48 protein-coding genes, 1 other RNA gene and 1 CRISPR repeat array (1 of these 50 running past the window's edge) are annotated in these 56,642 nt (G+C 62.3%); of the genes, 23 read left to right on the plus strand and 26 right to left on the minus strand.

Annotation, left to right across the window (positions count from 1 at the left end):
- Window positions 1–30: 30 nt before the first annotated feature.
- The 12 genes from ACMLHZ_RS00375 to ACMLHZ_RS00430 all read right to left on the minus strand — a co-directional run bounded on the left by ACMLHZ_RS00375 (window position 31) and on the right by ACMLHZ_RS00430 (window position 14,583).
- Window positions 31–816 carry a suppressor of fused domain protein gene (locus tag ACMLHZ_RS00375; protein ID WP_418665838.1) on the minus strand — a complete coding sequence of 262 codons (786 nt, stop codon included), beginning with the start codon at window positions 814–816 and terminating at the stop codon, window positions 31–33.
- Between the two features lie 4 nt (window positions 817–820).
- Window positions 821–1,798, minus strand: a complete 978-nt coding sequence (locus ACMLHZ_RS00380; protein WP_418665839.1) for a Gfo/Idh/MocA family protein — start codon at window positions 1,796–1,798, stop codon at window positions 821–823.
- A gap of 111 nt (window positions 1,799–1,909) precedes the next feature.
- Window positions 1,910–3,082, minus strand: a complete 1,173-nt coding sequence (gene neuC / locus ACMLHZ_RS00385; protein WP_418665840.1) for a UDP-N-acetylglucosamine 2-epimerase — start codon at window positions 3,080–3,082, stop codon at window positions 1,910–1,912.
- 14 nt (window positions 3,083–3,096) lie between these two features.
- Entirely contained in the window at window positions 3,097–4,092 is a 996-nt protein-coding gene (gene neuB, locus ACMLHZ_RS00390; RefSeq protein WP_418665841.1) for an N-acetylneuraminate synthase, read from the minus strand.
- On the minus strand, window positions 4,089–5,138 hold the full coding sequence (locus ACMLHZ_RS00395; RefSeq protein WP_418665842.1) for a sugar phosphate nucleotidyltransferase: 1,050 nt from the start codon (window positions 5,136–5,138) through the stop codon (window positions 4,089–4,091). The genes neuB and ACMLHZ_RS00395 overlap by 4 nt, the downstream gene beginning before the upstream one ends.
- Before the next feature lie 47 nt (window positions 5,139–5,185).
- Window positions 5,186–6,346 (minus strand): LegC family aminotransferase, encoded by a 1,161-nt coding sequence (locus ACMLHZ_RS00400; RefSeq protein ID WP_418665843.1) that lies wholly within the window; start codon window positions 6,344–6,346, stop codon window positions 5,186–5,188.
- Window positions 6,347–6,430: 84 nt separating this feature from the next.
- Window positions 6,431–7,090 carry a hypothetical protein gene (locus ACMLHZ_RS00405; RefSeq protein ID WP_418665844.1) on the minus strand — a complete coding sequence of 220 codons (660 nt, stop codon included), beginning with the start codon at window positions 7,088–7,090 and terminating at the stop codon, window positions 6,431–6,433.
- Window positions 7,087–9,105, minus strand: a complete 2,019-nt coding sequence (locus ACMLHZ_RS00410) for a hypothetical protein (protein ID WP_418665845.1) — start codon at window positions 9,103–9,105, stop codon at window positions 7,087–7,089. Before ACMLHZ_RS00410 ends, ACMLHZ_RS00405 begins: the two co-directional genes overlap by 4 nt.
- A 12-nt stretch (window positions 9,106–9,117) precedes the next feature.
- Window positions 9,118–9,729 carry a hypothetical protein gene (locus ACMLHZ_RS00415; protein WP_418665846.1) on the minus strand — a complete coding sequence of 204 codons (612 nt, stop codon included), beginning with the start codon at window positions 9,727–9,729 and terminating at the stop codon, window positions 9,118–9,120.
- Window positions 9,726–11,744 carry a hypothetical protein gene (locus ACMLHZ_RS00420; RefSeq protein WP_418665847.1) on the minus strand — a complete coding sequence of 673 codons (2,019 nt, stop codon included), beginning with the start codon at window positions 11,742–11,744 and terminating at the stop codon, window positions 9,726–9,728. Before ACMLHZ_RS00420 ends, ACMLHZ_RS00415 begins: the two co-directional genes overlap by 4 nt.
- A gap of 45 nt (window positions 11,745–11,789) precedes the next feature.
- Window positions 11,790–13,457 (minus strand): DUF2142 domain-containing protein, encoded by a 1,668-nt coding sequence (locus tag ACMLHZ_RS00425; protein ID WP_418665848.1) that lies wholly within the window; start codon window positions 13,455–13,457, stop codon window positions 11,790–11,792.
- Between the two features lie 142 nt (window positions 13,458–13,599).
- Window positions 13,600–14,583 carry an NAD-dependent 4,6-dehydratase LegB gene (locus ACMLHZ_RS00430; protein ID WP_418665849.1) on the minus strand — a complete coding sequence of 328 codons (984 nt, stop codon included), beginning with the start codon at window positions 14,581–14,583 and terminating at the stop codon, window positions 13,600–13,602.
- 169 nt (window positions 14,584–14,752) lie between these two features.
- Between ACMLHZ_RS00430 and ACMLHZ_RS00435 the strand changes: the two genes are divergently transcribed.
- The 5 genes from ACMLHZ_RS00435 to ACMLHZ_RS00455 are packed head-to-tail and all read left to right on the plus strand — an operon-like array spanning window position 14,753 to window position 20,021.
- Window positions 14,753–16,318, plus strand: a complete 1,566-nt coding sequence (locus ACMLHZ_RS00435) for an MBOAT family O-acyltransferase (RefSeq protein WP_418665850.1) — start codon at window positions 14,753–14,755, stop codon at window positions 16,316–16,318.
- A 19-nt stretch (window positions 16,319–16,337) separates the two neighbouring features.
- The gene (locus ACMLHZ_RS00440) at window positions 16,338–17,288 is read left to right on the plus strand and encodes a hypothetical protein (RefSeq protein WP_418665851.1); all 951 of its coding nucleotides are present in this window, start codon (window positions 16,338–16,340) and stop codon (window positions 17,286–17,288) included.
- 15 nt (window positions 17,289–17,303) lie between these two features.
- Entirely contained in the window at window positions 17,304–18,617 is a 1,314-nt protein-coding gene (locus ACMLHZ_RS00445; RefSeq protein ID WP_418665852.1) for a surface carbohydrate biosynthesis protein, read from the plus strand.
- Between the two features lie 9 nt (window positions 18,618–18,626).
- Entirely contained in the window at window positions 18,627–19,859 is a 1,233-nt protein-coding gene (locus ACMLHZ_RS00450; RefSeq protein ID WP_418665853.1) for a lipopolysaccharide biosynthesis protein, read from the plus strand.
- A gap of 36 nt (window positions 19,860–19,895) precedes the next feature.
- Window positions 19,896–20,021 (plus strand): hypothetical protein, encoded by a 126-nt coding sequence (locus ACMLHZ_RS00455; protein ID WP_418665854.1) that lies wholly within the window; start codon window positions 19,896–19,898, stop codon window positions 20,019–20,021.
- A gap of 215 nt (window positions 20,022–20,236) precedes the next feature.
- On the opposite strand, the gene ACMLHZ_RS00460 is transcribed toward ACMLHZ_RS00455, so the two are convergent.
- Together ACMLHZ_RS00460 and ACMLHZ_RS00465 are read right to left on the minus strand one after the other, a co-directional pair.
- Window positions 20,237–21,421, minus strand: a complete 1,185-nt coding sequence (locus ACMLHZ_RS00460) for a DUF4097 family beta strand repeat-containing protein (protein ID WP_418665855.1) — start codon at window positions 21,419–21,421, stop codon at window positions 20,237–20,239.
- 1 nt (window position 21,422) lies between these two features.
- A complete protein-coding gene (locus ACMLHZ_RS00465) occupies window positions 21,423–21,830 on the minus strand; it encodes a DUF2089 domain-containing protein (RefSeq protein ID WP_418665856.1) in 408 nt (135 codons plus the stop codon).
- A gap of 322 nt (window positions 21,831–22,152) precedes the next feature.
- Here ACMLHZ_RS00465 and ACMLHZ_RS00470 point away from each other — a divergent pair, with 322 nt between their 5' ends.
- The 8 genes from ACMLHZ_RS00470 (at window position 22,153) to ACMLHZ_RS00505 (ending at window position 29,897) form a co-directional block, all read left to right on the plus strand.
- Entirely contained in the window at window positions 22,153–23,274 is a 1,122-nt protein-coding gene (locus ACMLHZ_RS00470) for an N-acetyl sugar amidotransferase (RefSeq protein WP_418665857.1), read from the plus strand.
- A 48-nt stretch (window positions 23,275–23,322) separates the two neighbouring features.
- Complete coding sequence (locus ACMLHZ_RS00475) at window positions 23,323–24,357, plus strand: acyltransferase family protein (RefSeq protein ID WP_418665858.1); 1,035 nt, start codon at window positions 23,323–23,325, stop codon at window positions 24,355–24,357.
- Between the two features lie 461 nt (window positions 24,358–24,818).
- Window positions 24,819–25,556: a methionine ABC transporter ATP-binding protein gene (locus tag ACMLHZ_RS00480; protein WP_418665859.1), complete on the plus strand. Its 738-nt coding sequence runs from the start codon at window positions 24,819–24,821 to the stop codon at window positions 25,554–25,556.
- 12 nt (window positions 25,557–25,568) lie between these two features.
- Window positions 25,569–26,237 carry a methionine ABC transporter permease gene (locus tag ACMLHZ_RS00485; protein ID WP_418665915.1) on the plus strand — a complete coding sequence of 223 codons (669 nt, stop codon included), beginning with the start codon at window positions 25,569–25,571 and terminating at the stop codon, window positions 26,235–26,237.
- Window positions 26,238–26,343: 106 nt separating this feature from the next.
- The gene (locus ACMLHZ_RS00490) at window positions 26,344–27,174 is read left to right on the plus strand and encodes a MetQ/NlpA family ABC transporter substrate-binding protein (protein WP_418665860.1); all 831 of its coding nucleotides are present in this window, start codon (window positions 26,344–26,346) and stop codon (window positions 27,172–27,174) included.
- Between the two features lie 172 nt (window positions 27,175–27,346).
- On the plus strand, window positions 27,347–28,504 hold the full coding sequence (locus ACMLHZ_RS00495) for an aromatic amino acid transport family protein (protein WP_418665861.1): 1,158 nt from the start codon (window positions 27,347–27,349) through the stop codon (window positions 28,502–28,504).
- Between the two features lie 16 nt (window positions 28,505–28,520).
- Window positions 28,521–29,258: a gamma-glutamyl-gamma-aminobutyrate hydrolase family protein gene (locus ACMLHZ_RS00500; RefSeq protein ID WP_418665862.1), complete on the plus strand. Its 738-nt coding sequence runs from the start codon at window positions 28,521–28,523 to the stop codon at window positions 29,256–29,258.
- Window positions 29,259–29,276: 18 nt separating this feature from the next.
- Window positions 29,277–29,897: an NUDIX hydrolase N-terminal domain-containing protein gene (locus ACMLHZ_RS00505; RefSeq protein ID WP_418665863.1), complete on the plus strand. Its 621-nt coding sequence runs from the start codon at window positions 29,277–29,279 to the stop codon at window positions 29,895–29,897.
- A gap of 413 nt (window positions 29,898–30,310) precedes the next feature.
- On the opposite strand, the gene ACMLHZ_RS00510 is transcribed toward ACMLHZ_RS00505, so the two are convergent.
- Window positions 30,311–30,865 (minus strand): hypothetical protein, encoded by a 555-nt coding sequence (locus ACMLHZ_RS00510; protein ID WP_418665864.1) that lies wholly within the window; start codon window positions 30,863–30,865, stop codon window positions 30,311–30,313.
- Window positions 30,866–31,049: 184 nt separating this feature from the next.
- On the opposite strand from ACMLHZ_RS00510, the gene ACMLHZ_RS00515 reads away from it, so the two are divergent.
- The 5 genes from ACMLHZ_RS00515 to ACMLHZ_RS00535 all read left to right on the plus strand — a co-directional run bounded on the left by ACMLHZ_RS00515 (window position 31,050) and on the right by ACMLHZ_RS00535 (window position 35,509).
- A complete protein-coding gene (locus tag ACMLHZ_RS00515; protein ID WP_418665865.1) occupies window positions 31,050–31,646 on the plus strand; it encodes a GNAT family N-acetyltransferase in 597 nt (198 codons plus the stop codon).
- Between the two features lie 49 nt (window positions 31,647–31,695).
- Complete coding sequence (gene hflX, locus ACMLHZ_RS00520; protein WP_418665866.1) at window positions 31,696–32,955, plus strand: GTPase HflX; 1,260 nt, start codon at window positions 31,696–31,698, stop codon at window positions 32,953–32,955.
- A 368-nt stretch (window positions 32,956–33,323) separates the two neighbouring features.
- Window positions 33,324–33,755, plus strand: coding sequence for an Lrp/AsnC family transcriptional regulator (locus tag ACMLHZ_RS00525; protein ID WP_418665867.1), 432 nt, complete (start codon window positions 33,324–33,326; stop codon window positions 33,753–33,755).
- Between the two features lie 71 nt (window positions 33,756–33,826).
- Window positions 33,827–34,369: a DUF4358 domain-containing protein gene (locus tag ACMLHZ_RS00530; RefSeq protein ID WP_418665868.1), complete on the plus strand. Its 543-nt coding sequence runs from the start codon at window positions 33,827–33,829 to the stop codon at window positions 34,367–34,369.
- Between the two features lie 150 nt (window positions 34,370–34,519).
- Window positions 34,520–35,509 (plus strand): glycosyltransferase family 2 protein, encoded by a 990-nt coding sequence (locus tag ACMLHZ_RS00535; protein WP_418665869.1) that lies wholly within the window; start codon window positions 34,520–34,522, stop codon window positions 35,507–35,509.
- 72 nt (window positions 35,510–35,581) lie between these two features.
- On the opposite strand, the gene ACMLHZ_RS00540 is transcribed toward ACMLHZ_RS00535, so the two are convergent.
- On the minus strand, window positions 35,582–37,723 hold the full coding sequence (locus ACMLHZ_RS00540) for a hypothetical protein (RefSeq protein WP_418665870.1): 2,142 nt from the start codon (window positions 37,721–37,723) through the stop codon (window positions 35,582–35,584).
- Between the two features lies 1 nt (window position 37,724).
- Entirely contained in the window at window positions 37,725–39,836 is a 2,112-nt protein-coding gene (locus ACMLHZ_RS00545; protein WP_418665871.1) for an efflux RND transporter permease subunit, read from the minus strand.
- 249 nt (window positions 39,837–40,085) lie between these two features.
- On the opposite strand from ACMLHZ_RS00545, the gene ACMLHZ_RS00550 reads away from it, so the two are divergent.
- Window positions 40,086–40,676, plus strand: a complete 591-nt coding sequence (locus ACMLHZ_RS00550; RefSeq protein ID WP_418665872.1) for a TetR/AcrR family transcriptional regulator — start codon at window positions 40,086–40,088, stop codon at window positions 40,674–40,676.
- A 66-nt stretch (window positions 40,677–40,742) separates the two neighbouring features.
- Here ACMLHZ_RS00550 and ACMLHZ_RS00555 read toward each other — a convergent pair whose 3' ends face one another.
- The 7 genes from ACMLHZ_RS00555 to ACMLHZ_RS00585 form a co-directional block, all read right to left on the minus strand.
- Entirely contained in the window at window positions 40,743–43,553 is a 2,811-nt protein-coding gene (locus tag ACMLHZ_RS00555) for an ATP-binding protein (protein WP_418665873.1), read from the minus strand.
- Between the two features lie 104 nt (window positions 43,554–43,657).
- Entirely contained in the window at window positions 43,658–44,569 is a 912-nt protein-coding gene (locus ACMLHZ_RS00560) for a DMT family transporter (protein WP_418665874.1), read from the minus strand.
- A 384-nt stretch (window positions 44,570–44,953) separates the two neighbouring features.
- Window positions 44,954–46,463: a CRISPR direct-repeat array (repeat unit 33 nt; unit sequence GTCGCTCCCCTCACGGGGAGCGTGGATAGAAAT).
- 98 nt (window positions 46,464–46,561) lie between these two features.
- Window positions 46,562–48,232: an FtsX-like permease family protein gene (locus tag ACMLHZ_RS00565; RefSeq protein WP_418665875.1), complete on the minus strand. Its 1,671-nt coding sequence runs from the start codon at window positions 48,230–48,232 to the stop codon at window positions 46,562–46,564.
- Window positions 48,225–48,992, minus strand: a complete 768-nt coding sequence (locus ACMLHZ_RS00570; RefSeq protein WP_418665876.1) for an ABC transporter ATP-binding protein — start codon at window positions 48,990–48,992, stop codon at window positions 48,225–48,227. Before ACMLHZ_RS00570 ends, ACMLHZ_RS00565 begins: the two co-directional genes overlap by 8 nt.
- A 155-nt stretch (window positions 48,993–49,147) precedes the next feature.
- A complete protein-coding gene (locus tag ACMLHZ_RS00575; RefSeq protein WP_418665877.1) occupies window positions 49,148–50,167 on the minus strand; it encodes a sensor histidine kinase in 1,020 nt (339 codons plus the stop codon).
- A gap of 1 nt (window position 50,168) precedes the next feature.
- A complete protein-coding gene (locus tag ACMLHZ_RS00580; RefSeq protein WP_418665878.1) occupies window positions 50,169–50,840 on the minus strand; it encodes a response regulator transcription factor in 672 nt (223 codons plus the stop codon).
- Between the two features lie 267 nt (window positions 50,841–51,107).
- Entirely contained in the window at window positions 51,108–52,094 is a 987-nt protein-coding gene (locus tag ACMLHZ_RS00585) for a hypothetical protein (protein WP_418665879.1), read from the minus strand.
- A gap of 118 nt (window positions 52,095–52,212) precedes the next feature.
- Between ACMLHZ_RS00585 and ACMLHZ_RS00590 the strand changes: the two genes are divergently transcribed.
- A complete protein-coding gene (locus ACMLHZ_RS00590; protein WP_418665880.1) occupies window positions 52,213–52,848 on the plus strand; it encodes a lactate utilization protein in 636 nt (211 codons plus the stop codon).
- Window positions 52,849–52,915: 67 nt separating this feature from the next.
- Here the strand turns inward: ACMLHZ_RS00590 and ssrS are convergent.
- A non-coding RNA gene (gene ssrS, locus ACMLHZ_RS00595) (6S RNA) lies at window positions 52,916–53,123 on the minus strand.
- A gap of 11 nt (window positions 53,124–53,134) precedes the next feature.
- Complete coding sequence (locus ACMLHZ_RS00600) at window positions 53,135–53,458, minus strand: DUF1292 domain-containing protein (RefSeq protein ID WP_418665881.1); 324 nt, start codon at window positions 53,456–53,458, stop codon at window positions 53,135–53,137.
- A 282-nt stretch (window positions 53,459–53,740) separates the two neighbouring features.
- Between ACMLHZ_RS00600 and ACMLHZ_RS00605 the strand changes: the two genes are divergently transcribed.
- The 3 genes from ACMLHZ_RS00605 to ACMLHZ_RS00615 form a co-directional block, all read left to right on the plus strand.
- Window positions 53,741–54,475 carry a peptidylprolyl isomerase gene (locus ACMLHZ_RS00605; protein WP_418665882.1) on the plus strand — a complete coding sequence of 245 codons (735 nt, stop codon included), beginning with the start codon at window positions 53,741–53,743 and terminating at the stop codon, window positions 54,473–54,475.
- 218 nt (window positions 54,476–54,693) lie between these two features.
- Window positions 54,694–56,259, plus strand: coding sequence for a cardiolipin synthase (gene cls / locus ACMLHZ_RS00610; protein ID WP_418665883.1), 1,566 nt, complete (start codon window positions 54,694–54,696; stop codon window positions 56,257–56,259).
- A 55-nt stretch (window positions 56,260–56,314) separates the two neighbouring features.
- A protein-coding gene (locus ACMLHZ_RS00615) for a DUF3842 family protein (protein ID WP_177563373.1) crosses the window boundary here: on the plus strand, window positions 56,315–56,642 show its 5' portion. The gene runs 77 nt beyond the window's last position; 328 of the gene's 405 nt are visible here — the first part of the coding sequence; the start codon lies at window positions 56,315–56,317; its stop codon lies off the right edge, out of view.

Here is a 56,642-nt window from a genome sequence, read left to right on the forward strand (position 1 = left end):
CAATCGATCCCAGCCCCACAAACAAAACGTTCATTCCGTTTCCTCCTGGGCCGCCTGCCGCACCTCCTGCCCGGGCTCGGCCTCCACTGCGCAGGGGCGGCTGTTATCCACAAAAAAGCCCGAGCCCGCGGGCAGCTCCCGCAGCTTGTGCTCCAGGGCCTCGGCGCCGAATTCCAGCTTGTAGTCCATTTCGGCGGGGTAAACGGGAACCACTGTGTACAGCACCACCCGCCGGCCCCCGCCAATGTTTACCGGCTGCACCTCCTTGGGGCCGTTTTTCTGGGCGGGCAAAAACAGCACCGCCCCGGCAAAGGGCGTGTTTTCGGCATAGGGGTGCGCTGGCTCGCCGTTCGGGATCGAGTGTCCCGCCCCCAGCCAGGTCTTTTGCCTGCGGGGCATGCAGGCGAGCATGCGCAAAAGGCGCAGGGGCCAGGCCGCGGCCTTGCGCTCGGGCTCGTTCAGGTGGTCGGGGCCGCCCGCCGCCTCCACAGGCCAGTCGCCCGGCAAAAACATCAGCAGCTCGGCGGTGCGCAGCCACTCGAATTTTTTGCCGTGGGGCATGTTGTCCAGGGTCATGGGTTCCGCGCTCATTCCCATGGTGTACGCCACATAGTAGGGCTCGGCCTCGGTGGGCGCCATCACCGCCAGCTCCATGTGGGTGTCGGCGTCGTCCCACACCTGGGTCTCGCGCCCGGGGAACGATGCCTCAAAGTGCGCCATGATCTGTGCCTTGTAGGGGGTCTTCACATTGTGCACGATCACGCCGCGGGGCATTTCATCCTGTTTTGCGCCGAACAGCTCCTCAAAAAATCCCATGGTCTCACGCCTCCTCAATGGTTTCGATCAGCCGGATGGTCTCCCGGTCCTGTTCAAAGCTGTACCGGGGCTTGCCCCTTCCGGCCAGCACGTCAAAAAAGTTTTGCAGCTCGTCCACATAGGCGTTTTCCACAACGTTGTCGCTGTAGCGCGCGTCGTGCTCAACGCTGGCATAGGTGTTTACCGGCTCCTTTTCTTTTGTGGCGGGGTTAAACCGGTACAGCGCCTTGGGGTTGCCCTCCCAGAACAGGTGCAGCCCCTCCCCAAAGCACTCAAAATTCCGCACGGCCTTGGGGCTCACCACATCCACCGCAAGCATGCCCTTGGTGCCGTTTTTGTGGCGCAGGGTCACAAAATAGCTGTCGGGGTAAGGGATCTCCAGCTCGCTGAGCCGGTCCTTTTCCACATGCACCCGCTCCACCGGTCCAAAGGTGTCCAGCAGCCAGGGCAGGTCGATGCCAAAGATCTCCCGCACGCCGCCGGTGCGCGCGTCGCCCACAAAGAAATTCTTGTAGCTCTCCCAGGGGTGCCAGTCCGGCAGATACTGGCCGATGTGATATATATAGTTCACCGGCTTTTGAAAGGCCTGCACCTGCCGCTTGATGTACTGGGTCTCGCCCCGGTACAGCATGGTGGACGACAAAAACAGCGCCAGTCCCTTTTCCCTCGCCTTGCGCAGATTTTCCGCATAGCCGTCGCTCACCAGGTTCAGTTCGGTAAACACCGGCAGCCCCGCGTCCAGCAGCTGGCCGATGAGCGCCGCATGGGTCAGGGGCGCGGTGCACACCAGCGCCGCGTCGTACCGGCCCGCGGCCAGCGCCGCGGGAACGCTCTCATACGCCCGGATGCCCAGGGCCTTTACTTCCTCCCGCCGGTCGGGCGCGCTGTCCACCCCGCTGATGGAAACGGCGGGGTCGATGCCCTTCGCCAGCCGCGCCCGCCGCTTGCCCATGCTGCCAAGCCCCACGATCAGTAATTCCATATTCCCACACCTCGCTGTATTTTTCCGCCCGCCGCGGCCTGCATTTTATCCACGCCCCCCGTGAGGGGAGCGACAAGGGATCGGGACATGCGGGCGTAATAGGATATATTTCTATCCCCGCTCCCCGTCGTAAAAGACCTTGGGCGCGCCGAAGCCCGGCTCCAAAAGCTTTTCCTCCAAAACCCGCACGATCCGCCCGCTGGTGTCGCCCCCGTTGTAAGGGCTCACCGCCGTGCGGGCCTTCTCCCGGAAGGCGGGGGTCAGGGCGGTGCGCAGCGCGGCCCCAATGGCCTCTTTTTCGGCCGGGCAGCACAGCACGTTTTCGCACAAAATGCGCCCCGCCTGCCTGGTTCCAATGTTCACCGCGGGCACGCCGAAGGTGGGTGTTTCCACCACGCCGGACGAGGAATTTCCCGCCACCACCGCCGCGTATCCCATGGCCGAAAGGTAGCGCTTCACACCAAGGCTGGCAAAAACGGCCGCCTTTTCGGGGCGGTCCGCCGCCCAATGGTCCAGCATGGCGTTGATGGCCGCGCCCCCCGCGTCGGCGTTCGCCTTGGTCACCAGCCACTTCAGCCCCCTTGTTTCATCCAGGGCGGCCAGCAGCTCGGCCATTTGGGCTTCGGGGGCCGCGGCCCCCGCGGTCTCAGGGTGAAAGGTCACAAGCCCGAACGGGCCGACAAGCTCAAAGCCCAGGCTCTCGCCAAGCTCGGCCCGGGTCATTTTTTTCATGGTGCGTATGTTCTCGTCCCCCAGGCCCCCCACGTTGAACACCGTGGCCGGCGCCTCGCCCATGCGCACCACCCGCGCGGCGTACTCCGCGCAGCTGGGAAAGTGCAGGTGGGCGATCTTGGTGATGCAGTGGCGATACCAGTCGTCCGCCGCGCCCAGGGTCACGTCGCCCCCGCTGATGTGGGCCACGGGCACCCCGGCGTACGCCGCGGCCTGGGCCGCGGCAAAAATCTCGTACCGGTCGCCCAGCACAAGGCAGCAGGCGGGCCGCTGCTCCCAGAACCACCGGCTGAACTGCCCGATGGCACAGGCCACCGTGTCGGCGGTGGCCAGCGGTCCCCTGAATTTCAAAATTGGGATGCGCGCCGCAATGGGCACGCCGTCCGCCTCGATCTCGGTCACGGTGCTGCCATATTCCGGCGCCAGGTGCGCACCGGTCACCAGTACCTGCACACGCAATGTCTGCGAGCACAGCAGCTTTTGGATCACCGGCCGCAGCAGGCCGTACTCGGCCCGGGTGCCGGTCACAACGGCCAGGGTCTTTTTTTGCATGGCGTTTCCCCCCGTCACAGCTCGATGGGCTCGTCCTCTTCAAAATCCCGCTTTGCGGCAAGGCCCAGCACCTCGTGCCAGCGCATGGGGCTCACCCCGCCGCCCGGGCGCTTGGTGGTCAGGTTTTCGGCGGTAAAGGCCTCGCCCTTTTGAATGGCTCTTGCCGCCACAATGCTTTTGCGGGCCACCGGTTTATTTTTGGCCTCGCTGGCGCTCACCGCCTTTTTGCCGGTTCCCAGGGCCGCCTCGGTGCGCCGCACCGAGGCCACCATCGCCCGCAGCTCTTCCACATCCAGGCTGGCCTTGTGATCCGGCCCCTCCATGGCCTTGTCCAGGGTGAAATGCTTTTCAATCACCGCCGCGCCCAGGGCAACCGCGGCCACATCGCACTCCCACCCCGCCGTGTGGTCCGAAAGCCCCACCTCCACGCCAAACTGTTCGGCCAGGTCCAGCATGGCCAGCAGGTTTGCATCCTCATAGGGTGTGGGGTACTCGGTGTTGCAGTGCAGCAGGGTCACCTTGGGGCAGCCGCCCTCCTCCAGCGCGGCCAGTGCGTCCTCGATCTCGGGCAGGGTGCTCATCCCGGTGGACAGGATCACCGGCTTTTGGACCGCCGCCACCGCTTCCAGGTAGGGCAGGTTTGTGATCTCGCCGCTGGGCACCTTGAAAAAAGGCAGGTCCAGCCCTGTCAAAAAGGCCACGCTGGGCAGATCGAACGCGGCCGACAGGTACTGGATGCCGATGGAATCGCAGTACGCCTTCAATTCCCGGTGTTCCTCAAAGCCAAAGTGCAGCCGCCGGATCATGTCCAGCTGGCTCTCCCCGTCGCCGGTCTGCTGCTTTTGATATTCCGCCTTGGGCGCAAATCTCGACACCACCAGCTCCGGCACGGCAGTCTGGTACTTCACCACGTCCGCCCCGGCCTCCTTTGCGGCCAGGGCCATCCGCTTTGCCAGCTTCAGGCTGCCGTTGTGGTTCACGCCCGCCTCGGCAATGATCAGCACGCTCATTCGTTCTCCTCCAGCTTCCGGCGCATGTTGTCCAGTTCTTCCACCTGCCCCATATCCATCCAGCTCTGCTCGCTGATGGGGTACACCCCCACCCGTTCGCCGCGGGCGCGGTAGCGCTCAATGATGTCGGTAAAGCCCTGCTTTTTGCCGTCCTCCAGCTCCTCCACCACCTGGGGTTCCACCACGTACACGCCGGTGTTGGTCCAAAAGTTCATCTCGGGCTTTTCCTTCATGCTCTGGATCGCTCCGTTCTCGCCCAGCTCGATCACCCCGTAGGGCACGGTAAAATGCTTTGCCGCGCACACCATGGTGATCAAATTGCCCTGCTGCCTGTGGTAGGCGGCAAGATCGGCAAAATCCGCGTCCAGCAAAATGTCGCAGTTGGACAAAAAGAAAGTGGAATCCACCTGCCCCTTCAAAAGGCACAGGCCGCCGCCGGTCCCCAGCGGCTCGTCCTCGTCCACATAGCTTACCCGGTAGGGCGGTTCCAGCTCGCTGAAATAGCTCTTGATCATGCCCTTTTTATAGTTCACCACCAGCCGGAAGTCGGCGCAGCCGAAATCCCGGAACCGGTCGATGATGTGCTCCAAAATCGGCCGCTCCCCCACCGGGATCAGCGGCTTTGGCAGGATCTTGGTGTAGGGGTAAAGCCGCGTGCCCAGCCCCCCTGCCATGATCACCACCGGAATTCCCGCGCAGGCGCGGTTTGCAACCCCCGCCCCGCTGGCAAAAATAATGTCCGCAATACGGCCCTTTTTGTCCACCAGGGGCAGGGCGTCGATGTCATACTGTTCAATGTAGCGCTTGGCCCGCCCCCGTTCGGTGAGCGGCAGGCTCCTGGGCGCGGGGTTTGCAGCCCTCCGCACCGGGTCCTCCAGCGCGCCGCCCCGCAAAATGTGCTTGCGCACGTCCCCGTCGGTCAGGGCCGCCTCCAGCACCCCGCCGGGCGCAAGGAACAAAATGCGCTCGCCGGTCTCATCCAGCTTTTTCATGGCGTCCAGCACCGTGGCGCCGCCGTCAATGATGAACTGTTCCACATGCAGCATGGCCTTGCCGCCTCGCTTTCTGTTTTTGCCGTTCGCCCGCGCCCCGCTCACAGCGCCAGCAGCACGTCGATGACCCTTTGGCAGTCCGCCTCGGTCAGGTTGGTCGAGCAGGGCAGGTTCACGATCTTTGCCCGGTAGTCCCGGGCCTTTTCCAGGCCATAGGCCTGGTTTTTGCCGTAGTCGGCCTGCTCGTGGATCAGCGCCCACACCGGCCGGGCCTGAATGGCCTGCGCTTTCAGGGCTGCAATCACCGCGTCCCGTTCGTGCCGCCCGTCTTCCAGGTAGAGCGAATAGAACCACTTGTTGGGGCGGGTGCACTCCTCCCGGAAGCCCAGAATGCGGTAGCCGTTTTTGCCGTCCAGCGCGTCGCGGTACTGCCGCCACCGGGCCCACTTGTTTTCAATAAAGCCTTCCAGCTGTTCCAGTTGAGCCAGCCCCAGCGCGGCCTGCAGGTTGGTGAGCCGGTAGTTGTAGCCCACCTCGTCGTGGTAAAACTGCAGCTCGTCCGCCTTCGCCTGGGTGGACAGGTGCTTTGCGTGCCCGGCCCAGTCCGGGTGGTTCGAGACCAGCATCCCGCCCGCGCCGGTGGTAATGATCTTGTTGCCGTTGAAGCTGTAGACCCCCACATCCCCAATGGTGCCGGCCATCCTGCCCGCGTAGGGGCCGCAGGTATAGTAGGTGCCCAGCGCCTCGGTGGCATCCTCGATCAGGGCCAGGTGATACTTCTGTGCAACGCGCATAAGGGCGGGCAGGTCCGCCATATTGCCGAACACATGCACCACCAAAAGCGCCTTCACGTGGGCGCCGGTGGCGCTGTCGATCAGCCTGTCGCCCTCCATGTGGCACCGCGCTGCGCAGAACGCCTCGGCCTCGGCCGGGTCCATGCACAGGCTGTCGTCGCAGCCGATGAACACCGGTTCGGCCCCCGCATAGCGGATGGGGTTCACCGCCGCGATAAAGGTCAGCGTGGGGGCAAGCACCTCGTCGCCCCGGCCCACGCCGGCCGCCAGGCAGGCCAGGTGCAGCCCGGAGGTGCCGCTGTTGCAGGCCACGGCCCGGGGCATGCCCACGTATGCGGCCAGGGCCTCTTCAAACCCGGCCACCTTGCTGCCCCCGGTGGAAACCCATTCGCTCACCACCGCGTCGTTCACATATTCCTTTTCACGGCCCGCAAAATTCGGGACCGAAAGGGGGATAAAATCCGCCATTGCACAAGACCTCTTTTCTTTGTAACAGGAAAAACGGGAAGAGCGGCTGCCGCCCTTCTTGCCCGGCGGGGCGGCAGGGGCCGTTCAGCCCCCTGCGCCGCGCGCGCCTCTCTTGTTTTTATACCACATCCAGGCGGCGCACACAAGGCTTATCGCCGCCGCGGCGAGGCCCGGATACAGCACCATCGAAAACACGCCCGCCCAGCCCGGGGCAAAATAGCTCCACCAGGGGGCCGGCTCATTCATATACAGCCCGGCAATGGTCATCTCCACCGGTTTGTTCTCCTCCGGGCTGCAGGGGTCCAGCCGCAGGGCCGCGATCCGCCCCTGGGGCAGGGTATACAGATAACTGCCGTCGTCTGCCTGGGCGGCGAACACCCGTTTGTTCACGCTGAAGGGCTCGCCCTCCTTTGTGGTGTAGTAAAGGCACATCTCCCGGGGGCTGCGGTCAAACGCCGCTTCCATGCGCACCGTGCGCAGAACCGCCCCTTCCCCGTTTTCCCAGATCATCTGCGGGTCGCCGTCCAGGGTCAGCAGCGCGCCGCTCTCCAGCCGCTGCAAGCCCACCTGCTCAAAATCCTCCGCGGCAAGCTCAAACTGGTACAGCCGGCCCGTCGCTTTGGCGATCCCGTCGCTGCAAAGGCCCGCGGCGCCCGCCACAAGCCACACCGCGACGCACACGGCATAGCACAGGGTGGGAATGGGCGCTTTCAGCTTTTTAAAAAATGCTCTCCTGCGCTTCATCGGGGCACCTCCATCTCCACGGGGGTGAACAGCCCCGGCTCCACCCTGTATAGCAGGGTGGAGCCTGCCTCGGCGGCGGCCAGCCCGTCGCTGAACAGGCTGCCGTAGCTGGCCGTATAGCCGGCGTCCAGCTTGTCCACGAAAATGTAGGCGCAGCCGCTGCCCCGAATGATCTCTTCCATCTCGGCCAGGGTGTACGGGTGGTAATATACCGCGCCCCCCTCCTGCTGCGGGGGCTGGTTTTCCGGCAGCCCAAAGGTGCCGCCCCCGCCTCCCCAGCGGCCCGTGTCCCTGTCGGCCTCCCAGCCGCTGTAATCCAGGATGTTGGGCAAAAAGTAGCAGCTGTAGGTGAACCACAGGGTGCCGTCGTCCCCCTGGGTCACAATAAAGATGCGGTCCTGCGGTTCCACGGCCGCTTTCACCGCCTCTGCCCGTGCCTCGGCCGCATGCTGGTCGGCAAAGGTGGCGTCGGCAAAGCCCAGCACGCTGAACTGGGGCAGCACCATCATGTTCACCCGTACCAGCATCAGGCAGGCAAAGGCCAGCACCCCCGCGTTCGCCGTCAGGCGCCAGCGCCCCTTCTGCACCGCCCAGGCCAGCAGGGCGATGGCCATCAAAAACCAGCCGATATAGTAGGTGTAAAGGTAACGGTTGTACGAGGCCAGGGCGGCGGCCTCCGCCTCCTTGAAAATAAACCCGTAGCTTAAGGCCAGCACGTAGTTGTACGCCGCAAATCCCAGAGTGCTACACAGCATCCACATGCCCGCCCGCAGCTTGCCGCGCGCGCCGGGTGCAAAGACCACGGCCGCGGCAAATACCGCCAAAATCAGCAGCGCCACCACCGCGCCCGGGCCGATCATCGAGAGCACTGTCTCATAAAAGGCCTTTTTCATGTCCGCGCCGGCCTGGGCAAAGCGCTGGGCGCGCTGGGTGTAATACTCCGGAACATCAAGCCCCAACAGCAGCCTTGTGCCGTTCAGCGCAACGCGCAGGGTGCTCTCGCTGGTCTCCCCCATGCCCCCCGCCGCGGCGTTCTGCACCACCAGCCGGGCAATGTATTTCGCCCACACCTGATACAACACCAGCGGCATGCCCATGCACAGGGCCGAAAAGCCCAGCCGTTTGCCCCAGCCCTTCTTCCACTTTGCCTCAAACCCAAACAAAAAGTGATCCGCCGCGATCAGCGCCGCGGTGATCAGCGCCAAGGGGAAGGTGTTGTCCTTGATGTTTGCCAAAAATGCCAGCACCGGCAGGATGGGCCACACCGGCCCCTTGCCCGCCCGCAGTGCAAACCACAGCGCCGCCGCCCCGCCGATCAGCATCCCGGCCGGGATGTCGCCGTAGGCGCTCATATACACCTTGCTCACAAAAATGGTGCGGGCGTAGGTGGTGAAAAACCAGGGCGTGCACCAGCCGATCACGGCCAGGGGCACCGCCAGCTTATAGTTTTTAAAATCCACCCGGCCCAGCACCGCCGCGATGCAGGCAAACAGCAGCAGGTCGTAGGCAAGATACACCTTAAAGGGAGCAAACGCGCCGAAGAACTGCACAAAATATCCCAGCACGATCAATCCCGGGTTCTGGGTGGCGGTCCAGGGCACGCCCAGCTCGCACGCGGGGAACAGCCGGTCGTTCGCCTTGGTCAGTTTGGCGGCGGTGCCCCACAGGCTGAACTCGTCAAACTCGCTGAACATGGGCTGCCGCAGGGCAAAATACACCGCAAAGGTCAGCGCCAGCGCCCAGAACAGCACCGCGCCCGGGGTGAACAGCTTTTTCAGCTCCTCCTTTTTTGCATGGCGGGCCAGCGCAAACGCGCCCAGCCCCCAGCAGGCCAGGTATCCCAGCCAGCCGGCCGGCCGCAGAACGCCCAGCACCCCGGCCAGGGTGAACCAGGTCGAAACGCAGGCCAGCGCCGTCAGCGGGGCCAGGGCGCTGTGCAGCCTTGCGCACAGGGTAAAAAACGCGCAAAGCCCAAACAGGGCCGTAAGGCTCAGCGCCAAATCAAAATACAGCAAGCTCATTTCTCCTTAACGGGTCCGTTTTTTGCCGGGCAGCAGCGCCCGCGCCTCGGCGGCAAGGGCCAGTGCCAGGGGCGGCAGCGCCAAAAACAGCAGCAGCCCGCCCCAGCCCGGCACAAACGCCCAGTACCAGCCTTCCGGGGGGTTCAGCTCCACCCCGTCAAACCGGGTTACCACGCCGCCCACACTGTCCGGGTCCAGGCGCATCTCGCTCACCCGCCTGCCCCCCAGCCGGAAAGTAAATTCCCCGGGCGCCGTCTCCACGGCGTACACGCTCCTGCCCTCCGAAAAATCGGCCTGGCCCGGCGCCTTCCAATAAAGCACCGGCGCGTGCCCCGGTGTTGTGCGCAGCACGCGCAGCACCACCGTCTCCAGATAGGCCTCCTGCCGCCAGATCAATTGGGGATCCGTGTCGGTGGAAACATACCACACGCCCGCCTCTTCGCTCTCCCACAGCCGCACGCTGCTACTCTCCAGCTCTTGCCAGGCAAGCTGGGTGTGGGGCCGCAGCCCCTTCGCCTCGTACCAGGCGCCGCGGGCAAGGTACGCACAGCCCAGCAAAAGCCAAACTGCCAGCGCGGCGGCATACGCGGCCGCCAGCCACCTGCATTTTGCTTTCATCCGGCCGCCCCCCCTTCCACCGGCGCCCAGCGCACCTCGCCGCCCTCGTACCGGATCTCGAACAGATACACCCGGTCGGTGCGCTTTGCAGGCAGGTCGGTCACGCCGAACTGCCCGGCAATGCTGATGGCAAAATACGCGTCGCTAGTGTCCACCAGCAGGTGGGTGTAGCGCCGGTCCAGCAAAAAGCGCTTCAGGTCTTCGGCGGTGCAGATGGTCTGGTAGTCATATACCTCGGGCCGGTCCTCCCCGGCATCCACCGGGTTCACCAGGTTCATGTGGGTGGTGTCCCACCAGCCGGTGCCGCCCTTTTCCAGGTGCGGGCCGTAGCCAAAGCCGCCAAACCCCCGGCCCAGATGGGCGTTCAGTTCGTAGGCGTAGTAGTTCCAGCGGTAGGCCCTGTCGCCCTGGCTGATCAGCAGCACTGTGTCGTCCCAGTCCAAAAGGCCGTTCACCGCGGCGGCCCGGGCGGCCACGTCCCGCCGCTCGTCGTACAGGGTATGGGGCATGTTCCAAAAGCCAGCCGCGGGCCTGCCTCGCACCAGCACCAGCAAACACACCGCCCCCAGAAGGCCCAGCCCCGCCAGCCTCGTGGCCCGGGGCAGCGTGCCCTTTTCCGCCGCCAGCGCCAAAAGGCCCACGGCCGCCAGCGCCCAGCCCAGGTAGTAGGGCCCGATGTACCGGATATAGTCCTTCAGCTGATAGGCTTCCTGCTCGCTCAGCACAAAGGTGTACAAAAACAGGTGGAACAGCAAAAACACGCCAAAGCAGGCGCCGCCCAGCACCGCGAACTGCGCCACCCGGCGCCGGCTGCCCCCCAGCGCCGCCCAGGCCACCGCAAGCAGCGCAAAGATCACCGCCAGCGCCGCGATCCCACCGCCCAGAAGGCACACCGGCACCGTTGCCACCGACCTTGCCATCAGCCCGGTCAGCTTTTCAAATTTTTCGGTCCGCTCGGTCAGGCCCAGCAGCTGCCCAAAACCCTGGGCCAGCATGCCGAAATACCCCACCTGCTCCTCGCTGCCCACCGTCACCTTGCTGGCCCCGGTGGCCGCGGCGTAATACCTGCTCCAGCCCAAAAACAGCGCCAGCGCCGGCCCGGCCAGCACCGCGCCAAGGCCCAGCGTTTTTGCCAGCCGCTTTAGCCCTGGCCACCCTTTGGCAAACAGCCAGTCGGCGCAGGCAAGCCCCGCCGCGATCAGGGCATACGCCAGGCCCATGTCCTTGATCAGGGTCAAAAAGCCCAGGGTGACCGCCAGCAGGGCGATGCCCGCCCGCCGCCGATGCAGCGAAAAATACAGGCACATGCCGCCGCCGAACACAAAAGCCAGCGGCAGGTCCCCCATCACATTGCAGTAAATGTTCGCCACGCCCCCCAGCCCCGGGGCCGAAAAAAACCAGGGCAGCAAAAAGCAGGCCGCCAGCAGCACCGCCGCCGTGGGCCAGCGCTTTTTCGTCAGGGGCGCAGCCACGGCGCTCATGCAGGCGGCAAACAGGGTGTCGTAGGCAAAAAAGGCGCTCCACTCGGAAAAGCCCTTGCCGAAAAACTGAAAGAAATATACCACCAGCATCATGCCGGGGTTGTAGCTGCCCGCCTGCACATTGCCGGGGGCCGCCGCGTGCAGGGCGTTCTGCAGCTTTGTGACCTTGCAGGCGGTGCCCCAAAAGGTAAACTCGTCCCAGGCGATGAACATGGGCTTCGTGGCCGCGAACAGCACAAAAAACACTGTGCCGGCCGCCGCAAAAAACACAAAGCCGGGCACGGCCAGCCGGCGCGCCGCGCCCGCCAGCCGCCCCGCCGCCGCAAGGGATACGGCGCATCCCGCCGCCGCAAGGTAGACCAGCCACCCGCCCAGCCGCAAAAAGCCCGCAAATCCCCACAGGCAAAGCCACACCGCCACCCCCGCCAGCACCGGCAGGGGCAGCAGCGCGGCGTTCAGCCGAAACCGGTCGGCCAAAAAAGCGCAGAACACCCACACCGCCGCAAGCGCCAGAATACCGCTCAGATATGCCATGCGCGTGGCCTCCTTTCGTGATCCGTCGGGCCGGGACCCGGCCCGTCACCGTATGGTGAACACCGGCCCGATAAAATAATGCTGGAACAGCAGCACCGCGCCCGCCGCGCCAAAGGCCGCCGCCGTTCCCAGGGCCACGGCGCGCGCCTTGGTCCTGCCCAGGGCAAGGCGCGGCTCCAGCACATGGCTCAGCAGCGCCGCCAGCAGCACGAACAGCATCAGGAAGGCGGGCAAAAAGTACCGCGCCTGCATGCCGATGATGCGGATCATGCCCACCGGCGTGCTGGTGATATACATGGCCGTGGCCGCCCCCGCGATATACGTCACCGAGAGCGCGCCCAGGCCCAGGGCGGGCCTCCATTTCAGGCTGCTTTTCTCGTGCACCGAAAGGGCCGCCGCAAACAGCAGCACCAGCGGGCTGGCCCAATTCAAAAACGCCACGGGCAGGTCCAGCGCGCCGAACACCCCCATCTGGCCAAGAAAGAAGTCGTTCTCGTAAAAGCTGCCCAGCAGCACCGCCGCGTACCGTAAAGGGTTATGCAGGATGCCCGCAAGCTGCTGCACCTCGTTCGCCCCCGCGATCTGCCGCCCCACATAGGCAAAATTCTGCCGGAACACGGTGCCGTACCAGTCAAAAAACTTGCCCAGGGCAAACCCTCCCACCAGGCAGGCCGCCGCCAACTGCCACTTTTTCCAGCGGGTTTTCCAGGCCTTTTTCGGCAGCACCAGGGGCAGCGCCAGCCACAAAAGGTTGATATAGGGCTTGGCGATGTTCATCATCACAAAGGCGAACAAAAACCAACCGATGTCCCGGTCAGTGATCTCGTCCTTGCAGTAAAAGCTGGCCACCAGGTAATAAAAGCCCAAAAGGGTGGCGTCGTAGCTCACCGAGGCCGCCATGTAAAGGCTCAGCGGCAGCAGCATGAACGCCAAAAAGACCGGCTGGTAACGCCTGCAGTTTTTCAGCGCCAGCCAGCACAGCGCCGCGTAGGCCGCTAGGTTTGCCAGCCGCGCCGCGTACAGGCATCCCAGCGCTCCCAGCCCGGCAACCCGCGCCAGCAAGATGCCCAGCGCCTGGGGCAACATGGAAACGGTCATAAAAAAGTACGGCTCGCTCACCTCGCCCTTCGGCCCGCTCCCGTCAAAATAGGCGGCAAATCCGTCGGCAATGCTCTCCACCCGGCCGTTTTCACCCCGCTGCTTCAGGCCGTAGCCCTCGGTGGTGTAGCTCACCGGGTCGCCGCCGGCCGTTTTTGTCATGCCCTGACTCGTGTGGGCCGACACCCACGCCCCCGGGAAGCTCTCCACCAGCTTTGCCACGTCCGCCGGGTAGGCGCGGCTCCCGTCAAAAGTAAAGCGCCCCTGGCTCAGCGAATAGCTGCGCAGAAAATGGGCGGTCTCGTCCGGCGTCTGCAGGGGCGGGTTCGCAAAGCAGAACAGCGCCCCGCACACCGCCACGGCCAAAACCGCCTTGGCCTCAAAGCCTTTGCACACAAAATGCCCCAGGGCCGCGGCCCCCACCCCCAGGCACGCAAGGCCCGCCGCCGCCCGATACAGCGCCGGCGCCGGCACGCCCCGGGCGTCCAGGTAATAAAACACGCGCCAGCAGTAGGCCAGCGCCAGGGCCCCCGCCACAGCCGCCAGCAGGCCCAGCACCCACCACGCCGCCCGCGCAAAGGGCTTTTTCTTCTTTTGAACGGCAGTCTCGCGCATGGCTCCCCCTGTTTTTCTTTAAAAATAGGCCGCGCGGCGTGGGGTGCCCGCTCCCCACGTTGAAACGCGCCGCCGGGCCGGCTTCGCAAAAAAGCCCGCCCGGCAGCCGCACAGCGCTCCCGCGGCGGCAAAGCCGCCGTGCTTACAGATTATACACGTCCGGCTTGTAGCGGGCGATGTTTTGTTTTAAAAATTCAATGGTGGCCGCCAGCCCCTCTTCAAAGGTGTAGGCGGGCGCCCAGCCGGTCAGGGCCTTCAGCCGCGAGGCGTCGCCCAGCAGGCGCTCCACCTCGCTCTTGCCCGGGCGCAGCCGCTGCCCGTCGCACACCACCCGGGCCGCGGGGTTGATCTGCCGGATCAATTCCGCCGCCAGCTCCCCGATCGAGTGCTCCTGCCCGGTGGCGATGTTCACCTCCTGCCCAATGGCCTTTTCACACCCCGCCAGCGCCATAAAGCCCGCCGCCGTATCCTTCACATAGTTGAAGTCCCGGGTGGGTGCAAGGCTGCCCAGCTTGATCTCGGTGCGGCCGGTCAGCAACTGGGTGATGATGGTGGGGATCACGGCGCGGGCGCTCTGCCGCGGGCCGTAAGTGTTAAAAGGCCGCACGATGGTCACCGGCAGGTCAAAGCTCCGGTAAAAGCTCTCAGCCAGCCGGTCGGCGCCGATCTTGGTGGCCGAATAGGGGCTCTGCCCCTGGTAGGGGTGGTTTTCGTCAATGGGCACATACCGGGCGGTGCCGTACACCTCGCTGGTGCTGGTCACCAAAAGGCGCTTTGTGCCCACCTGGCGCGCCGCGTTCAGCACGTTCAGGGTGCCCTTGATGTTGGTGTCCACATAGCTGTCGGGGCTGTGGTAGCTGAACGGAATGGCGATCAGCGCGGCCAAATGATACACCACGTCCTGCCCTTCCATTGCGGTGCGCACGCCGTTGGGGTCGCGGATGTCCCCCAGAAAGACCTCGATCTCGTTTTTGATCTCGGGGGGCAGGGTGTCCAGCCAGCCCCAGGTACCGAATGAGTTATAATAGCAGAAGGCCTTGACCCTCTCGCCCTTCTTTACCAGTTCCTCGGTCAGGTGGCTGCCGATAAATCCGTCGGCGCCGGTGACCATCACGGTGTTGGCCATATTTTAAATCTCCTTATCAAATGGTTTGCGTAACCAATTTGTTACTAGTATAATATAAACATGCAGTGATTTCAAGGAAAACACAGCCTTTACACCCGAGCGGGCAAACTGTATAATAAACGTTTGGGGCGTGCGCGCGTCCTATAAAAAGGAAAGGGGCGGTTTCAGGGTGAGTTTTCAGAGCTTTTCTTATTTTGCCTTTCTGCCCCTGGTGGCTTTCGCCTATTTAAAGCTTGCTCCCAAACGCTTTCAGCCCGGCCTGCTGCTGGCGGCCAGCCTGCTGTTCTATTGGTTCAACCGCCCTTCCGCCGCCCAATTCGGCGGGCTGTGGCAGGCGCTGCCCCTTGCCCTTCTGTGCGCAAGCTGCTTGTTTGTGTGGCGCCTCGGGCTGGCCATCCAGGCCGCCGCCGCGCCCCGCAAGGGCCGGCTTTTGGGGTTCGGGGCCGTCCTTTTGCTTTTGGTGCTGGCCCTTTTCAAATATTATAACCTGGTTTTGCCGCTTCTTCCCCTCGCGCCCGGCGCGCTGCACAGCCTGCCCTTTCCCCTCGGCGTCAGCTTTTACACCTTCGCGGCCCTCAGCTACCTCATCGACGTGCGCCGGGGCGATCTGCCCGCAGAGCGCAGCCTTGTGGATCTTGCGGCCTTTCTGTGCTTTTTCGGCACCATCACCGCCGGGCCAATCTGCCGTGCACGCCTTGTGCTGCCGCAGTTAAAGCAGGAACACCGCTTTTGCGCGGCACGCACCGTGCGCGCGCTCCAGCTCTTCGCGCTGGGCCTGTTCAAAAAGGTGGCGGTGGCCGACGTGCTGCTGCTGTTCGCTCAGCAGGTGTTTGGCGATCTTTCGGGCCACGGCGGCCCCACCCTGCTGCTGGCCCTCGTTTTTTATACCTTCTATCTCTACTTCGATTTTGTGGGCTACTCCGAGATGGCGCGGGCCAGCGCTCTCTTGCTGGGGCTCGAGATCCCCGAAAACTTCAAAACGCCCTTTTTTGCCGCCAACTTTTCCGGCTTTTGGAACCGGTGGCACATCAGCCTCTCCTCTTGGCTGCAGGATTATCTCTTCACTCCCCTCGTCTGGGCCGACGCCTCCCGCCTGCCTCTCGTCGGCAGGCGCGTCAGCCGTTTTTCGCCCGTGTTCTGTGTGGCTGTGGTGTTCTTTGTCTCGGGCTTCTGGCACGGCAGCACCCTGCCCTTCGTGGTGTGGGGCCTTTTGCAGGCCGTCTACCGGGTGGGGGAGGAGCTTTTGCACCAGCGCCTGGGCAAGCCCAAAAAAAAGGCTTCCGCCCGGCTGCTCTGGGCCAAGCGGGGGGGCGTATTCTGCCTGTGGGTGTTCAGCATGGCCTTTTTTGCCATGGGCTCCGGCGTAGGCCAGCCCGCGGGCGCGCAGTACGGCGTGGCCGAGGCCTTCACCCTGCTGGCGGGCCTTTTCCGGGGCTGGGCCCCCGGGCGCTTTGCCGCCGAGAGCTGGCAGGCGGTTTTGCACGGTTTTTACGCCCAGCCCCTGATGGCGGCCGCCTATCTTGTGTTTCTGGCTCTCACGCTGGCGCTGGCTTTTTGGCTGGACTGGCAGCGCAATTTCCATTTTAAAAATGGCAGCGAAGAGCTGGTGCTGTCCGCCCAAAGGCCCTGGGTGCGCTGGGCGCTCTACTACGCCCTGGTGCTGGGCATTTTTGCGGGCCTCGTGATCCAGAACGGCGGCTTTGCCGGGGGCAGCTTTGCCTACGGCGGCTTTTAACGAAAGGGGGCGCCGCGCCTTGAAAAGCATTTTAAAAAAACTGACATTGCTGTTGCTCCCGATGGCCGCCTATTTCTGCCTCTTTGCCGCGTTCGAGCCGAACAACTACTTCGGCCTGCGCGCCCAAAGCTACAGCGAGGCCCCCATCGCCCGCCTCAAGGCCTACGCGCAGTCGCCCGGCCCGCGGGTCATCATCGGCGATTCCCGCCTCGCGCACTTTGACATGCAGCAGGTGCAGGCGGTGTCCGGCCGCGCCTGGCAAAACCTTGCTTTCGGCGGCGCCTCGCTGCGCGAGGGGGTGGATGTGCTCAACTGGGTGCTGGAGCAGACCCCGGACCTGGAGGAAGTGGTGTTCGGCCTGTCGTTTTACACCGTCACCAAAACCTACGACGCCGACCGCATGAGCACCCTGCAAAAAACGCTGGACAACCCTCTGGCTTACCTTTTCAATCTGGAATACAACGTGAACATGCTCACCGCCCTCTCCGAGCGGCTGCGCGGCGTGCCCGGCGGCGGCAGCGAGGAGACGGGCGACTGGTCCTGGCCCGCCGATTACACCGGGCCGGACGGCACGGTCTACCCGCTGCACACCCGCCTCGCCACCTATCCCGAGGCCCTTGTGCCCCGCTGCCAGGGCTGGGCTCTGAACGAGGAGCAGCTCGAGCGCCTGTGCCAGGCGGCGGCCGCCTGCCAGGCGCGGGGGGTCAGGCTCACGGTGGTGCTGCCCCCCATGGCGGATGTGGTGCTCACCGGCGCCTGCCAGCCCTACGGCATCCCCCGGCAGATGGAAGAGGATTTCCTGCCCCGCCTTGCCGGCTGGGCGCGCTTTTACGGCTTCACGGTGCTGGACTACGAGTGGGCGCACCGCCCGGAGCTCGACGACGACAAGCAGTTTTTCGACGGCTTCCATCTCGACACCACCTATGGCCTGCCGGTCTGGACCGAGCAGCTTTTCACCGACATTGGATAAGGAGGGCGCGCACACGTGGGCCTGGACTTTTTGATTCTTTACGAGCATCCCGTGCGGGAATACGAGAGCGATCTTCTGCTCAAGCTGGAGCTGCAGCGCCGGGGCTACACCGCCGAGATCCGGCAGCTGCTGGACCGCAAAAAGCTCAAATACTTCACCTGGAAAAAGCCAAAGGTGCTGGTGGCAAGCTGCATGTACGACAACGAGGCCATCAACAGCCATGTGTACAACAATGTGGGGCGGCTCAACAAGATCGTGAACCTTCACTGGGAGCAGATGCTCAGCGACACCCAGGAGGAGGGCGACTGGTTCAACATGGGCGGCAACGCCAAAAAGTGCGTGCAGACCTGCTGGGGCCGCCGCACCGCCGCCCGCCTTGCGGCCCACGGCATGCAGGAAAAAAACTGCCCGGTCACCGGCGCAGTGATGATGGATTTCCTGCGCCCGGAATTCCGGGGTTATTACAAGGATAAGGCCGCCCTCTGCGCCGAGTTCGGCCTCGACCCCAAAAAACAGCTGCACCTGTATATCTCCAGCTTCGGCTATGCCAGCATGACCGAGGCCGAGGTGCGCGAATTAAGCGATATGGCCGGCACCGATTTCACCGCCTTTGCCGCCGTCAACCGGGCCAGCATGGCCGAGACCCTCTCCTGGTTCGACCGGTACCTGGCCGGCCACCCCGAAGTGGAGCTGGTATACCGCCGCCACCCCAGCGAGTGGAACAGCCCGGCCCTGGCCCAGCTTTGCGCAAAACGCCCCAACTTTCATGTGATCTTCGAGCGCGGCGTGAAGGACTGGATCGTGGCGGCCGACTCCATCTCCATCTGGATGAGCACCGCCATCGCCGAGGTGTACATGGCCGGCAAGAGCTGCCATATCCTGCGCCCGGCCCCCATCCCGCACGAATACGACCCCGTGATCTACGCCGGGGCGCGGTATGTCACAAGCTACGAGGCGTTCCAGGCGGCCATGGCCGACAAACGCCCCCCCTTTCCCATCGCCAAAGAGGTTATCGAGGGCTACTTCGACCCCAGCCCCCTGCCCGCCTACAAGCGCATGGCCGACCTGCTGGAGCAGGTGTACAAAGAGCCCCCGCGCAGCGACCCCATGGGCCCCGGCTTTGCCCCGCATTTCAACTGGCTCAAGTTTTTCGCCCTGTGGGGGGTGCACATCCTGTTTGCGCTGCGCCTTCCCCCCCAAAAGCTGTTCTTTTTCCACAAGGGCCTGGCGGGTTTTGCACAGCGCATCTACGGGTATGTTGAAAAGGCCCATGTGCCAAAGGCCCGGACCCGGGCCATGGAGCAGGCGCTGCGGCCCTTTGTTCAGTAAGGAGTGCTCATGGAAAAACAGCTTCGCAGAAACGTGCTGTTCAACACGGCGGGCAGCCTGGTGTTCTATTTTTGCCAGGCGGCCATGAACCTGCTGGTCACGGCGCTGGCCGGCATCGAGGCAAACGGCCTGCTGGCCACCGCCATGACCGCCGCCAACGTGGCCTTAAGCTTTGCAAGCTTTGGCATGCGCACCTTTCAGGTGTCCGACCTCTCGGGCAAATACACCGACCGCACCTATCTCTTCAGCCGTTACCTCACGGTGGCGGCGGCCTGGGTGGGGTGCATGGGCTTTGCCTTTGCAAACGCCTATTCCGCCCAGCAGCGCTGGGTGATCTTTCTCTACACCGGCTACCGCCTCATCGAGAGCTTCAGCGACGTGTGGCACGGCTACCTGCAAAAGGCCGAGCGCATGGACATCGTGGGCGTCAGCTTCGGCGTGCGCGGCCTCGTGACCGCGGGCACGGTGGTGGCCGGGCTGCTGCTCACCCGCGACCTGGTCATCACCCTGGCCGCGCTGCTGGCGCTGAATGCCGCCTACGTGCTGGCCGTGGACCTGCCCCTCGCCCGCCGGCGGGCGGACCTCGCGGCCCGGGGGGGCGCGGGGGTGGGCGCTTTGCTGCTGGAATGCCTGCCTCTGGCGGTCTACGCCAGCCTGAACACCACCATCCCTTCGGTGCCCCGCTACTACTGCGAGCGCCTTGCGGGCAAGGTCGAGCTGAATTACTTTGCCAACGTGTTTTTGCCGGTGCTTGTGCTCCAGGTGGCGGTGGTCTACCTGTTCGTGCCCTTCATCACCACCTTTGCCCGGCTGTGGCAAAGCCGGAACAAGGCCGGGTATTTCAAGGGTCTCGGCCTGCTGGCGGCGGGCCTTTGCCTGCTGTGGGCCGCGGGCGCGGCGGGCGTGGCCCTGCTGGGGCGGTGGGGCCTGTCGGTCCTGTACCCCACCACCCCGGAAATTTTAAACTACGCCGGCCTTTTGCAGCCCCTCGTGGCCGCCACCGTGCTCACCGTGGCCGCCACGGTGCTGTGCAATCTGCTCACCATCGCCCGCGCCATGAAGGGGCTCATTGTCGGCTGCCTTGCGGGGCTTGGCGCCGCGCTGCTGGCCAGCCCCGGCCTGATCGCGGCCCACGCGGCTTGGGGCACGGCCTACGCCACCATCCTGGGGGTGGGGGTGCAGGCCGCCTGCCTGCTGGCGTGCTTGCTCCTGCGCTGTAAAAAACAGTTCGCGGCCGCTTAACGCGCCGCCTAAAATTTAAAGAAAGAAGGGTTTTTCATGTCGATGCTTCCGTTCATAGGTGTGTTCAATGTTCTACTGGCCCTGGTGTTCGCCCTGGGCGGCACGGTGCTGCTGGTGCTCGCCATCTGGGCACTGCTGATCTACATCCGCAAAAACCGCTGAAATTAAAATGCGGCAAACCCCACCCGCCGTCGGCTTTTTCGCCGTCCGCCGGGTGGGGTTTGTCGTTTATAAGGGCCGGAACAACTGCCAATCCTCTTCCTTGTTCAGTGGAAATTACACCCTATCAGGGGTGAAAGACCGTCCCTTGAATGGAAACAACACCATTCAAGGGACGGTCTTTCACATTTATATTTTATTTTGGGGCCTTCCGCCTCTCACGCCCGCGCCACCTTCATATTGCCTGAGATCGTGCTCAGCTTGAGCTTTGCGTAGCCGTCGCCGTGCACGGCCTTTCCCTGCTTGCCGCCCAGTTCCCCCTGCACCTGAAAATCCGTGCTGAACCGGCCCGACACGCTGGAGAATTTGGCGGCAAAGCCCACTTCGCCGGGCAGCGTCAACTCAATCCCGCCCGAGGTGGTGGCAAGCACCGCCTTGCCGGGGCACTGGCCCAGGGCAAGCCGCAGCGCCCCCGAAACGCTCTTCAACTGCAATTCCTCGGCGCTGCCCCACGCCTCCACCGCGCCCGAGGTGGTGCCAAAATCCGCGGCCTGGGCTGCAAAGTCCTCGGCGCGCACCGCGCCGGAAATGCTTTTTGCCGCAAGCCGGCGGGCCGTCACGCCCCCCAGCGATACCACCCCCGAGGTCGAGCTCGCCTCCAGCGTCTGGGCGCACAGGCCGGTCAGGTAGGTCTTTCCCGCCACATTGGCGCACTTCACCCGCCCCAGGCCGGCCGCCAGTGCGGCGGGCAGCTCCACCACCAGGTGCTTCGAGAGGGGCCAAAGGCCAAACAGGATCACCTCCCGCGCCCAGCGCACGGTCAGCACCCCGCCCGCGGTCTGCAGCTGCAGCTGCCGCCCCTCGGGCAGCGCCGTGCGCGCATACTCGGTCACACGGATGCGCTCGCCCCTCCAGGCGCGCACCTCCACCGGGCCGCTGATCCACGAAATATCCAGATTCTCGATCCCCGCCGCGTCCACGGTATATTCATATTGCTGCCAGCCGGGGGCGGGGGGCGGGCAGGTCTCGTATTCATAGCGGGGCGTTTGCTCCCGGTCTGCGCCGCCCCACTCCCCTTCCGCCGTTTCCCGCGGCGGGGCGTCGGGCTCTCCCGCCGCTTTTTCGCTCTCGGCCGCGGCTGCCAACAAATCGTCCGGCAGCTGCAAGGTGGGTGCCGGGGTGCTGAACACGGCCGGCCCCACGCCCGCTTTCTCTCCGTTTGGCCGGGCCGTTTCCCCCGCGCCCTGCTCCTGTGCCGGCACCGCTTCTTCCTCTTTTGCCGGCGCGGGCTCCTCCTGTGGGGCGCCGCTCTCCCCCAGTGCCTCCAGCAGCTTCTGCGCCTCCTCAACGTTGATTTTGCCCTGCTCCAGCATTTCCAGTACCTTGCGTTTTTCTTCGCTCATGTCACTTTCCACCTCTCAGTTGATTCAGCGCCTCAACGGCTGTTTCCACATCGATCTCCTTGTTTGCGAGCCTCGTCAATATCTCGCTGCGCTCCTCATCCTGGCGCACCGCCCGCAGCTCCGGGGTCTCGTCCAGCCCCAGCGCGGCCAGCGCGGCTTCCAGCATGTTTTTCACTGTGGGGTAGCTCACCCCCAGCGCCTTTTCCACCTCTTTAATGGATCCCCTGCAGCGCAGAAACGTCTCCACGAACTGTAAGTGCTTTTCTTCCAGGCTGCAAAACCGGCAGGGCGAAAATTCCCCCGACAGCTCGGTCCCGCAGCGGCCGCACCGCAGCTTGGTCACCCGCATATCCTGCCCGCAAACCGGGCATCTGGCGGGCGCGTGGAACCCCTTTTCTCCATTGTTCATCCTTTTCCCCCGCTTTTTTGCCAAAGGGCGGGCGCAGCTTTTGCCACCCGGCCCGGCGTTTTCCTGTTCTGTTCTGAGAATACGCTTATTTTTCACGAAAGTCAATATAAAAATTAATTTTATTAATATTTTTAATAAATAATTTTAATCCGCTTTGCTTAATTTTTAATCTTCTATTAAAATCCGCCTTCCAAAAACCGCGCGGGCTTTTTCCAAAAGGGGCTGGTATGCCGTCCCGCTTTCATGGTATACTGTGTAAAGGGCAGGGGCAGGTCCCCACGCCCCCTTTGTTTTAGCCTGAAAACAGGAGGAAGTTAACGCCATGAAATATTGTAAAAAATGCACCATGCCCGATACCCGCCCCGGCATCACCTTCGACGCCGAGGGCGTGTGCAGCGCCTGCCGCCATTACGAACACCGCGCCGATGTGGACTGGCAGGCCCGCTGGAAAGAGTTCGAAGCCCTGTGCGATAAATACCGCGGCTGCAACGGCCCCGGCGGCTACGACTGCGCCGTCGCGGTCAGCGGCGGAAAGGACAGCCACTTCCAGGTCTATATCCTGAAAGAGGTCATGCACATGAACCCCATTCTGTTCAGCGTCGAGGATAATTTCCCCATGACCGAGGCGGGCAAGCACAACCTGAAAAACATCTCCGAGGCGTTCGGCTGCACCATCATCAGCTGCAAGCCCAACATCAAGGCCCAAAAGACCCTCATGCGCGCCTTTTTTGAAAAGTACGGCAAGCCCACCTGGTATGTGGACCGCCTGATCTACACCTTCCCGCTGCACATGGCCCTGAAATTCAACACGCCCCTTTTGTGCTACGGCGAGAACGTCAGCTTCGAATACGGCGGCAGCTCCGATCAGGAGACCTACAGCGCCAAGGGCCAGATCGAAAACGGCGTGGCCGTGGGCTTCCCCGAACAAGAGCTGCTGGGCTACGGCGTCACCGCCAACGACCTGGCGCTCACCAAGGCCCCTACCCCCGAAGAGCTGGACCGGCTGGACCCGTTCTACATGAGCTATTTCCTGCCCTGGAACAGCTATAAAAACTACCAGTTGGCCAAAAGCCGCGGCTTCCACGACCTCACCCACGAGTGGGACCGCGCCCACCACGCCGAGAACTTCGACCAGATCGACAGCCGGGCCTATCTCGTGCACTCCTGGCTCAAATATCCCAAATTCGGCCATGCCGCCGCCACCGACTACACCGCCCGCTACATCCGCTACGGCATGATGACCCGCGACGAAGCCATCCCCATCATCAAAGCGCGCGACGGCAATCTGGACCCCTTGAGCGTGCAGGATTTCTGCGCCTTCTGCGGCTACAGCGAAGCCGAGTTCTGGGCCATCATCGACAAGTTCTACAACCGCGACATCTTTTACAAGGACGAATACGGCCGCTGGATGCTCAAAGAGCCCATCTGGGAAGAAAACAAATAGGCCAGCTGCCGCTCATTTTTACGGGCACATACGAAAGGGATTCCTGCTATGCCGCAACCACATAAAAATTATGCCTCCATTGATTTGGCCAAGTTCGCGGCCGCATTGCTGGTCGTCGTTCTGCACCTGGGGCCAGGCGGCCTTTTTGTAAAACAGTTTCTTTGCCGCCTGGCGGTGCCGTTTTTCCTGGTCTGCGCCGGGTACTTTTTGTTTTCAAAATTGCAAAAGGGCAGCGCACCAAGCCCCGTGGTGCTGCCCTATTTCCTGCGGATCCTGCGGCTTTATGCCGTGTGGACCGTGCTTTATTACCTTGCGCTGCCGCTGTTCACACTTTCCTATAACCGGCAGGAAATCGCCTTTCTGGTCCATCCTCTCCAGCTGTTGCAGCGGCTGTTCCTTACCGGCAGCTGGTCGGTTTTGTGGTACCTGCTGGGGCTTTTGTGGGCGGTGGCGCTGTGCTGGCTGTGCCTGCGGCTCGGTCTGGGCGCCAAGGGCACCCTGATCGCCGCCGCTCTGCTTCACCTGTTTGGGCTGGCCGGTCAGGGGATCGCCTCTTTCAGCCTGCAGATCCCCCTTTTGGGCGCCCTTTTAAACGCAGTCCAGTTGGTGTTTGATTCCACCCGAAACGGTCCGTTTTTCAGCTTTTTTTATGTTGCCCTGGGCCTGTGGCTGGCCAGCCAGCCTCTGCCCTCCCGCCGTTTTGCTGCGGGGGGCCTGGCGCTTTCGGCCCCGCTTTTGTGCTGCGAAGTGTATGCAGTGCAGCACTTTTTTGAGGGGGCCGCTTCCGCGCCCGATTACTATCTGCTCACTATTCCCACCATCTTTTTTCTGTTTGCCCTTTTAATTCAGGTCGGTGGCGAAGCTGGCCCGGCGCACCGGGCGCTGCGCACCATGAGCACCCTGATTTATTGCAGCCATATCCTCGTCTGGCTGGTATTGGGGTTTATTTGCTGGCTGCTGGGTATTTCCCTTTCTTCCCCCGCCCTGTTCGCGCTTGTACTTGGGCTTTCGTCCGCTTTTTCGCTGGCCGTCACATTTTTGGCCCGGCGGCAGGGTTTCCGCTGGCTTCGCTGGCTGTATTGATCCTTTGTTTGCCGCCCAAAAGTCCGGCTCTGCATTTTCTTCCCATTCCGGCAAAAAAGTGCTTGACAAACCCCACAACGCCGAGTATCATAAATGCATATTCGCAAAGACGTTGACGAGAAGAGTAGGTTTCCGGCATCGACCCTCTCAGAGAGCCCGGGCAGGTGAAAGCGGGCAGGGCACAGGAAACCGAACATGGCCTCCGAGTCGCGCGGGCGAGGGGCAGGAGCCCTAAATCCGCGACGGGTGCGCCCGTTAAAGCGCCGGGCTGTAAGCGGTTCATCTCCGCCGCAGCCGGTAAGGCCGTTTTCCCGCAAGGGTGCGGCGAACCAAGGTGGTACCACGGGTGCTTTTCATGCCCCCGTCCTTGTTGCAATGCAAGGACGGGGGCATTTTTTGCTGCATTTGCCCTGCGGCGGTTTTCTGTATTTTATTAAAACAATGTGGGTGAAACAAACAGTATGATCGAGATCAAGAATCTATCCAAAACCTTCCCGGTAAAAACCGGCGACGTGGCGGCCCTCACCGGCGTGTCCGCCACCATCGCCGACGGCGACATTTTCGGCATCATCGGCATGAGCGGCGCGGGCAAAAGCACCCTGCTGCGCTGCCTGTGCCTGCTGGAGCAACCCTCCGGCGGCCAGATCCTGCTGGACGGGCAGGACCTGGCGCATCTCTCGGGCGCCGAGCTGCGCACCGCCCACCGCAAAATGGGGGTGGTGTTCCAGGGCTACAACCTGCTCATGCAAAAAACCGTGGCCGAGAACGTGGCCTTCCCCTTAAAGCTCGCAAAGCACGATAAAGCCCAGGTGGCCGCCCGGGTGGCCGAGCTGCTGGAGCTGGTGGGCCTGGCCGACCGGGCTGCCAGCTACCCCAGCCAGCTCTCGGGCGGGCAAAAGCAGCGGGTGGCCCTGGCCCGCGCCTTGGCCAGCCGCCCCGAGGTCCTCCTGTGCGACGAACCCACCAGCGCCCTGGACCCGCTCACCACCAAAAGCGTGCTGGAGCTTTTAAAAAGCATCAACAAAAAGCTGGGCGTCACCATCATCATCATCACCCACGAGCTGTCGGTGGTGCGCACCATCTGCAACCGGATGGTGGTCATCGACAACGGAGGCGTGGTGGAACAGGGCTTTACCCGGGAAATTTTTGAAAATCCCCAAAGCAGCGTCGCCCGCCTGCTGCTGGGCAAGGAGGTGTAAGCGGTGCAGACCATTCTTGATTTTGTTTCCCAATACGGCAGCCTTCTTGCCGAGGGCACGGCCGAAACCCTTTACATGACCCTGGTGCCCACCTTCTTTGCCTATGTGCTGGGCCTGCCCATGGGGGTGCTGCTCACCATCACCAAGGCCGGCGGCATCGCCGCCGCCCCCCGCTTCAACGCGTTTTTCGGCTGGCTGGTCAACATCCTGCGCAGCCTGCCCTTCATCATCCTGATGATCTTCATCATTCCCCTCACCCGCTTCATCGCCGGCACCTCCATCGGCGCCACCGCGGCCAACGTGCCGCTGGTCATCGCCGCGGCCCCCTTTGTGGCCCGCATGGTCGAGCAAAGCCTCGAAGAGATCGACGGCGGCGTGATCGAGGCCGCCCGCTGCATGGGCGCCACCAACTGGCAGATCGTCACCCGGGTGCTGCTCATTGAAAGCGTGCCCAGCCTTCTGCGGGGCCTGTCCATCAGCACCATCACCATTCTGGGCTACACCGCCATCACCGGCGCGGTGGGCGCGGGGGGCCTGGGCAACATCGCGTTCCGCTTCGGCTACCAGCGCTACCAGGACAACGTGATGTACGTAACGGTGGTGCTGCTGATCCTCTTGGTCTGCGTGATCCAAAGCATCTTCAACCTGCTGGCCGCAAAGGCCGACAAGCGCAGCCGCTGATCCCCTTGCATTAAAGCCCGCCGCCCCGGGAAGCGTACGGCCCGGCCCGGCGCGGCTTTAAGATAAAACCGCTTTTCCAAACAAGAAATAGAGGAGTGTATCACACATGAAAAAGTTTTTGAGCCTGGCCCTGGCGCTCTGCCTGGCCCTCGGCCTCGCCGCCTGCGGCGGCGGCAAACAGTATCAGATCGGCATCCCGGCCGACGCCACCAACGGCGCCCGCGCCCTGCTGCTTTTGCAGGACCAGGGCATCCTCACCCTCAAAGAGGGTGTGGGCCTTTCCGCCACCGAGCGCGACATCGCCGAGAACCCCTATAACGTGAAGATCGTCGCCATGGAAGCCGCGAACCTCCCCGTCAGCCTGAGCGATCTGGACTTTGCGGTCATCAACGGCAACTACGCCAGCGGCGCCGGCATCGGCGATACCGTGCTCACCACCGAAGACGCCGAGAGCGTGGCCGCAAAGACCTACGGCAACGTGCTTTCCGTCAAGGAGGGCCGCGAGGCCGAGCCCGCCATCCAGGCCCTGGTGGCCGTGCTCATGAGCGCGGACGTGCAAAGCTGGATTCAGGCAAACTACAACGGCGTGGTCATGCCCATGGGCGCGCAGGACCTTTCCCTCCCCGAAATTGCCGAGCCGGTCACCCTCAAGGTGGGCGCCTCGCCCAGCCCCCACGCCGAGATCCTGCAATACGCCGCGCCCCTTCTGGCCAAGCATAACGTGACCCTGGACATCGTGGAGTTCGACGATTACGTCATGCCCAACACCGGCGTCGAGGACGGCAGCCTGGATGCGAACTACTTCCAGCACCAGCCCTATCTCGACGATTTCAACGCTCAGCAGGGCACCCACATCGTCAGCGTGGGCACCGTGCACTACGAGCCCATGGGCCTGTACCCCGGCAAGACCGCCAGTCTGGACGAACTGAAAAAATAATCGTTTTCAAAGCAGCGCTCCCGCCCAAACGGCCGGGGGCGCTGCTTTTCTTTGCGGCCCCGGCGAACGGGCGCGCAGGAACCGCAAAGATATGCTATAATAAAACAATCAATCATGTGCGGCCCGGCGTGCGGCAAGGCCCGGCCGTTCTGGAAAGCGGAGGAATGTATTTATGAAGCCCATCATCGAAAGCGAGGCCCGCCTCTCCGTGTGGGAGGCCACCAGCATCATCATCGGCCACAGCATCGGCGGCGGCATCATGGCCGTGCCCTTTCTGGCCGCGCGCAACAGCTTTGTCAGCGTGGTGCTCATCATTCTGGCGGCATTTTTCTGCAACGTGCTGCTGCATTTCATGATCGCCGAGCTGTCCTACAACTGCGGCGGGCTGCAAATGGTCAAATGCTTCGAGACCTTCCTGTTCCGGGGCCGGGGCAAAACCGCCCTCACCTGGGCCGCCTTCGCCCTGTTCGGCTTCTCGGTCATCATCAACATCAGCGGCTACATCATCGGCGCGGCCGAGGCCATCGTAGCCCTGGTGCCCATGCCTCTGTGGCTGGCCGAGACCATCTTCTTTGCACTGGCTGGGGGCGTGGTGCTGTTCGGCCTCAAGGCGGTGGGCATTTTTGAAAAATACACCGTGCTGCTGATCTACGGCATCGTGGCGCTGCTGGCCGTGGCCGTGGCCTTTGTGCCCTGGGCGCCGCTGCCCGCCGTCACCCAAAGCGCCAACGCGGCGCTGGCTCTGTTCGGCATGGGCATGTTTGCGCTGGCGGCCAACCAGTCGGTCATCCAGGCGGTGAAGGGCCTCGGGGGCGAGGCAAAAAAGATCCGTCTGTCCATCGTGTTGGGCATCGGGCTGGACGCAGTCCTGGTGCTGGCCCTCACCACCGCCACCCTGCTGGGCTCCCAGGGCCAGGTCACCGAACTGGCCCTCCTGGGCCTCTCCCGGGGGGTGGGCAGCTGGGCCGTGTGGATCGGCAGCCTGTTCACCGCCCTGGCGCTGGTCACCACCTTCTGGTCCAGCACCCTGAACCTGCGCGACATCGTGCACGAGCAGCTCCGCCTGGGCAACAGGCTCTGCTGGCTGCTGGCCGCGCTTCCCTCGTTCCTCATCGCGGTGCTGGGCCTGGGCACCTTCCTCTCCTTCACCCGCATCGTCAGCGCCATCTCGGTCATCGGCGGGCTGCTGCTCATCATCACCTACGGCATCTCCCGCCGCAAGGCGGCCGAGAGCCCCATCTGCGGGCGGTGGGGCTCGGCGCCCTTCCAGTGGCTCATCATCGCCGCCAGCGTGTTGGCCGCGGTGGGTTCGCTTATCTCCATCGACTGAAAGGGGGAACAGCATCATGCGCGAGCCTGTCATCGGCGTGGTGGATCTGGGCAGCGACCCGTTCCGCCGCTATATGAAAAACAAATACCTCGCCGCGCTGCGCGCCGCCGGGGCCCAGCCCCTGCCGTTGGGCTGGGCCGCCGACCCGCAGGCGGCCGCAGCGGCCATGGCCCGCTGCAGCGGCCTGCTTCTGCCCGGCGGGGCGGATCTCGCCCCCGCGCTGTACGGCCAGGCCCCCCGCCCCAAATGCGGCAAGCCCTGCCCCGGGCGGGATACCGCCGAGCCTCTGCTTTTTGCCGCCGCCCGCGCCCAGGGCAAGCCGGTCCTGGGCGTGTGCCGGGGCTGCCAGCTGCTGAACGCAGTTTTGGGCGGCACCCTGTACCAGGACCTCTCCGAGCTTCCCGCGGCGCACCTGCGCCATATGGACTTTTTTGGCCGTGCAAAGCACGTGCACACAGTGACCCTCGCTCCCGGCAGCCGCCTGGCGGCCTGCCGGGAGCAGGGCGCGGGCGTGCAGGGGGTAAACTCCATGCACCATCAGGCGCTGCACACGGCGGCGCCCGGCCTTGCGGTCACCGCCCTCAGCGAAGACGGCGTCATCGAGGCGCTGGAAGCCTCCGCCGGGCCCTTCTGCGTCGGGGTGCAGTGGCACCCCGAGCATCTTTTCCACCGCGATCCCTTTGCCCTGGCCATCTTCCGCGCCTTCGTACAGGCGGCGCAGGGGGCGCCCTGTCCGCCCCGCGCGGCAAATTAAAATCCCGAGGTAAATGCAATGCAAAATAACAAGTGGCTGCAGTGGGCAATGGAATTGCAAAGCCTTGCCCAGTCCGGGGCGGCATACGCCAAGGACGTTTACGACCAAGAGCGCTATGCCCGGATCCGCCAAATTTCCGCCGAGATCATGAGCCATCTGTCCGATGTCCCCGTCGACACAATCAAGGGCCTGTTCTGCAACGAAAGCGGCTATCAAACCCCAAAAATCGACACAAGGGCCGCGATCTTCCAGGGCGAGAAAATCCTGCTTGTGCACGAAAACAACGGCACCTGGTCGCTTCCCGGGGGCTGGTGCGATGTGGATCAGTCCGTGGCCTCAAATGTAGTGAAGGAAGTCAAGGAAGAGGCGGGGCTGGATGTCTCGGCTGAACGCCTGATCGCCGTGCAGGACTGGCGGCTGCACAACGTACAAAACCACGCCTATGGCGTGGTGAAAATCTTCGTGCTGTGCAGTCTGGCAGGCGGTTCCTTTGCCCCAAACCTCGAAACCACCGAAACACGATATTTTGGCTTGGATGAACTGCCAAAAGATCTGGCGACCGAAAAAACGACCGCGCAGCAAATTCAAATGTGTTTTAACGCATATCACAGCGGTACCTGGTCAACACAGTTCGATTAAACTTCAACCCGGCAAAAACCAAAAAGCACAAAAGCCCTGGGGCGCCTGCCTTATCGCTAGGCGCCCCAGGGCTTTCGCTTTCCAATGTTAGCGGCCATTCCCCCACCGGAACCATTTTTCGCCGCGCGCATAGAATGTGCTAAAACATTCCTGATTTCACAGGGGGTGCGTCATGGCGCGTTTACACCGCGGTTCCAACAACCCAAAAGGGGGGCTCGTGATCATCGGCCTTGCCTGGCTGGTCACCCTTGTGGCCCTGCTTGTTCTCAGCTTCACCGGCCTCTCCCCGGCAGCCCGCGCAAAAGGCAGCGCCCTCGCTCCACTCGCCTCGCAGCGGGTGCCGGGGTCCTCTCGGCCCCAAAGCCCGCCCGCGGCCCAAAGCGGGCGGTCGGCCCCCGCGGCCCAGCTCTGCTTTACGCCGCCGCCGAAATGGGCACCGGGCGCCGACCTAAAAAGGCCAGCGGTCCCTGGTAAACGACCCTAAGCGGGCGCAGGCGGGTAAAGTCCTGCGGGCGCACCAGGCTGGGGTGGCAGGGCAGTTTCAGCGCCCCCGCCTCCTCCAGGATCTCGGCCACAAAATGGCTGCAAAAATATTTACCCGGGCGTTCGTGCACGATCCCCATGCCCGCCAATGCAAGGCCCAGCACATCGTAATCGTACTGGGCCTTGCGGCGCTCCATTGCGGCCAGGCGCCGCTCAATCCTGCGGTAGGCGTTTTCGCTCACCTGCAATTCCAGCAGCAGGCTGTCCGCTCCACCGCAGCGCCCATATATCCCGCTGTACAGATTCTCCCGCACAAAGCCCGCTGGCAGGGGCGCTGCGGCGCTGCGGCGGGCAAAGCTGTACATCCGCTCCATATCCCGGTCCAGCGCAAGGCTCACATGGGTGTAGCGGCTGCGCGTGGCGCCGTGCAGGGCTCTGGAAAACAGGGTGTCGGTTCGGGTAAGCAAAAGATAAACGCTGGGCATCGGTCGATCCTCTCCTTTTGTGGTATGGCTTCAGCCTACACCCTCCACAAGCTGGAAGGTCAAGGCTTTTTTCGCTTCTGTCATCTAAAACGAGGAAAAGCCCCCGCTTTCTTCGCTCTTTTCTCCGAAAAGTTTGACAAGCGCCTTTCCTCCCCTTATAATGAAGGGAACTTTTTACCGGGAGGTGTTCACCTTGCGCCACTTGGGCACTCAGCCGCTGCGCACCGCGCGGCTCACTCTTTTGCCTCAAACCACGGCGGATGCGATCCCCATGTTCGAAAACTGGGCCAGCGACCCGGAAGTCACCCGTTACCTGCGCTGGGAGCCGCATCAGTCCTGGACCGATACCGCGGCGCTCCTGGCCGCGTGGGAACCGCTCTATCAAAACCCCGATTACTACCAGTGGGGCATTCACCTGAACGAAAGCGGCGTTTTGATCGGCTCCATCAGCCTGCAGCGCGGCGAAGAGAGCGACCCCGGGGCCTGGCGCGTCCCTGGGCTCGATTTCAGCCAGGGTGTGTGGGATCCCGGCTACTGCATCGGCCGGGCCTTCTGGAACCGGGGCTATACAACCGAGGCTCTGCTGGCCGTGCGGGATTACTGGTTTAACCAGGTAGGCGGGTCCTGGCTCGCCTGCTGCCACGCATCGGCAAACCCCGCCAGCGGCCGGGTAATGCAGAAGGCCGGCTGGGTGTACGATCACGACGCGGTGTATCACAAATTCAACGGCGCCCCCGTGGATTGCCGGGTATACTATCAAAAGAATCCAAACGAGCCATAACGTGCTCTCCGGCCCTCTGCGCGGCCGGGAGCAGCCTGAAAGGAGATCCATGACCGAACAAAAGCAAAAGGAATTTCCGCCGGTAAAGGTGGTGCTGCTGGGGCTGGACCAGGGCGAGTTCGATCCCTACCGCAGCATGGCCGAGCTGGCCGCTTTGTGCCAGGCCAACCATATGCAGGCCGTGGCCGAGCTGGTGCAAAAGCGCGCCGCGCCCGAGGCGGGCACCGTGCTGGGCGAGGGCAAGCTGGCCGAGGCCCGGCTCTACTGCCAAAACCTCGGGGCCGAAGCCGCCGTGTTCGACGGCGAATTGTCCGGCAGCCAGCTGCGCAACATCTCAGACGCCTTGGACGTTGAGGTGCTGGACCGCACCATGCTCATTCTCGAGATCTTCCGCAGCCGCGCGGTCACAAACGAGGGCAAGGTGCAAACCGAGCTCGCCCTGCTGCGCTACCGGCTGCCCCGCCTCGCGGGCCTGGGTGAAAGCCTGTCCCGCCAGGGCGGCGGCGGGGCCGGCGGCGGCGGCGCCCGCCGCGGCGCCGGCGAAAGCAAGCTGGAATACGACCGTCGGCACGTGCGGCGGCGCATCGAGGCGCTGGAAGCCCGCCTGGCCGAGCTGGAAAAACGCCGCGGCGAGACCAGGCGCGCCCGCCAAAAGGCCGGCGCGCCCGTCGTCAGCCTGGTGGGTTATACAAACGTGGGCAAATCCAGCCTGCTGAACGCCCTGTGCGGCGCTGAAGTGCTCGAGGCGGACATGCTGTTCGCCACCCTCGACCCCACCGCCCGCAAGCTCACCCTGCCCAGCGGCCTCTCGGTGGTGGCGGTCGATACCGTGGGCTTTGTCAGCCGCCTTCCCCACAAGCTGGTCGATGCCTTTAAGAGCACACTGGAAGAGGCCGCCTATTCTGATGTGATCGTAAAGGTGGCCGACGCGGCGGACGGCGAGCGCGAAACCCAGCTGGAAGTCACCGACCAGGTCCTGGCCGGGCTGGGCTGCACCGGCATCCCCCAGCTCACCGTGTACAACAAGTGCGACAAGCCGGGCGCGGTGCCCTTTGCGCCCGGCGTGCTGCTCACCAGTGCCAAGACCGGCCGCGGCCTGCCCGAACTGCTGGCCGCGCTGGATGCGGCTCTGGCCGACCGGGTGCGCCCGGTCCGGCTGCTGCTGCCCTATGCGCAGCTATCCCTGGCCGAGCCCATGCGCACCCGCGGCAGCGTTACCGCCGAGGAATACCGCGAAACCGGCGTGTACTTCGAGGGCTTTGTAAAAAGCACCGACCTGCACCTGTACCTGCCTTATCTCGTAGAGTGATCCTCAAAAAGGCCGCCCGGCTATACCGGGCGGCCTTTTCTGCGCACACAAACAACAAGACCCGCCTTGCGGCGGGTCTTGTTGCATAGAGGGGTGGGAAAGTATAAATAAGTGAGAAGCAATCAATTTTTGTGGCAGCGAATCGCTCACTGCAAGTATTAGTATACGGATTTTTCTTTATATGTCAAATCAAAAAGCTGGCAAAAAATTTAATTTTATTCTTTACTTTTCCATTTAAGCTTTATATAATTAAAATATTCCCCTGAAAAACCTTCTCTTTTTTGTTTTGTATCTTTTCCACAAGCCTCCGGCTTAATTAAAGCAAGATTTTTACATTCCACACAATGCTCATAAGGGAGGTACATTTTTTGGACAAACTCGACAAAAAGATCCTCACCCTTCTCACCCAGAACGCCCGTATGCCGGTCAAGGACATTGCAAAGCAGGTCTCGCTCACCAGCCCTGCCGTGAGCAGCCGCATCCGCCGCATGGAGCAGCAGGGCGTCATCGGCGGCTACACCGTGCGGCTGGAGCTGCCGGGCAGCGCCCACCAGGTAAGCGCGCTCATCAGCGTTTCCATCCAGCCCGCCCAGCGGCACGAGTTCCTTGCCATGCTGCAAAACGAACCGCAGGTGGTGCAGTGCTTCCACGTCACCGGCAGCCACAGCTTTATCGCCAAGGTCGGCTGCGGCAGCATGCAGGAACTGGAACACCTGATCACCCGTTTTCAGCAGCTCGGCCCCACCAGCACCCAGATCATCCTCTCCACCCCGGTGGACCGGCGTCTGCCCGCGCTTTAAGCGCGCCGCTCCCTCCGGCCCGGCATAACCGGCCGCCCGGCGGCCACACTAACCACAAAAGGAGTGTTTTCATGAAACGTTTTATTGCTTTCGGCCTGACCCTCTGCCTGGCGCTGGGCCTTGCCGCCTGCGGCGGCGCACCCGCCGGCAGCGGCCCCAAAGACTATGCCGCCGCCCTCTCCGCCGCCCGCCCCAGCGCCGACAACGACGCCTACCCCGTCTTCACCCTGAAAGACGGCGTGTGGGGCGCCTCGGGCGCTTATGCGGCCGATCTCAGCGAAGAAGACCTGCAAACTCAGGCAAGCCTTGCGCTGCAAAGCCTCGGCCTTGCGGCCGAGGACGTGCAGGAGGCCGCGTTCAGCCTGAGCCTCATGAACGTTCAGGCCTACGGCGTCGCCATTGTAATGCCCGCGCAAAACCGCACCGGCGCGGTAAAAGAGGCCCTGCAGGCTTACATCGACGGGCAGAAGGCCGCCCAGCAGAACTACCTGCCCGACCAGTACGCCATCGCCAAAGCCGCGCGGCTGGAAACCCTGAAAACCGGCGAGGTGGTGCTGGTCATGCGCGACGGCCAGAACGACGTTTACAGCGCCATTGAAAAGGCCCTCAAATAATCGGTGCCCGACCCTCCCGGCGGGCAGCGCCGGGGCGTGCGGGCTGTGCGCGGCGGGCATTTGCCCCCGCGCGCTTTTTTTGGTATAATGGGGCGCAGAGCGATCCCCCCGGTCCAGAACCAAATCTGTAAAGGAAAGGCGGCGCTTTGTATGAAAGCCACCGTCATCATCCCCAACCTCAACGGCGCGGGCTGGCTGCGCGACTCCATCGAATCCATCTGGGCCCAGACCGAGCAGGATTTTGAGCTCATTGTGGTCGACAATGCCTCCACCGACGAAAGCCTGGCCGTCGCCCGCAGCTACCAGGGCCGCCCGCGCTACCGGCTGATCGAAAACGACCGGAACACCGGGTTTTCCTTTGCCGTCAACCAGGGCATCCGGGCCGCGCAGGGCGAATACGTCGCCCTGTTCAACAACGACGCCTTTGCCGAGCCGGCTTGGCTCGAAAACCTGCTCGCGGCCGCGGCGGCCGATCCCCGCATTTTTGCGGTGGGCGGCCTGATGCTCCGCCATTTTGAGCGCACCCTGGCCGACGACGCGGGCGACTACGTCACCCTTTTGGGCTTTGCCTGCAAGCGGGGCGACGGCATGAAAGCCAGCCGTTACACAAAACCCTGCCGCATCTTTTCGGCCTGCGGGGGCGCGGCCCTTTACCGCAAAAGCATTCTGGATGAGATCGGTCTGTTCGACGAACACTTCTTCGCCTATTATGAGGATGTGGACATCAGCTGGCGCGCCAACAGCCTGGGCTACAAAAACGTTTACTGCCCCGCCGCCCGCTGTTACCACATCTGCGGCGCCACCACCGGCGCGGTCCGCTACAATTCCTTTAAAAGCGTGCAGAGCGGGCGCAACAGTATCCTTCTTCCTTACAAAAACATGCCGCTTTTGATGTTTGTTTTAAACCTTCCCTTTCTGGCCCTCGGCTACCTTTTAAAAGCCGTGATGTTCCGCCTGCGGGGCTTCGGCCCGGCCTATGGGCAGGGCTTCCGCGAGGCGCTCCAGACCTTTAGCAAGCTGCAAAAGCCGAAATTCCGCCTCAAAAATCTGCCCCATTACCTGCTCATCCAGCTGTGGCTCATCGCCGACACCTTCCGCTATATCATCTACCGTGCCCAGCGCGCGCTGGGGATCACCTGAACCGCAATTCGCCAAAGTAAATGCTGCCCCGGCGCAAGTTTTCGCCGGGGCAGTCTATTTTTTATGCAACGTTCAGTGAAACAGATTTTTGATCCTCTGCCAAAGGCCCGGCTTTTCAGCCGGCTGCGCCTCGGCCGGGGCCGCCTGCCCCACGCCCTCGCCTTCGCTTTGGGCGGGCTCCTCGGGCCCCTCCACCTTCATCACAAACTTTACGCTGGCTTTTACCCCCTCGGGCGCGCCGGTATAGCTGGTATAAGCGTCGGCCAGTTCTCCCAGCTCCTCGCCCACCTCGGTGAGGGCGGTCAGGTTCATGCCGCCCAGCTTGCCGGTGATCTGGTCGATGCCCTCGGTCTTATACTCGGCCACGCCGTCCTGCAATTCCAGCGCGCCGTCTGCCAGCGCGCCAGTGCCGGCCTTAAACTGGCCAATGGCCTCCTTCACCGTTTTGCTGCTGGCCGAAAGCTTTTCCAGTCCCTGCTCCAGCTCCGAAGCGCCCTTGTTCAGTTCGGCGGTGCCCTTTTGCAGTGCGGCCGCGCCGTCCGCCAGCTTCTGCGGGCCGCTGCCCAGCGCCGCCATGCTCGTGTTGAGCTGGTTCAAAGCGCCCGCCACGGTGTCCGCATCGTTCACATTGCCATTGTAAAGCCCGCTCATCAGGCCGGCGGCACTTTTCATCATGGCCTCGGCGCCGCCCATCGCGTTGGCAACGGTCTCGCTGCTCACGGTCGTTTTCAGCCCCGCCAGCGATGCGCCCATTGCCGTGTATTCCGGGCTGCTTTTCACTGCGGCGGCAGTTGCTGCCGCCACCTGCGCGGGATCCACCCGCGCATCAATCTGGCCGTTCACTGCTGCGGCAACGGCACTCAGCGCCGTCTTTGCGTTTTCCTCGCTCAGGCCCAGGCCCACAAGCTGCTGCACCACCGTGTCGTCGGCCGTCACCGCCGCCACCGCGTCCTTGCAGCCCTTCACGGAGCCCTGCGCCGCATTTCCGGCCGCCGCGCTGATGAACCCCTCCACGCCTGCGCTCAGTGCATCAATCTGGCCCGGCACTCCGTTCAGGGTGGCCGAAAGGCCGTTCATCTCGCTCTTCAGAGTCATGAACTGGTTGTTCAGCGCCTGCACGCCGCCCTGCGAAGCGGTAACCTGATCCACGACCTGCTGCACCGCAGGGGCCAGCAGCTGCGCGCCCTGGGTGAGCCCGCTCGCGCCTGCTGCCAGCCCCTGCGCTCCCTCGGCCAGCTGCCCCGCGCCGTCCTTCACCTGCTTTGCGCCCGAGAGCGCCGCGTCCACACCCTCGTCAAAGGTCTGGTAGCTCGCCTGGAACTCGGCCATTTTGCCATCCAGGGTGTCCACCGCCTGGCGCAGGGTTTTGGCGCCGTCCTGCAGCTCCCGGGTGGCGTTTTCCAGCTCGTCCAGCTTGCCGTCCAGGTCATCAAACCCGTCGGTGCCCGCAAGGCCGTCCTTTTTCAGCTCCTCCATGCTGGTGGCCGCCGCCAACAGGATCGCAGGCGCCTCAAAGCACCCGGTATCGGCCTCCACAGTCACCTCATCCAGAAAACAATCATACAGGCCGTCCAGCTGGGCGGGCAGCAGGCCGTCAAAGGTGGCCCTCATGCCCGGCAGGGCCGCAAAAGCCACCAGCTGGTTCTGCGCGTCGGTCTGCACGGTGCCGTGCTCGGCGGTAATGTTGGTAAACGCGCCCGCCGGCAGGTCCACCGCAATCATCGTCACAAAGGGGGTGTAAATATCCCGCAGGCTGCCGCCGATGGTGCGCTGGTATTTTTCGTTGTTGGTCAGCGCAATGTGTATGCCCACGCGCCCGGCCTTGCCCGTCAGCTCCCCGGCGGCAATGGGCGCGCCGTCCAGCGTGTAGGTAATGGCCGCGGTCACGGGCGGGGTCTTGTCGGTAACGCCCTGGTAATACACATCGTTGCCGCTGCCCTGAAAGGTGAGCGAACCGCCGCTCTGCTCCAGCTGCCACTCGCCTTTCAGATTTGTGATATCCCGCAGCGAGGTGCTGTCTGTAAATCCCGAAAGCCCCGTGTCGCTGTGTACCCAGCTGCTCACGGTCTGGCTTTTCACGCTGCCGTCGGCGTTTAAAATAACGAACACGTTTTCGTCCTTGGTCACCTCGCCCGCGGCAAAGGCGGGCAGGGTGCAGCCCGCCACCAGGGCAAGGGCCGCAAGGGCTGCGGTAAAGCGGTAACTGCGTTTCATCTCAAACACGCTCCTTTACAATTTTGGGCCAGTGGATGGTGGTTTTTTGAATGATGGGTGCGGTCAGGATCAGCAGCGCCGGCAGCACAAAAAGGATCACCAACATGCTGATGAGCGCCCCCCGGCTGATCAGCAGGCACAAACTGCTGATCAGCTCCATCTTCGATGCGGCGGCCACGCTGGCGGTGGCCACAAAAAAGGTCAGGCCGCTGGTCAAAATGCTGCGGCTGCACTGCTCCACCGCAATCTGCACCGCCTGCTTCACCGTGCGTCCCGCCGCCAGCTCCTCCCGGTAGCGGGTGGTGGTCAAAATGGCGTAGTCCACCGTGGCCCCCAGCTGGATGGTCCCCACCACAATGCTGGCCACAAAAGGCAGCACCGCGCCGCTGAAATAGGGGATGCCCATGTTGATCATAATGGCGCTCTCAATGGCCGCCACCAGCAGCACCGGGATCGAGACCGACTTGAACACGATCGCCACGATCAAAAACACCGCCAAAATGCTGGTGACATTCACATTGCGGAAGTCCACGTCCGCCACCTCGATCAGGTCCTTGGTCATGGCGCCCTCGCCGCTGATCACCCCCTGCGGGTCATAGCGCTTTACAATCGCGTTCATCCGGTCCAACTGGGCGTTCTGCGCCTCGGTACCGCTTTTATAACTGGAATTTGCCAGCAGCATCCGGTGCCCGCCCGCCGCAAAGATCTCCCGGATCTCTGCCGGCACAAAGCTCTCGGGGATGCCCCCGCCCAAAAACTTTTCGTAGCTGAGCACCTGGTTCACGCCCTCCACCCGTTCCAGCTCGCTGGTCAGTTCGGTGAGCTCGCTGTTGGAAATGGCCTCGTCCACGATCACAAAATGGGTGGTGGTCATGTCAAAATCATCTTTCAGGCGGTTTGTACCCACAATGCCCGCCATGTCCTGGGGCAGGCTGTCGAACAGCGTATAATATACCTCCACCTTGCTCTGCGCCACCGCAAAGGGCACAAACAGCAGCAAAAACACGATCAAAATAGGGATGTAGTGCTTCACCACAAAGTGTGAGGTGCGGGTCAGCTTGGGGATAAAGGTGCGGTGCCGGCGGCTGGCCACCGCCCTGCGGAAGGTCAGGATCATGGCCGGCAGAATGGTCACGGTGCACACCACCCCCAGCGCCACGCCCTTTGCCATTACAAGGCCGATGTCGGTGCCCAGCTTCAGGCTCATGGTGCACATGGCCAAAAAGCCCGCAATGGTGGTGAGCGAGGACCCCGCAATGGACGAAAAGGTGTTGCAGATGGCCTTCACCATGGCTCCCTCGGCCACCTCCCGGCTGGCCGGCTGGCCCTCGGGCACGCCGGCCTTCAGCTTTTCCTCCTCAAAGCGGTGCAGCAAAAAAATCGAAAAATCCATCGTCACGCCCAGCTGCAGCACCGTGGCCAGCGCTTCGGTGATGTAGCTGATCTGCCCCAAAAAGATGTTGGTGCCGAAGTTGTAAAGGATGGGAAACGCAATGCTCACCATAAAAATCAGCGGCACCACCGTGGCGTGGATGCTGGCAAACAGCACCAGCAGGCTGCACCCCACCGCGCACAGAATGTAAAGCGGCATCTCCTGGTCCACCAGCGCCTTGGTGTCGGCCAAAATGGCCGACATACCGCCGATGAAACAGTCCTTTTTCAAGATTTCCTGGATCTTTTGCACCGCACCCATGGTCTCGGCGCTGGCGCTGGTGCCGTCAAATTTCACGATCAACATGGTCGCGTCGTTCTTGCCATAAAAAAACTTCTGGATATCCCCCGGCAGCATCTCTGCCGGAATGGTCACGTCCAGCATGTCGCTGGTCCACATCACCTTGGCCACCCCCGGAACCGCAGCGATCTCGTCCTTCATGGCAAGCAGCTCGGCGGTGGGCATGTGCTCCACCGTGATCATGGCGGTGGAGGCGGTGTGGAAATCATCCTCCAAATATGCTTCGCCGATCATCGAGTCCAGTTCCGGCGGCAGGTAGGTCAAAATATCATAGTTGATATAGGTGCCCATCGCCCCCAGCACCGCCGGGATCAGCAGCAGCACCGCCGCCGCCAGCACCAGCTTGCGGCGCTTCACCACAAAGCGGGCAAAATGTTCCATGCCATCATCTCCTGTGTCAAACTGACTTTTGGTCATCGAATTGCAGTATACGCTTTTGCCGGCTGGCCGTCAATTCTTTAAATGACCAATAGTCACGATTTCATCGGCGTGACTTTTGGTCATTTTGGCAAATTGAAGATTTGTCCTTGCTTTTCTGCTGATTGCCACCTATACTAAAATCAAGAAAAAAGGTGGCAAAGCGCGAAAGAGCTGTTTTTGCCCGCTTCAAATTTAAAGGGGGATTCTTTCATGCCGGGGCGTTTGCAGCAGCAAAAGGAAGTCAAAAAGCAAAGCCTTCTAACCGCCGCCAACGAATTATTTCTGGAAAAAGGGGTCTCCAAAACTTCTATCGACGATATCGTCAAGCGCGCCCAGGTGGCCAAAGGCACCTTTTATTTATATTTCAAAGATAAAAGTGAGCTTCAGCAGGCTCTTGTTCTGCGCATCAGCACCAGGGTGCTGAACGAGGCCTACGCGGCGGTCCACGGCAGGGGGACCGGAGATTTTATCGAGGACCTGCTCTTATTCATCGACCACATCATTGAGCAGTTTAAACGGGACAAGCTCACCCTGCGCCTTTTGGAGCGCAATTTTTCCTGGCCCGCGGTGGCCCGCGAGCTCTCGCAGGGCACCGATCCGCTGTGGCAGAACCTCATGAAAATGCTGCAGGCCAGCCCCCTTGCCGCCCACCGCACCGAGGACGAGTTGTTCAAGTTGGTCTTCATCATCGTGGAGATGTGCGGCTCCACCTGCTACTCCTCCATCATCGAGCATCGCCCCGACACCATCGACAACATGAAGCCCGTTCTGTACGACATCATCCGCCGTGCCTTGGCCTGATCCTATAAATAAAAAACGCCGCGAAGCATTTCAGCTTCGCGGCGTTTTTACTGTTTTGCAAGCATCTCACAGCATATGGTCTGCCAGTGCGCGATACAGCGCGCCCGGGTCGATGGGTTTCGCAATGTGGCCGTCCATACCGGCCGCGGCCGCCTTTTCCACATCCTCTTTAAAAGCGTCGGCGGTCATAGCCAGGATCGGCACGGCGGTCGCATCCGCCCGGGGGGCGGCGCGCAGCTGCCGTGCGGTCTCGTAGCCGTTCATGCCCGGCATCTGGATGTCCATCAGGATCAGTTGGTAGTGGTGTTCGGGCGAGCCCAGGAACATCCGCAGCGCCTCCCTGCCGTCCAGCGCCCAGTCCACCGCCGCGCCCGTGGGCCGCAGCAGCTCCTGCGCCAACAGGGCGTTCATCTCGTTGTCCTCGGCCATCAGGATACGCCGTCCCTCCAGGTCCGGCGCGGCCCGCGGCCCTTCTTTTGCGGCGGGCGCCTTTGCCTGCTCTTCCGGCACTTCAAAGGGCAGCTCTACCGAAAAGCAGGTACCTTTGCCTTTTTCGCTCTCCACCGCCAGAGTGCCCCGCATGGCATCCACCAGCGCCTTCACGATCGACAGCCCCAACCCCGAGCCCCCATGGCGCCGGGCGGTGGTGCCGTCCTCCTGTTCAAAGGGCTGAAATATCCGGTGCAGCATCTCGGCGTTCATCCCCTCGCCGGTATCGCTCACCACAAAGCGCACCCGCACGCTCCCCTCGGCAGCCTCCGCAAGCTCCACCGCCAATCTCACCTGCCCGCCGGCCGGGGTAAATTTCACCGCATTGGAGAGCAGGTTCATCAGCACCTGGTGGGTGCGCAGCTCATCACCCACCACCAGGTGCGGCAGCGCCTCGCTTTTTTCGGCAAGGTACTGCAGCCCTTTTTCCCCGCACTGGGCCGCATACATCGAGTCCACGGCCCCCAGCATCTCCCAGAGTGGAAAAGGCTCTGCCGCAAGCTTAAGTTTTCCCTGCTCGATCGCCGCCATGTCCAGCACATCGTTGATGATCCCCAGCAAAACGCGGCCCGCGGTTTGTGTCTTTTGCAGGTAATCCCGCGCCCGGGCGGGTTCCTCCAGATGCTCGCTCGCCAGGTTGGAAAATCCCAGAATCGCGTTCAGCGGAGTGCGTATTTCATGGCTCATCCGGCTTAAAAATTCACCCTTGGCCCGGTTTGCCTGCTGGGTCTGGCGCACTGCCTGTTCCAGCCGGGCATTGGCGGCGTACAGTTGGTTCACATGGCGGTGCCTTTGTGCCAGCGCGCCGGCCAGGACCCCCACCAACAGCATCAGCAAAACACCGCCCACAGTCAGCGCCGCCCTGTATTTGTACAGCACGTCCTGCCAGGTCAGCTGGCTGGGCGAAGCCACCGTGTTGTTCAGCACGATGCGGCTCAGGGTTTCGTCTGCAAGGCAGCGAATGCTCTTGTTCAAAATTGAGACCAACAGCCCGCCCTCCTGGGTGTTGGGCGCCAACACGCACAGGTCCTCCGGAATCGAAAAACGCGGCAAGCTGGTCAATTCCTCATACCGGGGGTTCTGGGTCAGCTGCCCGAACACCAGCGTATCCTCTATGGCAATGTCCGCCTCCCCCCGAAGCACCCGTTCCAGGCAATCCTGTATGCTGAGCGAGTCCCCCAGAATATAGTGTGGATACTGGCTGTTCAGATAGGAGCGCCCCGCGGCAAAGCCCCGGGGCGTTTCCACCCGCAGTTGGTCGGTCAACAGCCCGGTGAAGCCCTGGCGGCACAGCGCGATCAGCGTGTCGCTGTAATAGGGCTCGCTCAGCAGGATCCCCTGATCGGCCCGAAACAGCGCGCAGTCCATCACGCCGGCGCACATCTTGTATTCCCCGTTCTTCACCGCCTGCACCGGGCTGGTGGCGTGGGGCAGCGCAGCACATTCGAACCGCAGGCCGCTGATGCGGCCCAGCTCGGCCAGAATATCCACCGTGATCCCCTGTACCCGCCCGGTCTCCGGGTCGGTCCAGCTCCAGGGCGCGCGGGTGTACAGCAGCACCTCTATCGGCTGCGCCCCTTCAATATAGGCGGTCTCCTGCCTGGTAAAGGAGGGCTGGCGGGTGTTCAGGGATTCACTGAAATAGCGCGTTTGCAGATCCTGCACAAACAAGGGGTCCTCCGCCATGACCTCGCCCAGCGCCGCCTCCAATTGCGCGATCAGCTCCGTATTTCCCTTCCAGCTCACCATAAATACAGGCTGTGCGCTGATGTGGCTCAGCAATTTGAACTGCTCCTGCCAATCCGCGGCGCCGGCTACCATGGCGTCCACCTGCCCGGTCTGTACCAGGCGGGCCGCTTCCGGTTCGTCTGCCACCATCACCCGCCGGGTCGCAAAGCCATGGGCCGCTTCCATCTGGTCCAGCACAGCATCCTGGCGGCTGCCTGCTACCAGGGCCACTGCCATACCGTCAAACGCTTCGTAATCACTGTAATACAGCTCGGTATCCAGGCGGCCGTACAGGTAAAACACCTCGCTGCCGCTGGCGTAACGGCAGAATTCCAGCTGGTCAGCCTCAGGGCCGCCGCGCTGCACCGCCCCCACCAGGTCGATCTCGTGCCGCGCCAGCATTTCCAAAAGCTCCGGCCAAGTGCCGTACACATACTCAAATTCCCAGCCAGTGTGTTCCTTTACCGCGTTTAAATATTCCGGCCCATATCCGCTCACGGTGCCGTCCGCCTGCTGCCGCACATAGGTGCCGCTGCGGAAGTATCCCACCCGCACCACCCGGGCGGGCTCCCCCGCTGCGCGGGCCGCAGGCGCCGCGCACAAAATAAAGACCGCCGCGCACACGGCGCACAGCCATTTTTTAATGTGCCCCAGCCGCATGGGCAACGTTCCCCCCTTGCACAAAATAATTTTATAACCATTTTTTACAGTATACCATGCCTGCCATACCTCTTCCACCCCAAAAAAGCGGCACAACGGGCTTTTTATCTGTTTTGCTCCGCCGTTTCCCTGCTCTTTTTGCCGGGCAGTTGCGCCAACACGATGGCACAAAACATCAGTGCACAGCCTACCAGCTCCCGCGCAGTGAGTGCCTGCCCCAGCACCAGCCAACCAGCCAGCACGCTGAACACGCTCTCCAGGCTCAGCACCAGGCTGGCCAGGGTGGGCTCCACGTGCTTTTGCGCCACCACCTGCAGGGTATACGCTACCCCGCAGGACAGGACCCCGGCGTACAAAACCGGCGCCCAGGCCGCCGCAATCTGCCCCCAAGCTGGCTTTTCAAATAAAAGTGCCGGCACACCGCACACGATCCCCGCGGTAAAAAACTGAATACATGACAATTTTACCCCGTCCGCCAGAGGCGAAAAATGGTCGATCACCAAAATATGCAGGCTGAACAGCCCGCTGCACCCCAGCAGCAGTGCATCGCCCATTCCCAAGGCGGCGCCGCCGCTCCAGCACAGCAGGTACAGCCCGCCCAAAGCCAGCGCCACGGCGGCCCACACCTTTGCGCCGGGGCTGCGTTTTATAAAAATGCCAAGCACCGGCACCAGCACAATATACATGGCGGTAATGAACCCAGCCTTGCCCACGCTGGCATACTGCAGGCCCCACTGCTGCAATGTGCTGGCCACCGCCAGAATCACCCCGCACAGAACCCCGCCCGTCCATAGTTTTTTCTTCTCACCGGGGGCGGGCTGCCGCCCCGCGTTGCCCGATATCCGACCGAAAGCTGTGATGAGGGGCAGCAGCACCACGCCGCCGATCAAGCTGCGCACGCCATTAAAGGTCAAAGGCCCAAGATAGTCATTTCCCACACTCTGCGCCACGAACGCGCCACCCCAGATCAGGGCGGTAAGGGCCAGCAGCAACAGGTGTTTGGGGCTTGTTTTCATAAAAAGCAACGCTCCTTTTTGTGCAATATTGCAAAATAAAGTATATCACATCCCGTCCCCGGGGGAAAGCCCCGGCTGCCCCGGCTGCCCTGACTGCTCCTGGAAAGCGCTTGTTTTTCTGCCCCCTGAAACGCGCGGCCGCACTATTACAGATATCTCGGTTGCCTTTTCATAGTAAAACAGGAGCAGGGAGGATTACTTCCGTGCGAAGGGCAAGCAAACATAAAAAGCCCGGTACCTTCGCACCGGTTTCCGGGATATATTTGCGCGTTTTTGCCCTTTGTATCCTTTACAAACCGCAACTTTTGTAGTAAATTGAAAACAGAATCGTTCTTTTCTCCAAAGTTTGCGCATATCTCTTTCAGCTTATTGTTCAACTTTGCTGTCGCTCCCCTCACGGGGAGCGTGGATAGAAATCCATTGTAGCTTGTAGTCGTTCAGCCATTCCCGGGTCGCTCCCCTCACGGGGAGCGTGGATAGAAATATTCAAGACAAAATCGTGCGCGTCCTATACAACTGGTCGCTCCCCTCACGGGGAGCGTGGATAGAAATGCTGCTGGGCGAGGTGCGGCGGATCGCCACAGAGGTCGCTCCCCTCACGGGGAGCGTGGATAGAAATTGGGGGCTGGTATTGCTACCGTCTTGGTTATGCCGGTCGCTCCCCTCACGGGGAGCGTGGATAGAAATATGGGACTGGCTGAACACATCCACCGAAAGCCCGGTCGCTCCCCTCACGGGGAGCGTGGATAGAAATTTCTCCGATGGCCGACGCGACCTGCACCGCCGTTGTCGCTCCCCTCACGGGGAGCGTGGATAGAAATTCGTATACCTGGCCCAGGTTGCGCATATCGCCCCGGTCGCTCCCCTCACGGGGAGCGTGGATAGAAATCCACGCTCATCACGCTGGCCGTGGCCGCACCCGCGGTCGCTCCCCTCACGGGGAGCGTGGATAGAAATACTTAAAATCAACAGGCGAGCTAACACACGAGCCGTCGCTCCCCTCACGGGGAGCGTGGATAGAAATTCCGACGCTGAAATTCTGGCAAACCGGGGCGAATGTCGCTCCCCTCACGGGGAGCGTGGATAGAAATGCTAAAACGATCATGGAGACCTGCATCGATAACGGTCGCTCCCCTCACGGGGAGCGTGGATAGAAATGGCCCGTCGGGCCAGCTCGTAGGGCACAAACGCCGTCGCTCCCCTCACGGGGAGCGTGGATAGAAATCACAGGCCGGGCGGCGCCAGCCAGGCGTGGATTTGTCGCTCCCCTCACGGGGAGCGTGGATAGAAATAGGGGCGTTGCTCCCGCCCCCTTGCGAGGGGGCGTCGCTCCCCTCACGGGGAGCGTGGATAGAAATCAGTGGCGCGCTCGGTTTGGATGCAAGCGCCAGGTCGCTCCCCTCACGGGGAGCGTGGATAGAAATAGCCAGTTACAAACGCGCAAGAACGCCGTGACCGGTCGCTCCCCTCACGGGGAGCGTGGATAGAAATATTTCCAGGATCAAATTAAACACCGAGATAATGTGTCGCTCCCCTCACGGGGAGCGTGGATAGAAATTTATGTCCGAACGAGTGAACACGGCAAAGTGGGTGTCGCTCCCCTCACGGGGAGCGTGGATAGAAATTCCTCTTTGCCTTGGGGCTCGTCGGTGGCTGCCTGTCGCTCCCCTCACGGGGAGCGTGGATAGAAATTATTACGATGTCGAAAGCGATCAACCGCAGGTGTGTCGCTCCCCTCACGGGGAGCGTGGATAGAAATATCCAAAACCGCTACTTACTCCTGTGATATGATACGTCGCTCCCCTCACGGGGAGCGTGGATAGAAATACGGTAAACGCGCTGTAACCAAGGCGCCCGGCTGGTCGCTCCCCTCACGGGGAGCGCGGATAGGAATCAGAAAAAACCACAAAAAAGCGCCCTTGAAACTGGCAGTAACCGCCAGTTTCAAGGGCGTCATCTTTTTTGAAAAGCTGTTTTCCGTACAATTTCCTATCAAGCCACAATTTTATAATAGGTGCGTGCAGTGAGCAGATATACGATCACGTAGATCACTGCGAACACCGTCAGGGTAATGCCCGTCACCAGCGCGAACAGGGGCAGGTTCGTCATGCCGAACGCGCCGCTCATCACCCCGAACATGGGCCGCAGGGCCACAAACAGGTGGATGCCCGCCACCAGCAGCGGCAAAAAGAACACGGTCACCACCTGGCTGCGGATGGTGCGCCGCACCTCGGGCTTGCTCATCCCCACCTTTTGCAGAATGTCGAAGCGCTGTTTGTCCTCGTAGCCCTCGCTCACCTGCTTGTAATAGATAATCAGCACCGTGGCCATCAAAAAGATCAGCCCAAAGAACACGCCCATAAACAGCAGCATGCCGTACAGCTCCAAAAAGCGCTGCCGCGAGTCGGGGCGGGTGGTGATCCAGCCTTCCCAGCCGTCCGCTTTGTCCAGCAGGGCAAACAGCTCGTCGCTGAGTTGCCGCTGCTCGTCGCGCCCCAGTTGGGGCGTGTCGAATTCATAAACATAGGCGCTGCGCCCGTCCTGCCGCTGCATGAACTCCTTGTGCACGTTTTCGGGCCTGGCCCCGTATCTTGCCGCCATCTGTTCCATCAGCGCGTCCACTGCCGCGCCGCCGTCCTGGGCCGGGGTGTCGGTGCTGGCGGCGCCCTGGTGGTTGTAGCTGAGCACCTGGAGATTGTAGTCGTGGTCCAGCTTCCCCTCCAGGGTGTCCTCCATCCCCGCGTACAGGCACACGGTGGTAGCAATGGTCACCAGCACCGCCGTCGACAAAATGCAGATGCTGGCAAGCCCCATGGCGTTCTGCTTCATGCGCCACATCATGCCGGACACACCGGTGAAGTGGCGGGGGTGATAGTAGTAATTTTTGTTCCGGCGCAGCCCCTTCAGCAGGGCAATGCTGCCGCTGGTGAACAGGCAGTAGGTGCCGATGATGACCAGCAGCACCGCAAAAAAGAACACAAGGAGTACCCAGACGGTGTTGTCGCTGGCAAGGGCCAGGCCATAGCCGCCACCCAGGGTCAAAATGCCCAAAAGGGCCACGCCCCAGCGGGTGCGGGGTTCCTTTTCCCCCACATTCCCGCCCTGCAGCATGCCCACGGCCTTGCTGCGGTACATCCGCCACAGGTTGCGCGCCAGGATCAGCGCAAAGATCACGCTGTACACCGCCACGGTCTCCGCCGCCGCCCGGGGGCTGGGAGCCAGGTACCCGGCGGTCACAGGCAGGCTCATCAGCTTCAGCAGCAGCATGTACACCAGCTCCCCCAGCAGCATTCCGCCCAAAATACCACCCGCAAAGCTCACCGCCGCCACATACAGCGCCTCGTACACCAGCATGCGGCCCAGGTGCCGCTTTTCCATTCCCAAAATGCTGTAAACGCCGAATTCCTTCTGGCGGCGCTTGTTCAAAAAGCCGGAGGTGTAGAACAAAAAGAACCCGGCAAAAATCAGCGAAAGGCCGCCCGCCATGCCCATCACCATGCCCACCGTGCTGTCCAAAAAGCCTATATCCCCATTGTTTGCAATGGCGATGATGATGTAATACAGCATCACGCACAGGCTGCAGGTGAGCAGGTAAGGCAGGTAAAACTGCTTGTTTTTGCGCACGCTGGTCACGGCCAGCCGCGCGTATACCGCCTTACGCATGGGCGATCCCCCCCTGCGCGATCAGGGTCAGCGCCTCGCTGATGCGGCCAAAGAAGACGCTGTCCGGCGCATCGCCCCGGTAGAGCTGGTGGAACACCCGCCCGTCCTTGATAAACAGCACCCGCCCGGCATGGCTGGCTGCCTTGGCGCTGTGGGTCACCATCAAAATGGTCTGCCCCGCTTTGTTCACCTGCCCGAACAGATCCAGCAATTCGTCCGACGAGCGGGAGTCCAGCGCGCCGGTGGGCTCGTCCGCCAAAACCAGCTGCGGTTCGGTGATGAGCGCCCGGGCCACGGCGGCCCGCTGCTTTTGCCCGCCCGACACCTCGTAAGGATACTTTTCCAGCAGCTCCGTGATCCCCAGCTTTTTGGCCAGGGGCTGTAGCCGGGTGTTCATCTCGTTGTAGCCGCGGCCGCTGAGCACCAAGGGCAAAAAGATGTTGTCCTTCAGGCTGAAGGTGTCCAGCAGGTTGAAGTCCTGGAACACGAACCCCAGGTTTTCCCGCCGCCACGCGGCGAGCTGCCGGTCCTTGATGGCGGAAAGCTCGGTGTCTCCCAAAAAGATCCGCCCGCCGGTGGGTTTGTCCAGCCCGGCCAGCAGGTTCAAAAGGGTGGTCTTGCCGCTGCCGGATTCCCCCATAATGGCCACATACTCGCCCTGTTCCACCGCAAAATCCACCCCGTCCAGCGCGGTCACGGTGTTGCCCCCAAACCGGGTGGTATACACCTTGCGCAGATCGGCCACTTCCAAAAGTCGCATCGCTCGCTTCTCCTTTCCCGTGGGCGGGGCCCCATGTTCTGAATTCCTGCCCGCCCTGTGGTTTTAGTATACCGCGGCGGCGGGCTGTGTGCCTTAGCCTGGGCTTACAGCGGGAAGCTGTGGGTTACATTTTTGTAAGTTTGCCCAGGGCCCGCTCACTCCACCCCAAGGCGGGCCTCGGTCAGGTCGATCATGGCGGCGGTCCCCTTTCCTGGCGCGCTTTCCAGCCAGAACCGGTGCCCCAGGTTCGCCAGCACCTTTTTGCACAGGTACAGCCCAATCCCGGTGCTCTTTTTGTTCTCCCGGCCGTTGTAGCCGGTAAAGCCCCGCTCCATCACCCGGGGCAAATCCTCGGCGGCAATGCCGCAGCCCGTGTCCCGGATCACAAGGATCTTCCGCGGTCCCGGCGCAAGCTCAATGCTCACCTTCCCGTCCCCGGGCGTATACTTCAGCGCGTTCGAGAGCAGCTGTTCCAGGCAGAACGCCAGCCATTTTTCGTCGGTCAGGGCGGTGCCGTCCAGGGGGCCCAGCACAAGGTCGATTCTTTTCAGAATAAACAGCTTGGCATACTTGCGCACCGCGCCCTTCACCAAAGGCTCCAGCTCCGCGCGTCCCACCGCAAGATCGCCGGCCATGTCCTGGCTGCGCAGGTATTGCAGCACCAGCTCCACATATTGCTCGATCTTAAAAAGCTCCGCGGCAAGCTCGGGTGCGTTCTCGCCCCCGTCCGTCTGCAGCAGCAGTTGCATGGCGGCAATGGGGGTCTTGATCTGGTGCGCCCACAGCGTATAATAGTCGGTCATCTGGCGGCGGCCGGCGGCGTTTTCGCTCTCCAGCGCGGCGTTCTGCGCCGCAAGCCTTCGCAGCAGTTCCTGCTGGGCCGCCTGCTCGGCCCCGGTGGGGGGCGGCAGCTCGGCAATGCTGGCCGGCAGGTTCGCCGCCAGGCGCTCCAGCTCGTAGCACCGCTGCCAGGCGCAGCGGGCGTCCCACCCCAGCACAGCCAGCGCGGCGCACAGGCACAGCAGCCCCCCATAGGCCAGCGCGGGCAGCGGTGCGCCCGCCAGCCAGCCCACCAGGGCGTACGTCCCGCTGCACAGCGCCAGCAAACCGGCTGCGCCCAGGTGGCGGCGCGCCTCCCGCCGGGTAAATTCCGCAAGCTTTTCCCGTTTTGTCATGTTACTCCACCATATATCCCAGGTTCTTTTTTGTGGTGATAAAATCCGGCAGGCCCAAATCCTCCAGGGTTTTGCGCAGCCGCGCCACATTCACCGTCAGGGTGTTGTCGTCAATAAAGCTGTCGGTGGCCCACAGCCGTTCCATAATGGCGCTGCGGGGCACCACCCGTCCCTTTTGCTCCAGCAGCAGCTGCAGAATGCGGAACTCGTTTTTGGTGAGCTCGGCGCTCTGCCCCCCATAGCTCAGCCGGCCGGACGCAGTGTCCAGAATGGCCCCTTTATGCTGCAGCAGCGCCGTGGCCCCGGCAAAATCGTAGCTGCGGCGCAAAAGCGCCGCCACCTTGGCGGTAAGCACGTTCAGATCAAAAGGCTTGGCAATAAAATCGTCCGCGCCCTGGTTCATGGCCAGCACGATGTTCATGTTGTCCGCCGCGCTCGACAAAAACACGATGGGCGCTTTCGAGACCTTGCGGATCTCGCCGCACCAGTGGTAGCCGTTATAAAAGGGCAGGCCGATGTCCAGCAGCACCAGCTGGGGGCTGGCGGCGGCAAACTCCGCCGTCACATTGGAAAAATCCCGGGCGCACACCGCCCGGTACCCCCACCCTTCCAGGTGCTTTTGCAGCGCCCCGGCAATTACAGGGTCATCCTCCACAATAAAAATGGTATACAAGACCTCTCTCCTTTCCCGCTGCCCGCATCTCCGTACTTTCCGCTTCCAATCCTTCCACTTTTGTGCACTTCCGTTTTTCCGCAAAAGTGCTCCCTGTTGCGGTTCGGTTTTTCTGCATCTGTGTACTTCCGCTTTCCCATAAAATCGCCCCCTGTTGTAGTTCTGTTTTCCTACATCAGGGGGCCGTTTGTCTATTGTCCGTTTTTACCGGGGCTGTTCAATCCGGCCCGCCCCGATTTTTAAAACGCGGCTCCGCTCAAAAACACTTCAATTCCCGGGGCCGAACCCCAGCGCGGCAAGATCCACCCCTTTTTCTCCCTGTTTCCTCCCCCCCGGCAGCGCAGCCAGCGGGTCCTCTCCGGGGACCGCGGGCCGCTGGGGGGCCTTCGGCTCCTCCGGCAGGTCCAGCAGCGCCTTCCACAATTCCTCTTCCCCGGCCGGGGCCTGCCCCAGGCCAGCCTGCGGCTCATCAAAATCCCCGGCCTCGGGCGGCGCATAAAATTGTGTCTCTCCCGCGGCGTCGGCCGGTCCAAACTCCGCAAAAAAATCTGTTTCCCCGTCCGCGGCAGGCAGGTCCGGCTGGGGGCCGCCTTGTGCCGCGGCTGCCGGCTCTGCGCCCGGCAGCTCCACGGCCACTTCCACCACCTCCGCGGCAGCGGGCGCCCGGGGGCGCAGGGCGCCCCCGGCAAGCCAATCCGGCCGAATGCTGGGCAGCAGCTCCGCTGCCACCCGCTGCATGGCCTCGCAGTCCGCCGGCAGGTCGGTCAGGCTGCTGCCGTAGTGCGCAAACAGCACACGCCCCTTGGGGGCCACCAACAAGGTCAGTGGCAGCTGCTGGGGCTCGTTTTTCGCGCTGGAAAACCCCTGCCGCTTCGCGGCTTTCAATATCTTCAGCGCTTCCAGCGAATAACTTTTCAGCTTGCTGCTCTCCTCCGGCACCGCGAAAAAGCGGTAGAGCACCCCCTCTGCGTCACAGATCAGCTGGTAGGGCATCGCCCCTTCGGGGATGGCGTTTGCGATCACATGGGGGCGGGTGCGCACCACGCAGGCCAGCCGCGCGCTGCGCAGCTCCTCTGCCGTTTCGATGTACCGCATGATATAATTGCGGGTGATGGGGTGCCCAAAGTTGCGCAGAAACACAAAAAATACCGGCTTCTCGCCCTCCAGCAGCTCGTAAAAGCTCTGCTGGGGCCGGTAGGGGGTATCGTAGCGGAATTCCGGGATCACCGACCCGGCGTGCAGCCGTCTTGCCATCGTGGGAACCTCTCCTTTTTTGCTTTTCTTCTTCTATTCTACACGTTCCGTGCGGTGTGTCAATGCGCTGCAAATATGTTATAATGGAATCAAGACAATTTCCAAAGGAGGGAATTTTATGCACCAGGCAATTGAACAGATCCTGGAAAAGCGCATTCGGCGCACCATGGACGCCCTGCGCGCAAACAACATGGAGGCTTATTATGTAAAGACCGCAGCCGAGGTGCGCGCTTTTGTGGAGCAGCTGGTGCCCGCGGGGGCCACCGTTTCCAACGGCGGCAGCGTAAGCCTTGCCGAAACCGGCGTCATGGAGCTGCTCGCCGGCGGCCGCTACCATTACCTGGACCGCAGCAAGGTACAGGGCGACGAGCTGGCCGCCCTGTACCGGCAGGTGTTCAGTGCCGACTGGTATTTTGCCAGCGCCAACGCCGTGACCGAAGCGGGCGAGATCTACAACGTGGACGGCAACGCCAACCGGGTGGCCGCCATCACCTTTGGGCCAAAAAACGTGCTGCTGGTGGTGGGCTGCAACAAGCTGGTAAAGGATATGCCCGCCGCCGAAGATCGGGTACGCCAGATCGCGGCCCCCGCCAACACCGCGCGCCTTGGCTGCAAAACGCCCTGCGCCGTGACCGGCAAATGTGAGGACTGCCACAGCCCCGGCCGCATCTGCTGCACCGCCGTGGTGCACCGCTACCAGCGGGAGCAGGGCCGCATCAAGGTGTTGCTGGTGGGCGAGCCATTGGGCTTTTAAGCCTGCACACATTCCCTGATCGCCAAAGGGCGGGGCTTCCCTTCCGGGAGGCCCCGCCCCTTTTTCCAAAGATCCCGCCTTGCCGTCTGCAGCCAATCAAAACCTACCGTCCGGCAGGTGGGTGCCCTGTGCCCGGTTTCGCGCTCCCTGCGTCCGCCGTGTCCCGCGCATGCGCGGGGGCGGGAGGTCTGCAATCCGCCGGGCAACGGCGGGCTCCCTTTGATTGATTAGTAGGATTATATCAAGCCGCAACAAATCGAACAAGGCAGGAAGGAAACGCCGCTCTTTACTGCTCGATGTCGAAGAACTCCCGCAGGCGCTTTTCGAACATGTTGCTCACCTCGTAAAGCTCCTCGTCGTCCTCCACAATGTCCAAAAACTCGCCCTCCTGGTCCTCGCCCACCTTCATCAGGACCAGCTCCAGATCCGCTTCCAGCATCTCCTCTTCATTTTCCACATAGGGCACAAGCGCCATATAGCGGCTGCCCTTGTGGTCGGCCGAGTCAATCACCTCGAACACATGCTCTTTGCCCTCCTCATCCTCCAGCGTAATGAGGTCGGGTTCGTATTCCTCCTGCTGCCCGGGCAGCGGGGTCTTTTTTTCAGCCATGTCGTTCTCCTTTTCCGGGGGCCGCCTGCGGCCGTATTCTTTTTTTCAGTATAGCGTGTTTTTGCGCCTGCGTCAATTGCCAAACCCGCAATTTTACAGCTGAAAGTTTTCCCTCTTCACATGCTATTTTCTCCCGGAATGTGCTATAATATAAGTTAACATCATTGCATTTTTGCCCAGCCGCCCGCGGCTGGCCGCCGCCTTTGCGGCGGCTTTTCCCCGTTCCCATCCAGGGGCCGGTCCGCGGTGCGGCCGTTAAAAAACAAAAAAGGAGAAACCGCATTGCGCAGAGTTCTGTCCCTTATCGTATGCCTGGCGGTGTGCGCCTGTGCCCTGGCCGGCTGCGGCGGCGCCGAAAGCGGCGCCCCAACAAAAAAAGAGGTCAAACGGCAGGCGGTGGAAAGCACCGAGCTGCAATTCCAGCCCCCGTCCGAGGGGGATCCCATCGCTGTTTTCAGCACCAGTCTGGGCGAGGTGCGCGCGGTGCTCTATCCACAATACGCGCCCATGGCAGTGGAAAACTTCACTGGTCTGGCCCGGCAGGGCTACTTCGACGGTACCAGTTTCCACCGGGTGCTCTATGGCTTTGTGGTGCAGGGCGGCGATGCCGGCGGCACAGGCACCGGGGGTGCCTCCATTTGGAACAACGAGCCCTTCGCCCCCGAAGTTTCAACCTCGCTGCGCCACTACCCGGGCGCGCTGTGCGCCGCCAAAAGCCCGGAGAGCGAGCGCTCCATCCTGAGCCAGTTCTATTTTGTGCAGGCGCTGCCTCAAACGCTGGAGAGTGAGCTGCAGGCCCAGCTGGAGGCCGCCGGCACCTCTGAGGCGGTCCTCAGCGCCTACAACGCCGCTGGCGGGCTGCCTTATCTCGATTATACCGACACAGTGTTCGGCCAGGTGTACCAGGGCATGGAAGTCGTCGACGCCATCGCGCTGGTGGAGGTGGATGAAAACGGCAAACCGGCCGAGGATGTGCTGATTAACAGCGTCACCATCAGCACCTACACAGCCTCTTAAGCGCCGTGCTGTGCACGGCGCACAGCGGGAAGGAGCTTTTTGCCGGCCGGCAAAAAGCTCCTTCCCGTTTTCTGTCCCACGCCTTGGCTGGTCCGCGTGTGGGGCGGCCGCTCTGCTTTCTTCGGTTCCCTTTTCCATTTAATATTTATTTCAAACGGTTTTCGTGCTATAATAACCCTAAATGTCAAAAGTCTGCAAGGCAACGAGGGGGGATCGCCATGGCAATGCAGCGCGTGCGCAAGGCCCGCCGCAAGCTTGGGCGGGGGCTTTTAACCCGCACGTTTTTCTTTGTGGTGCTGCTGGCGCTGCAGATCCTTATGGTCTGCGGCATCACCTGGGCACTGGGGCGCTACTCGGCCGTCGCCTACATGTTCCTCATGGCATTCAGCGTGCTCGCCGTGGTGACCCTGCTGGACAAGGACCGCATCAATCCGGTATACAAGCTCATGTGGGTCACCATCATCACAATGATGCCGCCCATGGGCGCTTTGTTTTATCTGTTCTGGGGCCACCGGAACACAGGCAACCGCCACGCCCGCCGTATGGAGGGCATTTCCGGCCGCATCACCCATACCCTGCCCCAGGACCCTGAACCGCTTCGCCGCCTGCGCCTGGCCGATCAGGGCCTTGCCCGCAGCGCCCAGTACCTGATTCAAAATGCCGGTGCCCCCCTTTACGCCGATACCATGAGCGAGTATTACGCCTGGGGGCAGGACTTTTTCCCCCGCTTTCTTGAGGAACTGAAAAAGGCCGAGCACTTTATTTTTATGGAGTATTTTATCCTGAAGCCCGGCTATATGTGGGACACCACCCTGGAGCTGCTCAAGGAAAAGGCCGCCGCCGGGGTGGACGTGCGCCTCTTGTACGACGCTTTCGGCTGCATGTTCACCCTGCCCGAGGATTATTACCAGGACCTGCGGGAGGCGGGCATCCAATGCTATCGGTTTGCGCCGCCCCGCTTTTCGCCCTATATGGCCGATTACACCATGCTCAACCACCGGGATCACCGCAAGATCGCTGTAATCGACGGCAATGTGGGCTTTACCGGCGGGCTGAATTTTGCCGATGAGTACATCAACCGCAAAAAACGGTTCGGTGTTTGGAAGGATACCGGCCTCATGCTCAAGGGCAGCGGTGTGCACAGTCTCACCTCCCTCTTCCTGGAAATGTGGGATTTTACTGCCGGCACCACCAGCGATCCGTCCCAATATGCCCCCACCCTGCGCTATTCGGCCGACGGGCTGGTACAGCCCTATGGCGACAGCCCCCTGGACGAGGAGAGCGTGGCCGAAAACGTCTATTTCAACATCCTGCACCAGGCTACCAATTATGTGTACATCGCCACCCCTTACCTTGTGGTGGACAACGAGATGATCACCAGCCTGCGCCTGATCGCCAAAAGCGGGGTGGATGTGCGCATCCTTACCCCGGGCATCCCGGACAAGTGGTATGTGTACTGGGTAACACAGAGCTATTACCCGGTGCTGTTGGAAGCGGGGGTGCGCATTTACGAGTACACTCCCGGTTTCATCCACGCCAAAATGTACGTTTCGGATGACAAGACCGCCGTGGTGGGCAGCGCCAACATGGATTACCGCAGCCTTTACCTCCACTTCGAAAACTGCTGTTCCTTCTACGGCGGGCAGATGGTGCAGGATGTCCGGCATGACCTGGAAGAGTGCATGGCGGTGAGCCACGAGGTCACATTGGACGACGCGCGCAGCACCCCGCTGTTCAAGCGCCTGTTCCAGGTGGTGCTGCGCCTGTTTGCGCCGCTGCTGTAAACCGCGCCTTCCGGCCTGCGCCGGGGCCGATCAAACATAAGAGGAGTTTTTGCATATGCGCATCGTTGTGATCGACGGCCAGGGCGGCGGCTTTGGCCGCGCCCTGATCGAAAAGCTGCGGGCTGCGGGCTGCCGGCAGGAGATCATTGCCGTGGGCACCAACGCCATGGCCACCAGCGCCATGCTGAAAGCGGGCGCCACCGCGGGCGCCACCGGCGAAAATGCCGTTATTGTGAATGCGGGCCGGGCGGACGTGCTGGCCGGCCCGCTGGGCCTTGTCATGGCAAACAGCCTGCTCGGCGAGTGCAGCCCCGCCATGGCCCTGGCCGTGGCAAACAGCACCGCGCAAAAGGTCCTCATCCCCGCCGGCAAGTGCGGCGCCG

It is taken from the genome of Allofournierella sp., assembly GCF_048388525.1.
Classification (GTDB): domain Bacteria; phylum Bacillota; class Clostridia; order Oscillospirales; family Ruminococcaceae; genus BQOK01.

Excerpts from the sequence above, each read along its gene's own strand:
- ACMLHZ_RS00375 (WP_418665838.1), bottom strand. The coding sequence starts at position 816 with ATGGGATTTTTTGAGGAGCTGTTCGGCGCAAAACAGGATGAAATGCCC.
- ACMLHZ_RS00380 (WP_418665839.1), bottom strand. The coding sequence starts at position 1,798 with ATGGAATTACTGATCGTGGGGCTTGGCAGCATGGGCAAGCGGCGGGCG.
- neuC (WP_418665840.1), bottom strand. The coding sequence starts at position 3,082 with ATGCAAAAAAAGACCCTGGCCGTTGTGACCGGCACCCGGGCCGAGTAC.
- neuB (WP_418665841.1), bottom strand. The coding sequence starts at position 4,092 with ATGAGCGTGCTGATCATTGCCGAGGCGGGCGTGAACCACAACGGCAGC.
- ACMLHZ_RS00395 (WP_418665842.1), bottom strand. The coding sequence starts at position 5,138 with ATGCTGCATGTGGAACAGTTCATCATTGACGGCGGCGCCACGGTGCTG.
- ACMLHZ_RS00400 (WP_418665843.1), bottom strand. The coding sequence starts at position 6,346 with ATGGCGGATTTTATCCCCCTTTCGGTCCCGAATTTTGCGGGCCGTGAA.
- ACMLHZ_RS00405 (WP_418665844.1), bottom strand. The coding sequence starts at position 7,090 with ATGAAGCGCAGGAGAGCATTTTTTAAAAAGCTGAAAGCGCCCATTCCC.
- ACMLHZ_RS00415 (WP_418665846.1), bottom strand. The coding sequence starts at position 9,729 with ATGAAAGCAAAATGCAGGTGGCTGGCGGCCGCGTATGCCGCCGCGCTG.
- ACMLHZ_RS00420 (WP_418665847.1), bottom strand. The coding sequence starts at position 11,744 with ATGGCATATCTGAGCGGTATTCTGGCGCTTGCGGCGGTGTGGGTGTTC.
- ACMLHZ_RS00425 (WP_418665848.1), bottom strand. The coding sequence starts at position 13,457 with ATGCGCGAGACTGCCGTTCAAAAGAAGAAAAAGCCCTTTGCGCGGGCG.
- ACMLHZ_RS00430 (WP_418665849.1), bottom strand. The coding sequence starts at position 14,583 with ATGGCCAACACCGTGATGGTCACCGGCGCCGACGGATTTATCGGCAGC.
- ACMLHZ_RS00450 (WP_418665853.1), top strand. The coding sequence starts at position 18,627 with ATGGAAAAACAGCTTCGCAGAAACGTGCTGTTCAACACGGCGGGCAGC.
- ACMLHZ_RS00455 (WP_418665854.1), top strand. The coding sequence starts at position 19,896 with ATGTCGATGCTTCCGTTCATAGGTGTGTTCAATGTTCTACTGGCCCTG.
- ACMLHZ_RS00460 (WP_418665855.1), bottom strand. The coding sequence starts at position 21,421 with ATGAGCGAAGAAAAACGCAAGGTACTGGAAATGCTGGAGCAGGGCAAA.
- ACMLHZ_RS00465 (WP_418665856.1), bottom strand. The coding sequence starts at position 21,830 with ATGAACAATGGAGAAAAGGGGTTCCACGCGCCCGCCAGATGCCCGGTT.
- ACMLHZ_RS00470 (WP_418665857.1), top strand. The coding sequence starts at position 22,153 with ATGAAATATTGTAAAAAATGCACCATGCCCGATACCCGCCCCGGCATC.
- ACMLHZ_RS00475 (WP_418665858.1), top strand. The coding sequence starts at position 23,323 with ATGCCGCAACCACATAAAAATTATGCCTCCATTGATTTGGCCAAGTTC.
- ACMLHZ_RS00480 (WP_418665859.1), top strand. The coding sequence starts at position 24,819 with ATGATCGAGATCAAGAATCTATCCAAAACCTTCCCGGTAAAAACCGGC.
- ACMLHZ_RS00490 (WP_418665860.1), top strand. The coding sequence starts at position 26,344 with ATGAAAAAGTTTTTGAGCCTGGCCCTGGCGCTCTGCCTGGCCCTCGGC.
- ACMLHZ_RS00495 (WP_418665861.1), top strand. The coding sequence starts at position 27,347 with ATGAAGCCCATCATCGAAAGCGAGGCCCGCCTCTCCGTGTGGGAGGCC.
- ACMLHZ_RS00500 (WP_418665862.1), top strand. The coding sequence starts at position 28,521 with ATGCGCGAGCCTGTCATCGGCGTGGTGGATCTGGGCAGCGACCCGTTC.
- ACMLHZ_RS00505 (WP_418665863.1), top strand. The coding sequence starts at position 29,277 with ATGCAAAATAACAAGTGGCTGCAGTGGGCAATGGAATTGCAAAGCCTT.
- ACMLHZ_RS00510 (WP_418665864.1), bottom strand. The coding sequence starts at position 30,865 with ATGCCCAGCGTTTATCTTTTGCTTACCCGAACCGACACCCTGTTTTCC.
- hflX (WP_418665866.1), top strand. The coding sequence starts at position 31,696 with ATGACCGAACAAAAGCAAAAGGAATTTCCGCCGGTAAAGGTGGTGCTG.
- ACMLHZ_RS00530 (WP_418665868.1), top strand. The coding sequence starts at position 33,827 with ATGAAACGTTTTATTGCTTTCGGCCTGACCCTCTGCCTGGCGCTGGGC.
- ACMLHZ_RS00535 (WP_418665869.1), top strand. The coding sequence starts at position 34,520 with ATGAAAGCCACCGTCATCATCCCCAACCTCAACGGCGCGGGCTGGCTG.
- ACMLHZ_RS00540 (WP_418665870.1), bottom strand. The coding sequence starts at position 37,723 with ATGAAACGCAGTTACCGCTTTACCGCAGCCCTTGCGGCCCTTGCCCTG.
- ACMLHZ_RS00545 (WP_418665871.1), bottom strand. The coding sequence starts at position 39,836 with ATGGAACATTTTGCCCGCTTTGTGGTGAAGCGCCGCAAGCTGGTGCTG.
- ACMLHZ_RS00550 (WP_418665872.1), top strand. The coding sequence starts at position 40,086 with ATGCCGGGGCGTTTGCAGCAGCAAAAGGAAGTCAAAAAGCAAAGCCTT.
- ACMLHZ_RS00555 (WP_418665873.1), bottom strand. The coding sequence starts at position 43,553 with ATGCGGCTGGGGCACATTAAAAAATGGCTGTGCGCCGTGTGCGCGGCG.
- ACMLHZ_RS00560 (WP_418665874.1), bottom strand. The coding sequence starts at position 44,569 with ATGAAAACAAGCCCCAAACACCTGTTGCTGCTGGCCCTTACCGCCCTG.
- ACMLHZ_RS00565 (WP_418665875.1), bottom strand. The coding sequence starts at position 48,232 with ATGCGTAAGGCGGTATACGCGCGGCTGGCCGTGACCAGCGTGCGCAAA.
- ACMLHZ_RS00570 (WP_418665876.1), bottom strand. The coding sequence starts at position 48,992 with ATGCGACTTTTGGAAGTGGCCGATCTGCGCAAGGTGTATACCACCCGG.
- ACMLHZ_RS00575 (WP_418665877.1), bottom strand. The coding sequence starts at position 50,167 with ATGACAAAACGGGAAAAGCTTGCGGAATTTACCCGGCGGGAGGCGCGC.
- ACMLHZ_RS00585 (WP_418665879.1), bottom strand. The coding sequence starts at position 52,094 with ATGGCAAGACGGCTGCACGCCGGGTCGGTGATCCCGGAATTCCGCTAC.
- ACMLHZ_RS00590 (WP_418665880.1), top strand. The coding sequence starts at position 52,213 with ATGCACCAGGCAATTGAACAGATCCTGGAAAAGCGCATTCGGCGCACC.
- ACMLHZ_RS00600 (WP_418665881.1), bottom strand. The coding sequence starts at position 53,458 with ATGGCTGAAAAAAAGACCCCGCTGCCCGGGCAGCAGGAGGAATACGAA.
- cls (WP_418665883.1), top strand. The coding sequence starts at position 54,694 with ATGGCAATGCAGCGCGTGCGCAAGGCCCGCCGCAAGCTTGGGCGGGGG.